General features: G+C 58.8%; 49 protein-coding genes and 1 tRNA gene. 21 read left to right on the top strand and 29 right to left on the bottom strand.

The window, feature by feature from the left end:
- The 3 genes from B597_RS45390 to B597_RS45380 all read right to left on the bottom strand — a co-directional run.
- Positions 1 to 1412, bottom strand: a 1412-nt coding sequence (locus B597_RS45390; RefSeq protein WP_024162560.1) for an efflux RND transporter permease subunit, incomplete at its 3' end; no start/stop codon positions are given.
- Between the two features lie 2 nt (positions 1413 to 1414).
- Entirely contained in the window at positions 1415 to 3052 is a 1638-nt protein-coding gene (locus B597_RS45385) for an efflux RND transporter periplasmic adaptor subunit (RefSeq protein WP_003296206.1), read from the bottom strand.
- Positions 3049 to 4335, bottom strand: coding sequence for a TolC family protein (locus tag B597_RS45380; protein WP_003296208.1), 1287 nt, complete (start codon positions 4333 to 4335; stop codon positions 3049 to 3051). Before B597_RS45380 ends, B597_RS45385 begins: the two co-directional genes overlap by 4 nt.
- A gap of 619 nt (positions 4336 to 4954) precedes the next feature.
- On the opposite strand from B597_RS45380, the gene B597_RS0223890 reads away from it, so the two are divergent.
- From B597_RS0223890 to B597_RS45360, 5 genes are all read left to right on the top strand, one after another.
- A complete protein-coding gene (locus B597_RS0223890) occupies positions 4955 to 5377 on the top strand; it encodes a hypothetical protein (RefSeq protein ID WP_169918116.1) in 423 nt (140 codons plus the stop codon).
- Positions 5378 to 5508: 131 nt separating this feature from the next.
- Entirely contained in the window at positions 5509 to 7494 is a 1986-nt protein-coding gene (locus tag B597_RS45375; protein ID WP_226925016.1) for a 2Fe-2S iron-sulfur cluster-binding protein, read from the top strand.
- Positions 7495 to 8184, top strand: coding sequence for a hypothetical protein (locus B597_RS45370; protein ID WP_003292130.1), 690 nt, complete (start codon positions 7495 to 7497; stop codon positions 8182 to 8184). It abuts the gene before it with no gap.
- Complete coding sequence (locus B597_RS47790; protein WP_226925015.1) at positions 8181 to 8666, top strand: cytochrome c3 family protein; 486 nt, start codon at positions 8181 to 8183, stop codon at positions 8664 to 8666. The genes B597_RS45370 and B597_RS47790 overlap by 4 nt, the downstream gene beginning before the upstream one ends.
- Before the next feature lie 328 nt (positions 8667 to 8994).
- Positions 8995 to 9330 carry a DUF1622 domain-containing protein gene (locus tag B597_RS45360; RefSeq protein WP_024162557.1) on the top strand — a complete coding sequence of 112 codons (336 nt, stop codon included), beginning with the start codon at positions 8995 to 8997 and terminating at the stop codon, positions 9328 to 9330.
- 233 nt (positions 9331 to 9563) lie between these two features.
- Here the strand turns inward: B597_RS45360 and B597_RS45355 are convergent, their stop codons facing one another.
- The 3 genes from B597_RS45355 to B597_RS47210 all read right to left on the bottom strand — a co-directional run bounded on the left by B597_RS45355 (position 9564) and on the right by B597_RS47210 (position 11728).
- Positions 9564 to 9893, bottom strand: a complete 330-nt coding sequence (locus B597_RS45355; RefSeq protein ID WP_003292133.1) for a DUF2790 domain-containing protein — start codon at positions 9891 to 9893, stop codon at positions 9564 to 9566.
- 1010 nt (positions 9894 to 10903) lie between these two features.
- On the bottom strand, positions 10904 to 11239 hold the full coding sequence (locus B597_RS47215) for a hypothetical protein (protein WP_152028209.1): 336 nt from the start codon (positions 11237 to 11239) through the stop codon (positions 10904 to 10906).
- Between the two features lie 195 nt (positions 11240 to 11434).
- Entirely contained in the window at positions 11435 to 11728 is a 294-nt protein-coding gene (locus B597_RS47210; protein WP_011914423.1) for a hypothetical protein, read from the bottom strand.
- Between the two features lie 604 nt (positions 11729 to 12332).
- On the opposite strand from B597_RS47210, the gene B597_RS45350 reads away from it, so the two are divergent.
- Entirely contained in the window at positions 12333 to 12788 is a 456-nt protein-coding gene (locus B597_RS45350; protein WP_003292136.1) for a DUF305 domain-containing protein, read from the top strand.
- A 201-nt stretch (positions 12789 to 12989) separates the two neighbouring features.
- On the opposite strand, the gene B597_RS46765 is transcribed toward B597_RS45350, so the two are convergent.
- The 9 genes from B597_RS46765 to B597_RS46760 all read right to left on the bottom strand — a co-directional run bounded on the left by B597_RS46765 (position 12990) and on the right by B597_RS46760 (position 23001).
- Entirely contained in the window at positions 12990 to 13802 is an 813-nt protein-coding gene (locus B597_RS46765) for a c-type cytochrome (RefSeq protein ID WP_003292137.1), read from the bottom strand.
- An 8-nt stretch (positions 13803 to 13810) separates the two neighbouring features.
- Entirely contained in the window at positions 13811 to 14971 is a 1161-nt protein-coding gene (locus B597_RS45340; protein WP_003292138.1) for a copper resistance protein B, read from the bottom strand.
- Positions 14961 to 15272 (bottom strand): hypothetical protein, encoded by a 312-nt coding sequence (locus B597_RS45335; protein ID WP_003292139.1) that lies wholly within the window; start codon positions 15270 to 15272, stop codon positions 14961 to 14963. Before B597_RS45335 ends, B597_RS45340 begins: the two co-directional genes overlap by 11 nt.
- 12 nt (positions 15273 to 15284) lie before the next feature.
- Positions 15285 to 17066, bottom strand: a complete 1782-nt coding sequence (locus B597_RS45330; RefSeq protein ID WP_014597614.1) for a copper resistance system multicopper oxidase — start codon at positions 17064 to 17066, stop codon at positions 15285 to 15287.
- Positions 17067 to 17711: 645 nt separating this feature from the next.
- Positions 17712 to 19475, bottom strand: a complete 1764-nt coding sequence (locus B597_RS45325) for a protein-disulfide reductase DsbD (RefSeq protein ID WP_003292141.1) — start codon at positions 19473 to 19475, stop codon at positions 17712 to 17714.
- A 182-nt stretch (positions 19476 to 19657) separates the two neighbouring features.
- Positions 19658 to 20098 (bottom strand): DUF411 domain-containing protein, encoded by a 441-nt coding sequence (locus B597_RS45320; RefSeq protein WP_014597615.1) that lies wholly within the window; start codon positions 20096 to 20098, stop codon positions 19658 to 19660.
- 26 nt (positions 20099 to 20124) lie between these two features.
- Positions 20125 to 20397 carry a heavy-metal-associated domain-containing protein gene (locus B597_RS45315; protein ID WP_003292143.1) on the bottom strand — a complete coding sequence of 91 codons (273 nt, stop codon included), beginning with the start codon at positions 20395 to 20397 and terminating at the stop codon, positions 20125 to 20127.
- Between the two features lie 73 nt (positions 20398 to 20470).
- On the bottom strand, positions 20471 to 22825 hold the full coding sequence (locus tag B597_RS45310) for a heavy metal translocating P-type ATPase (protein ID WP_011914430.1): 2355 nt from the start codon (positions 22823 to 22825) through the stop codon (positions 20471 to 20473).
- A gap of 5 nt (positions 22826 to 22830) precedes the next feature.
- Positions 22831 to 23001, bottom strand: a complete 171-nt coding sequence (locus tag B597_RS46760) for a DUF2933 domain-containing protein (RefSeq protein WP_080505060.1) — start codon at positions 22999 to 23001, stop codon at positions 22831 to 22833.
- Between the two features lie 585 nt (positions 23002 to 23586).
- On the opposite strand from B597_RS46760, the gene B597_RS45305 reads away from it, so the two are divergent.
- The 3 genes from B597_RS45305 to B597_RS46755 all read left to right on the top strand — a co-directional run bounded on the left by B597_RS45305 (position 23587) and on the right by B597_RS46755 (position 26155).
- The gene (locus tag B597_RS45305) at positions 23587 to 24264 is read left to right on the top strand and encodes a heavy metal response regulator transcription factor (protein WP_003292145.1); all 678 of its coding nucleotides are present in this window, start codon (positions 23587 to 23589) and stop codon (positions 24262 to 24264) included.
- Positions 24261 to 25640, top strand: a complete 1380-nt coding sequence (locus tag B597_RS45300; protein ID WP_031323825.1) for a heavy metal sensor histidine kinase — start codon at positions 24261 to 24263, stop codon at positions 25638 to 25640. Before B597_RS45305 ends, B597_RS45300 begins: the two co-directional genes overlap by 4 nt.
- Positions 25641 to 25825: 185 nt before the next feature.
- A complete protein-coding gene (locus B597_RS46755; protein WP_024162553.1) occupies positions 25826 to 26155 on the top strand; it encodes a four-helix bundle copper-binding protein in 330 nt (109 codons plus the stop codon).
- A 219-nt stretch (positions 26156 to 26374) separates the two neighbouring features.
- On the opposite strand, the gene B597_RS47205 is transcribed toward B597_RS46755, so the two are convergent.
- Positions 26375 to 26674, bottom strand: coding sequence for a hypothetical protein (locus B597_RS47205; protein WP_085987739.1), 300 nt, complete (start codon positions 26672 to 26674; stop codon positions 26375 to 26377).
- Positions 26675 to 26907: 233 nt separating this feature from the next.
- Here B597_RS47205 and istA point away from each other — a divergent pair, with 233 nt between their 5' ends.
- On the top strand, positions 26908 to 28407 hold the full coding sequence (gene istA, locus B597_RS45295) for an IS21-like element ISPst3 family transposase (protein WP_024162552.1): 1500 nt from the start codon (positions 26908 to 26910) through the stop codon (positions 28405 to 28407).
- Positions 28400 to 29203: an IS21-like element ISPst3 family helper ATPase IstB gene (gene istB, locus B597_RS45290; RefSeq protein WP_003292149.1), complete on the top strand. Its 804-nt coding sequence runs from the start codon at positions 28400 to 28402 to the stop codon at positions 29201 to 29203. Before istA ends, istB begins: the two co-directional genes overlap by 8 nt.
- Before the next feature lie 685 nt (positions 29204 to 29888).
- On the opposite strand, the gene B597_RS45285 is transcribed toward istB, so the two are convergent.
- The gene (locus B597_RS45285) at positions 29889 to 30629 is read right to left on the bottom strand and encodes a metallophosphoesterase (protein ID WP_003288345.1); all 741 of its coding nucleotides are present in this window, start codon (positions 30627 to 30629) and stop codon (positions 29889 to 29891) included.
- A gap of 274 nt (positions 30630 to 30903) precedes the next feature.
- Here B597_RS45285 and B597_RS45280 point away from each other — a divergent pair, with 274 nt between their 5' ends.
- Positions 30904 to 31179 carry a pyocin activator PrtN family protein gene (locus B597_RS45280; RefSeq protein ID WP_003288343.1) on the top strand — a complete coding sequence of 92 codons (276 nt, stop codon included), beginning with the start codon at positions 30904 to 30906 and terminating at the stop codon, positions 31177 to 31179.
- On the opposite strand, the gene B597_RS45275 is transcribed toward B597_RS45280, so the two are convergent.
- The gene (locus B597_RS45275) at positions 31153 to 32307 is read right to left on the bottom strand and encodes a site-specific integrase (RefSeq protein WP_024162551.1); all 1155 of its coding nucleotides are present in this window, start codon (positions 32305 to 32307) and stop codon (positions 31153 to 31155) included. The two genes, B597_RS45280 and B597_RS45275, sit on opposite strands and share 27 nt — an antisense overlap.
- 106 nt (positions 32308 to 32413) lie before the next feature.
- On the opposite strand from B597_RS45275, the gene dusA reads away from it, so the two are divergent.
- Positions 32414 to 33430 (top strand): tRNA dihydrouridine(20/20a) synthase DusA, encoded by a 1017-nt coding sequence (dusA, locus tag B597_RS45270; protein ID WP_024162550.1) that lies wholly within the window; start codon positions 32414 to 32416, stop codon positions 33428 to 33430.
- A gap of 132 nt (positions 33431 to 33562) precedes the next feature.
- A complete protein-coding gene (tal, locus tag B597_RS45265) occupies positions 33563 to 34489 on the top strand; it encodes a transaldolase (protein WP_003292152.1) in 927 nt (308 codons plus the stop codon).
- Here the strand turns inward: tal and rssC are convergent, their stop codons facing one another.
- Both rssC and rssB read right to left on the bottom strand, forming a co-directional pair.
- Positions 34490 to 34972: an anti-sigma factor antagonist RssC gene (gene rssC, locus B597_RS45260; protein WP_003292153.1), complete on the bottom strand. Its 483-nt coding sequence runs from the start codon at positions 34970 to 34972 to the stop codon at positions 34490 to 34492.
- Entirely contained in the window at positions 34969 to 36153 is a 1185-nt protein-coding gene (gene rssB / locus B597_RS45255) for a two-component system response regulator RssB (protein ID WP_003292154.1), read from the bottom strand. Before rssB ends, rssC begins: the two co-directional genes overlap by 4 nt.
- A gap of 195 nt (positions 36154 to 36348) precedes the next feature.
- Here rssB and B597_RS45250 point away from each other — a divergent pair, with 195 nt between their 5' ends.
- Complete coding sequence (locus B597_RS45250; RefSeq protein WP_003292155.1) at positions 36349 to 36648, top strand: PilZ domain-containing protein; 300 nt, start codon at positions 36349 to 36351, stop codon at positions 36646 to 36648.
- A gap of 48 nt (positions 36649 to 36696) precedes the next feature.
- Here the strand turns inward: B597_RS45250 and B597_RS45245 are convergent, their stop codons facing one another.
- Entirely contained in the window at positions 36697 to 37398 is a 702-nt protein-coding gene (locus tag B597_RS45245) for an MlaA family lipoprotein (protein ID WP_003292156.1), read from the bottom strand.
- 222 nt (positions 37399 to 37620) lie between these two features.
- Here B597_RS45245 and B597_RS45240 point away from each other — a divergent pair, with 222 nt between their 5' ends.
- Positions 37621 to 37887, top strand: a complete 267-nt coding sequence (locus B597_RS45240) for a DUF4404 family protein (RefSeq protein WP_003292157.1) — start codon at positions 37621 to 37623, stop codon at positions 37885 to 37887.
- A 48-nt stretch (positions 37888 to 37935) separates the two neighbouring features.
- On the opposite strand, the gene queF is transcribed toward B597_RS45240, so the two are convergent.
- The 7 genes from queF to B597_RS45205 all read right to left on the bottom strand — a co-directional run bounded on the left by queF (position 37936) and on the right by B597_RS45205 (position 44048).
- On the bottom strand, positions 37936 to 38766 hold the full coding sequence (gene queF / locus B597_RS45235) for an NADPH-dependent 7-cyano-7-deazaguanine reductase QueF (RefSeq protein WP_003292158.1): 831 nt from the start codon (positions 38764 to 38766) through the stop codon (positions 37936 to 37938).
- Between the two features lie 92 nt (positions 38767 to 38858).
- Complete coding sequence (locus B597_RS45230) at positions 38859 to 39638, bottom strand: ABC transporter permease (protein ID WP_003292159.1); 780 nt, start codon at positions 39636 to 39638, stop codon at positions 38859 to 38861.
- Positions 39635 to 40564, bottom strand: a complete 930-nt coding sequence (locus tag B597_RS45225; RefSeq protein ID WP_003292160.1) for an ABC transporter ATP-binding protein — start codon at positions 40562 to 40564, stop codon at positions 39635 to 39637. Before B597_RS45225 ends, B597_RS45230 begins: the two co-directional genes overlap by 4 nt.
- A gap of 87 nt (positions 40565 to 40651) precedes the next feature.
- Entirely contained in the window at positions 40652 to 41650 is a 999-nt protein-coding gene (locus tag B597_RS45220) for a succinylglutamate desuccinylase (RefSeq protein WP_024162549.1), read from the bottom strand.
- 12 nt (positions 41651 to 41662) lie between these two features.
- Positions 41663 to 41944, bottom strand: a complete 282-nt coding sequence (locus tag B597_RS45215; RefSeq protein ID WP_003282913.1) for a hypothetical protein — start codon at positions 41942 to 41944, stop codon at positions 41663 to 41665.
- Between the two features lie 57 nt (positions 41945 to 42001).
- Positions 42002 to 43222, bottom strand: coding sequence for an aspartate aminotransferase family protein (locus tag B597_RS45210; RefSeq protein ID WP_003292162.1), 1221 nt, complete (start codon positions 43220 to 43222; stop codon positions 42002 to 42004).
- A 136-nt stretch (positions 43223 to 43358) separates the two neighbouring features.
- The gene (locus B597_RS45205; RefSeq protein ID WP_003292163.1) at positions 43359 to 44048 is read right to left on the bottom strand and encodes a crotonase/enoyl-CoA hydratase family protein; all 690 of its coding nucleotides are present in this window, start codon (positions 44046 to 44048) and stop codon (positions 43359 to 43361) included.
- 340 nt (positions 44049 to 44388) lie between these two features.
- Here B597_RS45205 and B597_RS45200 point away from each other — a divergent pair.
- Together B597_RS45200 and B597_RS45195 are read left to right on the top strand one after the other, a co-directional pair.
- A tRNA-Ser gene (locus B597_RS45200) sits at positions 44389 to 44478 on the top strand.
- A gap of 153 nt (positions 44479 to 44631) precedes the next feature.
- The gene (locus tag B597_RS45195; RefSeq protein ID WP_003292164.1) at positions 44632 to 45057 is read left to right on the top strand and encodes a DUF1810 domain-containing protein; all 426 of its coding nucleotides are present in this window, start codon (positions 44632 to 44634) and stop codon (positions 45055 to 45057) included.
- A 32-nt stretch (positions 45058 to 45089) separates the two neighbouring features.
- Here B597_RS45195 and B597_RS45190 read toward each other — a convergent pair whose 3' ends face one another.
- Entirely contained in the window at positions 45090 to 45602 is a 513-nt protein-coding gene (locus B597_RS45190) for a hypothetical protein (RefSeq protein ID WP_003292166.1), read from the bottom strand.
- A 42-nt stretch (positions 45603 to 45644) separates the two neighbouring features.
- On the opposite strand from B597_RS45190, the gene B597_RS47200 reads away from it, so the two are divergent.
- The 3 genes from B597_RS47200 (at position 45645) to B597_RS45180 (ending at position 49938) form a co-directional block, all read left to right on the top strand.
- A complete protein-coding gene (locus tag B597_RS47200; RefSeq protein ID WP_152028208.1) occupies positions 45645 to 45929 on the top strand; it encodes a hypothetical protein in 285 nt (94 codons plus the stop codon).
- 321 nt (positions 45930 to 46250) lie between these two features.
- Positions 46251 to 47402 carry a mechanosensitive ion channel family protein gene (locus B597_RS45185; protein WP_003292168.1) on the top strand — a complete coding sequence of 384 codons (1152 nt, stop codon included), beginning with the start codon at positions 46251 to 46253 and terminating at the stop codon, positions 47400 to 47402.
- Positions 47403 to 47493: 91 nt separating this feature from the next.
- Complete coding sequence (locus B597_RS45180; RefSeq protein WP_024162548.1) at positions 47494 to 49938, top strand: acyl-CoA dehydrogenase; 2445 nt, start codon at positions 47494 to 47496, stop codon at positions 49936 to 49938.
- The last annotated feature ends 145 nt before the right edge of the window (positions 49939 to 50083 follow it).

The following is a 50083-nucleotide window of genomic DNA, read 5'->3' as shown; positions in this document are numbered from 1 at the left end:
ATGGTGAGCGCCAGCGGCGAGAACATCCTCCCCTCCTGCGACTCCAGCGTGAACACCGGTAGGAAGGAGACTGTGATGATCAGCAGCGAGAAGAACAGCGCAGGGCCTACCTCCCGACAGGCCTCGATTATAATATGTACACGCGGCTTCTCCGGCGGCGCTCGCTCCAGGTGCTTGTGGGCGTTCTCGATCATCACAATAGCTGCGTCCACCATCGCACCGATGGCGATCGCGATGCCGCCCAAACTCATGATGTTGGAGTTGAGCCCTAGCCAGCGCATGGCGATGAAGGACATTAGGATGCCAATCGGCAGCATGAGGATGGCCACCAGCGCACTGCGCACGTGCAGAAGAAACACAACGCACACCAGCGCAACGATGATCGACTCTTCAAGAAGCGTGAACTTGAGATTGTCGACAGCGCGCTGGATAAGATCCGAGCGGTCGTACACCGTCTCGATATTCACTCCTTCCGGCAGGCCGGGACGGATCTCCTCTATTTTGGCCTCAAGATTGTCGATCACGGACATAGCATTCTCACCGTAGCGGGCAACGGCGATGCCGCCGACCACCTCACCCTCTCCATCGAGCTCAACGACGCCGCGACGCTCGTCCGGGCCGAGTTCGACGCGAGCTACATCACGCAGCAGAACCGGAATTCCGCGTGAAGCTTTCAGCACCAGTTTCTCGATGTCCTCTGCACCGCGCAGGTAGCCACGACCGCGCACCATGTACTCGGTCTCGCTCATCTCTACGATGCGGCCACCGACGTCGGCATTGCTGGTACGGATGACTTCAGATATCCGGCTCAACGGGATGTCATAGGCCTGAAGCTTCTGCGGGTCAACGGTGACCTGGTACTGCTGGACAAAGCCTCCGATGCTCGCAATCTCGGATATGCCTTCGGCCTTGGTGAGCTGATAGCGCACGAACCAGTCTTGCAGGGTGCGTAGCTCAGCAAGGGTATGACGTGTGCTGGTCAAGGCGTATTGGTAGACCCAGCCCACACCTGTGGCATCTGGCCCTAACGCGGGTGTCACCCCCGCTGGCAGGTTCTTCGAAGCGAAGTTGAGGTACTCCAGCACCCGCGAGCGGGCCCAATAGATGTCGGTACCGTCCTCGAAGATGACATAGACGAAGGAGGCACCGAAAAACGAGAAGCCTCGCACCACCTTGGAGTTGGGCACCGATAGCAGCGCCGTGGTAAGCGGATAGGTGACCTGATCCTCTACCACCTGCGGGGCCTGCCCAGGATATTCGGTGTACACAATCACCTGCACGTCGGATAGGTCCGGCAGTGCGTCCAGTGGGGTTTTCATTACCGCGTAGATGCCGGCGCCGATGATAATCAGCGTGGCGAGCAACACAAGGAAGACGTTGCGCACCGACCATTCAATGATTTTGGCAAGCATGCTTAATGCCCTCCATGGGAATGGCCGCCGTCCGGCATCACATGATCTGGGTGACTCCCAGACTCAGCGTCGCTACCGTGGCCCGCATCCACCTCACCCGCCGGCTTATGAAGCTCGTTGCTCTCGTAACTGCCGCTATCACTGTGATCGTCGTGTCCAGCATGACGATGAAGTGCATCGGCATTGCCTGGCGCGGCGGGACCGTCAGGCCCGACGGCGGCTCCATGGGCATGGGGATCCACTTCTGCAGTCGAAGCCGACTTCCCACTCATGCCGCTTAGCGCTGCCTTTAGGTTGCTCTCGGCGTCTATCAGGAAGTTGGCGCGCGTGACTACTGACTCGCCCTCCCCCAGCCCTTCCAACACCTCAAGGTAGCCGTCGGCACGCCTGCCTGTGCGCAGTTCGCGCGGCTCAAAGCGACCTTCGCCCAGGGCAACCAGCGCAATCCGGCGAGTACCGCTGTCGATTACCGCCGAGTCAGGCACTGCGAGCACCGGCGCCTGCTCACCTGCTGCGAGCTGAGCGGTGCCGAACATAGCCGGCTTAAGCAGGCCGTCGGGATTGGTTAGCTCGATGCGAACCCTGGCGGTGCGAGTCTCCGGCGACAGATCGGGATAAACGAAGGTTACCTCGCCCCTAAAGCGCCGGTCGGGATAGGCGCTTACCGTAAGCTGCGCCTTCTGCCCAAGCTGAACTAACGCCAGATCCTGCTCGAAAACCTCAGCGATAAGCCAGACGGTATCGAGATCCGCGATTCGGTAGAGGGCATCCCCTGGCTGAAAGCGCATACCTTCAACCGATGGCTTATCCAATACCACGCCATCCACGGGCGCGGCGATCGTCAAAGTGCGAGTTACCTTGCCAGTACGACGCAACCGTTCAAGCTGTGCTTCCCCGATATCCCAATTGCGTAGCCGCTCAAGGGCAGAATAGGAGAGGGAGGCGAGCCCCTTTTGCGCGGCCGCGCTGCCGCCGGCAAGACTTTGCTGCCCGGCATTGGCGATCAGGAACTCCTGCTGCGCCGACACCAGCTCGGGGCTGTAGACCTCCATAAGTGGCTGGCCTTTGCGAACCGGCTCACCGGTCGTGTTGACGTAGAGCTTTTCGATCCAACCCTCAAACTTGGGCGCCAAGGTGTATTGGCCGCGCTCGTCGACCTGCACCGTACCGACTGCACGCACTGTACGGGTGAGCACGCGGCGCTCAACTGGCGAAGACAGTACACCCAGCAACTGCACCTTCTCAGGGCTGATTACAACGGTGTTTCCCGATTCATCACCCTCATAAACGGGGATGTACTCCATACCCATGGAGTCCTTCTTCGGCACCGGGGAGGTGTCCGGCAGTCCCATGGGATTGCGGTAGTACAGGATCTTGCGCTCGCCCTGCGCGGCAGCAGGCCCCTTGTCGGCGTAGACCGGGATGTAGTCCATCCCCATCGGATCCTTCTTGGGCACTGGCGACGTGTCGGGCAGCCCCATGGGGTTGCGGTAGTACAGAACCTTGCGCTCTTGTGGGGCGGTGCTTCCAGCTACCTCCGAGGAGCCTGTCCTTTGCGCCACCATGTAGCCACCACCGAAGCCGGCGATAGCCGTCGCAAGGGCGAGCGCACCTGCGCCGAAAATCATGATGCGATTCATAGTTCTGCTCCGACAAGACGTTCCAATTCCACCACTTGGACTCGTTGCTCCAGCGCCAGCGAGAGCAGCGACAGCCTCAGCTGGCGAATCTGTCGCTGGGCATCAAGCAAGGTCGCGAAATCGACGTTGCCGGTCTGATAGCTGGCGAGCGCCGATTGATAGGTGAGCTCCGCCTGCGGCAGGAGCGTTCTGTCAATCAGTTCGTGCTGTCGAAAGGCTGTCTCCAACGCCGACCACGCTTCACCTACGCTGCCCGCGAGACGGCTGTTGACCGCCTCGCGACGAGCCTCGGCGGCGTAGCGCAAGGAAACGGCCTCGCGCTGCTCTGCGCTGCGGCGTTTGCCCCACAGCGGGATATTCATCTCCAGCATCAACTCGAACTCTTCGGCCCGGTTACCCATCTGGACGACGGCAGTGCCGACGGTGATATCCGGAATCCAGTTTCGGCTGGCAAGCGCCTCAGCACGCTGGGCCTCTTGAATTCGTGCATTGAGCTCAGCCAGTTGAGGATTGCCACCGAAGATACGAGCCTGCAGCTCAGCCAAGGTCGGCACTGATGCAGGCAGAGCAGGCCAACCGGCGGGCTCCGCCAGCGGCGAGTTCGCAGGGCGCGCCAAGATGCCGTTCAACCGCGCCGCCGTGCCCCGTCGGTCGCGTTCCAGCGTCAGCAGCTCGCTCTGCAGACTGGTGTGCTCGGTCTGAGCCTTGATCACGTCCTGTTGCGGCGCAAGCCCCACTCTGTAGCGAGCTTGGGCAATACTCTCAAGCTCATCCACCAGCGCCCGCAGCTCCTCGGTGACCTGGATGGCTGCGTGGGCATACTGGTATTCGTTGAAGGCAAGCTTGACGAGACTCCTGAGCTCGACTCGGCTCAGGCGCTCGCGGGCCGCTGCCTGCTCGGCGCCCGCCTCTGCGATCTCGCGAGCAAGCCCCCGCTTGCCGCCAATAGGAAAAGTCTGACGGAACGCGTAACGTGTGCTGCCAACGCCGCTGGGCGATAGGCTCGGGTCGTCGCGGGCGATGCCCATTTCCTCAAAAGTGAGCATCGGGTCCGGGAGCGCACCGGCTACATCGGGACGCTCCCAGGCGGCCTGCCTCTCATGCCCGACAGCCCGGAGCTCTGGGCTCTGCCGTTCAAGCAGGTCTAGCAGCGGAGGCAACGTGGCGCCAAGCTCGGCTGACCCTGGCGAAGCCTGCGCGCCGCTGCTCAGAGCAAGGCCTAGGATGACGGGTGCTAGCAGCCCCCAACTGCGGACGGGCAGCGGCTGAACGATCCAGTTCATAGAATCTCCTTACTGCAGTGCCGGTCCCGTTGATTGCAGCAACGACAACTAGAATATTCGAGGACTTCGGCTTGCGCACCACGCCAGTCATGAGCGGAGAGCGGAAACGGGTGTGCCGACCAGGCGCGATATTTGATCAAGTCATTCATCATGTTTAACTCCGAAGCACGCAAATTTCGGCACAAGGGAAAGCTTGGACCCGTTTATGAGCGAGCTATTGTTTGGCTTTATTGCAGATCAGACCTGTCGTTCATATAACCTAAACTTTACATTTATGTCAGTTACCTAAACTAACATATTTTCAGCGTACTACTCGCAAAACACCTGCTATCTCCGCCGCCGCAAACCACAAATAACCTGCTACCTCCTCTTCAAAATCAATACAACTATTTCACCAACAAACGTGAAAATGTAATGCACAAGTAAGGTTTACGACAGCTTCTTCTCCGTAGGCTATTAGTAATAGTCTGATCTGTAAGGTAGTTTTTCCTACGCCCACAGCCAAAGTCAGAAAAACAACCATTAGGAGGTTGTCATGAGACCGCACCGACGCACACCCCTCGCTCCAATTTGCTTCGTGGGAATACTCCTCGCTGGGACGACGCTCGCTGATGACGACATGCACAACAAGAACGCCATGCCTAGCCCAATTGGACAGCAGCCCACCAGCACGCCATCGGCGCACGCTACCGATCCGAAGTCCTCTGCTCCTCAGAATACGCTTGCAACGCCCGATGCCATGGCCACGCACATGGAGGAGATGGCAGCCATGATGCGCCAAAAGGGGCAAGCCATGGAGGCCATGGGCCGACAGATGCAGGAAGGCAGCATGCAGATGCATCAACAGGCCATGGCGATGAAGACTGGCGACGCCTCTGCGCATCAGGGCATGGACATGTCTGCCACGATGCAGCACATGCAGCAGATGAATGAGGACATGAAGCACTGCGAGATGCAGATGCAGAGGGTTGACGCCACCATGCAGAAGATGGATTCGAGCATGGGTGGCGGTATGGCTAAGAAGAAGATGGGCCACATGTAGCGGAGGCCGGCGCGGTGCTAACGGAAGACTTCGTACGGTGGAAGCGAGTCGCCGCTGCAGCCACGCTGGCGATGCTGCTAGCTCCCGGAACTGCTGGCGCTCAGTCGGCTGCTGATCTACACGCAGCTTATTTGCAAGGCAAGGTCGGCTACACCACGGCTGCGCAGCTGGTCGCTGCCGGCACGGCATCTGCCCAGGGCGGCGGCTCGATGGGTGGTGTGCCGATGGGCACCACGCCGGCGGCTGGCGTGCCGATGGGCGACGACGATCACGCCGCGCATCACAAGGCCGGAAGCATGGCGGTACCGCAGCCGGCGCCAGCCGATGACACGCCGGTGCAAAGCAGCAGTTCGATGAACGCCACACCGCCGGCTGATGCATCGTCCGGCGATGACGAACACGCCGCGCATCACCCGGACGCGACTGCCAGCATGCCGGCTTCGAGTGATGAATCGATGGGCGGTTCCATGGCCGGCATGATGGAGGACATGATGCGCGGCTGCCGCGGAGACGAGTGCGGTCGGGATCGGCGCCTCAACAAGCTGCTGTATCCGCAGCTGATGGCGCTGCCGGATCTACCGCCGGAGCGGCGCGCGAGCGTTGAGCAACTCGCCCACCACCGGATGCACGAAGGGATCCAACTACTGGCGTCCCTGTCGTCGGAGGCGTCGCACGCGGTCCAGCGCAACGACTACGACGGCCTGCAGGAAGTATCTGATCGCATGCGCGTAGCCTGGGGCGAATTCGACAGCGGCCTGTCGGCCTACCGCGCACTGGCCGAAGGACAAGCGCCGCGGGGGATCGCGCTGGCGTGGTTCCGGCGCGAGATGAACCTGACCGATCCCCTGACCACGGCCCCGGCGCACGGCGTCTTCGGCCTGTCGGGCTTCCACTACTTCACGATGGCGTTGCTGCTGGCCTTTGCGCTGCTGGCCGCCTGGATGTACGTGGCGCGAACCCGACGCACGAATGCGGTCCTCGCCACGTTGCGCACCGGGGCGCCGGCCCCCGCGGCGTCCGTGTCTCCGGGCGTGCCGGCCGAGGGCGAGCCGCAGGCACGCGCACCCGTGTCCACCATGGGCGGCTGGGTGGGCAAGCTGCGGGTCGCACGCGTCTTCCAGGAGACGCCCAAGGTCAAGACGTTTCGGCTGGCGCCAGTGGAGGGCGTGGGTGCGCTGCCGTTCGAGTTCGAGCCCGGCCAGTTCCTCACGCTTTCGGTGCATTCAGGCGGGAACCAGGTCAAGCGCTCGTATTCGATCGCTTCATCGCCATGCTGCCACGGCTGGTGCGACCTGACGGTCAAGCACGAAAGCGGCGGCATCGTCTCGGGTTACCTGCACGAGCAGGTGAAGGAAGGCGATCTCCTCGATGCGTCCGGCCCCTACGGCCGCTTCACCTTCCGCGGCGTCGAGTCCGACAGTGTCGTGTTCCTGGGCGGCGGCGTCGGCATCACGCCGCTGATGAGTTCCATCCGCTACCTGACCGACCAGAGCTGGAACGGCCGGATCGACCTCGTCTACGCCTGCAAGGACCTGGAAAGCGTGATCTTCCGCGACGAGCTGAACCAACTCGCCCGCCGGCATCCGAACCTGCATGTGTCCATCGTGCTGAGCGACGAGTCATCGGCGGCATGGACCGGCCCGCGTGGGTTCATCACCGCCGAACTGCTGGGGCTGATTCCGCAGATCCGTTCGCGCCGCATCCACTTGTGCGGTCCGTCGGTGATGATGGACGCGGTCCGCAACGAACTGGGCAAGCTGGGCATCGACCTGGCGTCGGTTCATTCCGAGCTGTTCCTGAGCCCCTCCAGGACAGTGCCTCCCGGCCTGGAGGTGTCGGCGGGCGACACGGCGACGGCCGTCACCTGCAGCTTCGAGCGGTCCGGAAAAAAGGCGTCGCTGGCGGCCGGCCAGACCGTTCTCGAGGCCGCCGAAGAGGTCGGCGTTCCGATCGAATATGCCTGCCGGCAGGGTTACTGCGGCCTCTGCAAGATCAAGCTGCTGTCGGGCGAGGTCACCATGGACGTGGACGACGGTCTGACGCCACTCGATCGTTCCTCGGGCGTGATCCTGGCCTGCCAGGCGAAAGCGTCGGCCGATATCTCGGTGGATGCGTAGATGCGCAACCAGGATCGCATCATCGCGACGATCATCTTCTCGATGCTGGTGGTCCTGTGGCTGGGTTTCCTGGTGCACCGCTCTTCCTTCTTCGCCGGAAGCCTCCTGGGTGGCGTGTTCGGCGTCGTAGGCGCGGCGTTCATGCTCGTCCCGCTCACCTACACCGTAATCAAGCGCAGCGCTACGCTGCGCCGCGCATTCACCAGGAAGCATGGCTTCGGCGCATTGCTGCAGGCGCACGTCTATTTCGGCTTGGTAGGCGCGCTGTTGGCCATCCTCCATAGCGGGCACAAGTTCCAGAGTGCGCTCGGCGTCGCGCTGACGGCATCGATGCTGCTGAGCGTGCTCACTGGGTTCATCGGCCAGCATTACCTGCGCTACGTCGCGGAGAACATCCGCGAGAAGAAGGCGCAGATCGACGGGCTGTGGCGCCTTCTGGATGGGCAGTACTGGGCCTACGCGCAAGGACCAACAGCGGGCGTTGCCGGTACGCCCAAGGCCAGCGCCGAACTGCTGCCACTGGCATCCGCCGCCGCCGATCTGCAGTACTCGATCCAGTTCCAGGAGCGGGTGCGCAGGCTGTTCAACGCCTGGCTGTCGGCACACATCGCGTTCTCGATCATCTTCTATCTTCTGCTGGCGTTGCATATCTGGGCTGGCATCTACTTCGGGTTGCGGTGGTTCAGATGAGTCGAAAGGGAAAGATCCTCGCCGCGCTGCTCGCGGTCCTGGCGCCGGTGTCGGCAGTCGCACTGTGGACATACCTTCCGCAAATGCAGCGCGCCGCGACGTGGCAGAACATGGCCTCTCCGGGCCCCCTGTCCAGCGCACATGCGTTTCTCAAAGAGGACTGTGCGGCGTGCCACACGCCGGTGAAGGGCGTGGAGGACGCGACTTGCGTGGCCTGCCATGCAAACGAGACCGTCCTGGTCCAGCGACAACCGACGGCATTCCATGCCGACATCGCCGGCTCGAACAACTGCGTGGCCTGCCACAAGGAACACGACGCCGGCCGCAGCCTGCGTGGTATGGACCATGCGGCTTTGACCGACATCATCGTGCGATGGCTCGATCGGGCCCCGGAGGGTCATGAGGGGGCGGTGCTGCTCGCGCACCTCAAGGCACACGGCCCGAGGCGCTGCCGGGCAACCTCTCGCTTGCCAACGGCATGACTTACAAGGAGACGCTGCTGGACTGTGCGAGCTGCCACAAGACCACCGACCCGCACGTCCAGGTCTTCGGAAACGACTGCGCGACATGCCACGGCACGACCACATGGTCGATTGCCGAGTACCGGCATCCACCGCCGAGTTCCACCGAGTGCGGCCAGTGCCACCTCGCGCCGCTCAGCCACTACAAGGAGCACTTCGGAATGATGTCCAAGCCGATAGCGGGTGTCAGGAATGCGGAACCTGAGCAGTGCTATCTCTGCCACCAGACCACCTCATGGAACGATATTCGGGGAATAGGCATCTATGACCACCATTGACGGGTGTTTCTATGAACCTTGAGGCACCTCATGCAGCGATTGAGATCGCGGTGATCGGGTTCGAGATTGCAGGGGTGCTCGCTATAACTTTCGGAAGTTTCATAGCGCTCTATCGCTTTTTTTTCAATTACAAAGGGGCCGCATTGACGGATCGCTCCCGGTCATTACGGCAAGATATTGGCGGCGCGATTGTGCTAGGACTAGAATTCCTCGTTGCTGCCGATGTCATACGAACGGTTGTAATTGAGCCCTCGCTACGAAACGTTGCAGTACTTGGTTTGATAGTATTTGTCCGAACATTTCTCAGCTACACGCTCCATATGGAAAATAAAAGCCGCGAGTCGTAGACACCCCTCGCGGCTATGTATGTACTACTAAGCACATCGCTCAGCTGGGCAGTTTCCCCAGACGGCCCCATGCCAGTACCCGCACCGATTCGCCATAAAAACGGCAAGGCTAGTAACGATTGTATTGCTGAAATGCTTATGACCACCGCCGCACCAGGAGCATGTCTCGGGCTGCGACTACCGCCTCGGACTCTTACGTTTATGCAGGCTTCGATGGGTCGATAGGTGGTGTCTTATCTCCGACAGTTCGTTCCGGCGACCCGATACTCAACAATCGCCAAATCACCCTTAGAGTCCTCATAGGTAATTTGGGCCGGCATCACATCGTTGCAGGTCATATCGGTTCGCGTGGTACGAATTACCTTGGCGATGTCCAACTTCATCCCATAACGATAATGGACAACTTCGGGAGGCTTCTTTCCGACAGAAGTAGCGTACTCCCGCATAGTATTTTCGTTCGCGCGTATCATTTCGCCATACTCGCGATCTGAGCTACCCTCTGCCAAGGATAATGAGCTCACGCTCATAAAAAACACTGCTGCCGTAATCTTGAAAGCTTTCATAACCAGCTCCTAACTTAACGTGTGTGATGAAATTATAAGAGCGGCAAGCTGTTACTCATATGACACGGTAATTACACTGGTGTTATGAATCAAATTACCCAAGGATTAAGTGGGGCCGGTAGCATTCGAGCAAGCATAGCCATCCCGATTAATTGGCTCAGTTACCTAGCGGCCACACCATATGAAAATCATTCAGCCGTTGAGCTGGGGGTCGCAGGCGCTCAAGTTTTAAATTTGAGAGGCCCATCCACGCAGCGCTTCTGGCTAGGACGGGCCGACGGGTGACAGGCGCCCCTCGGCTCTTGATGAAGGGGCATAGAACTGGCACTGCCGGAGCAGAGAACAGCATCGGCATCGACCAGGGGCGTATTCTCGATATGCGCCGCATCAGACTTTCCCGGCTCAAAGCTGGGATACTGACCGCTGCGATCTCAGACCAAAAGATGGGTCTCGTCGATCACATGCATCGCTTTGCGTGACGTCCGCGTTTGCAAGCTACCCGCGGCAATTATCGGTGCCTTTTGGAAGACATCACGAGGAAGACCACATACTGCTCGACAATGACAGACTCAACTTGGTAATAGCCTATGTAGGAGGCGATAGCGGCGCGGCCATAAGGGGCGGCATTCAGAATGGCAATGGAGCTTCAAAACGCTGCGTATCGTCACACTTTTGGTCAGGGCCTCATATTCGCGGCAGAGAACGCGATCGCGATCGGCGGCATATCAGAGCGGACTGGTGGTTTTCCACAGCGACTGTAGTGATTTCGTAGCAGCACCACTGGGTCCCCCACAGACATTCGCTCAACTGGTGAAGTAGACGCCAACTGAATGTAAAAATTGTATGTGCTGTGGAAAAATTAAATCACTCGCTCATGTTGCTTTGAGCTGAGCCGAGAAGGCCGACTCAGCCCATTGTTGCATGACACGCTGTCAGGATCCTCCTCCCGTGTAAGGAGACGTTATGATCCGGCTTACCCCTGTGGCAGCTACTCAGAAATAACTTTCTTGTCATTTATTACCATGTGAGCGGTTGTTTATTTTGGCTGGCATTCCGCGGAACTCTACCGCGTGAAGTCGCCCGTCTGGAGTACGAATTTTTATTTCATATGGCCTAACATTTCCCTTAAGTGTGTTATTTATAGCTTTATCATCCGAACGCTCTTTATTCATAGGGGCCACACTCACCACCTCGCCGCGCTTCAGCAGATCCAGCATTACTTGGTGACCATCCCCAACAGTGTGATCGTGCCGCATAGCACTTTCTTGTTCCGTGCCGGCGACGGCTGCGAAAGCTGCCGAAATTAGCGAAATCGTCACCAGTGCTTTACTAATTTGGTTCATCATTTATCCCTCTTCCCCGATTTGCGTTTAAAAAACTATTGCTCGCTTTCTGTCTCAAACATCCCAAGTATAAACTGCACGTCTAGGGATCCCTTAGCAAAGGGAAGCCTAAGCATCGATGATTGTTGCAGGGTAAGTGCTGATACCTGCAACAACCATAATCGTATTAATATCGCGGAGGTGTCCGTTAAAGTGGTATCAGCCGTTTTTAACGCCTACTGGGGCACCGAGAAATTCGACCGAATGGACGACTCCGTCAGGGGTTTTAATTTTAATCTCATACGTTCTTACATCACTTCCGGACACTGGTGAATTACCCATTGGGGTCACGCTTAGCACTTGCCCGGTTTTTAGCAGATTGACCATCACTTCATGACCATCGCCAACAGTATGGTCGTGTCTCATGGGTTGATCGCCTTTATTTGCAGCGATGAGAAAAGGAGATGTAGCGGTTAGAACAAGGGCGATAACGAGCTTTTGCATGCTTTTCATTGTGCTTTCCTCAGTGTTGGGGCCTGATTTGAGTGTGGCGGGTGAATACTTACGGGATGCTGTCCCTAAAATTACATTGGCGTAACCTCAGTGACAGCCAACAAACGTTCAGCTCCTGCGCTTTGGAAACTGGAAACAGGTCTGAACGACCTGATCTTCCACAAATCGCAATTACTGGTTACCGCAAGGATCTCGATGTCGCCCCTTACCCCTTAAAGGCTTACCTCTTCTATATTCGACAGCGAATATCGAGGAGACATCCACAGTTCGACAGGTCGTACAGCGTCACCAGGCGCGCCGTGTTCCTCACCAAATCACGGAAGCGCGTCACGCAGCCAGACTGGCGCATGGTCACTTCGACTTGGAGCAGCGCTGCGCAAACCCGAGAGCGAGTAAACTTGGTGCAGATTACATTTTTGTAAGCTTTTTAAAAAAATCGAAACCTCACAGCCTCCCGGCTTGTCCGTTCTTAGGTAACACCGAGGGCTGATTATCAAATCTGAGCTCTCACAGTATTAGTAACGCAACTGCCCGGCATGATCGAAAAATACGCAGACTTTAGTCAATGCAATACTGTGGCAGCACATCACCAAGAGGAGTTGATATGAAAATGTCTTATTGGCGTTTCGCTGCGATGGTGGCCACATCAACCGTCATCATGTACGGCGTTATGTATTTGAATACTTACGCTTTTGAGCATGTTCTATGGAGTGAGACCCGTGCTTGGATGGCGTTAGTAATGGGAGCTGTCATGGCGATAGTCATGCTCGCCTTCATGCTCAATATGTACAAGAAAAAGCCCATGAACATAGCGATATTCGCCGGCGGAGCAGCTTCCTTTGCTATTGCCCTGTGGCTTGTTCGTAGCCAGGCAACTGTCGACGATACGGACTATATGAAGGCCATGATTCCTCACCATTCCATAGCCATCATGACAAGTGAGCGCGCTCAGATTTCAGACCCGCGCGTTCGCAAGCTGGCAGATCAAATCATTGAGGCTCAGCGCCGAGAGATCTCTGAGATGAAGTTCCTGATCAATGATCTAGAGAGGGCTAACTGAAAAAACGTATCGAGCAACTTTCTCGCCCCGGCCCGTTTTTCCTTCAAGCGTCACGCGATCCCGACGAGGTCATTGCGCTTGTTGAGTTCGCTGACCTGAGCGGCCAGCACACGAACTAACCCGCGATGACGGCGGTGTAGCAAGACGCTCGTCGCGGTAAAAGCTCAACTACTGCTTGACCACCAAACGTGCCCGTTGCTTTTAGCTGTCATGTACGTGCTCTTTGCCATCCGCATGAGTGTGAGCGTTGGACGCCGGCTCGGCATGATGGTCGCTGGCGCTACTGCCTTTCGTGCTGGAGTTACTTCCACCATGGTGATCATCGCCGTTACTGCTCGAAGAATGGTGATCGGCCTCTGGAGCTGAGCCGCCGTGGTGGTCTGCAGCCGCTATACCGCGACGTCCAGACTCTCCTCCAGCGGCAGCATTGCCATGATGGTCAGAATTGCTGCCATCCAAGCTTTCATGATTGTGCGTCTGGCTCTCACCGCCACCATGCTGGTGACCGCCACTCGCAGCGACGAGCGCTTGGTATTGCGTAGCGTCGATCTTGGGCAACTGGCTGATGAAGGCAACCATGCCCCAGATATATTCGTCGCCCATACTCTTACCCCAGGCCGGCATGCCTGTTGCTTTGATTCCATGCTTAATGACCCAGAAGGCGGATGCAGGGCCTGCGTCAATGCCGATCTTGGCCAGGTTAGGCGGGGCTGGATACAGCGCCTGACTCAGCTCTGTTTGTTCGACACCGGGCGCCAGATGGCACCCAACGCACATGGCGTTGTAGTTCCCGGCCCCGCCACGAATGAGAGCCTCGTCATCTAGATTGGGAATCTCAATGTCCTTGGACCGCGCTTCGATAGAGCGATCACGCGCCATTGAAAGGAACGCATGCACGGCTGGGTAATGAGGATCGTCAGCACCAACGTTGATCAAGCCGGAATAGGCTCCGGCTAATATTGCTGCACTACCGACAGCGCCTGCTACCAACAGGGTTGTAATTGTTTTTTTCATATCAGGCTCTAAAACCACATTCGAATGCCGGCGACAAAGCGCGCCTCTTCAACATCTTCTCCTTCGTCGCGCAGCATGTCTGCGGTATTACCGTATGAGCGACTCCAAGAAATCCCGATGTAGGGCGCAAACTCGCGAACGATTTCGTAGCGCAGGCGCAAACCCAGTTCGGTATTCGCCAGGCCCGAGCCCACTCCTCTTTCAGAATCATTCTTACCGTAGAAATTGGCTTCCGCAGTTGGCTGGAGGATCAGCCGATTGGTAAGCAAGATGTCATAGTCGCCCTCAAGACGCGCCGCAGTCTGGCCGTTTTCGCCGACGAAGGCTGTGGCCTCGGCTTCAAAAGCGTAAAGCGCCATGCCTTGCACACCAAAGGCAGCCCAGGTCTGTGGAGACTCGGGTTTGAAGTCTTGGCGAACGCCAGCAACGACGTCCCACCAGGGGCCGACCGAGCGCCCATACAACAGCTGCAGCTCGGCATCCTCGGTTACGCCGTTAGTACGCTCTCCCTCGGAACGAAACCAGACCCGATTGATATCGCCTCCCACCCAGCCTGAGGCATCCCAGGCCAGGGTGCTGCCCTCATCAGCGTCCTGATATTCAAGCTGATCGAGCAGAAAGAAGCTGTTGATGCCGCTATCGTGCACTGTGTGTCCAGGCAGAGGCGCGAAGGCCGCTTGGCGATCAGCATCCGTGAGGACGGGGATCGGTGTACGACTGGTGGTTCTCGGGGTATCAGCGGAGCTATGGTTCATTTGGGAGTGATCCATGTTGCTGTGATCCATCCCTTTCATTTGCTCTTGCATGGCGCCGTGGCCCATCTTGCTATGGTCCATAGCCGCAGCTTTACTCTGATTTTGGCCATGGTTCATCTGGGAGTGATCCATACTGCCCATCTGGCCTTGCATGGCCTCATGATTCATCTTGCTGTGGTCCATAGCAGGAGTCCCATCCTGCGAATTCTGGCCCTCGGGCATCTGGCTATGATCCATGCCCCCCATCTGCACCTGAGCAGCCCCGTGGTTCATCTTGCTATGGTCCATCGGCATGGAGCCGTGATCCATAGTCGAGTGATCCATCTCTTCTGCGGCAAAGGTAAAGCCGCTACTCAGTGCGCTCATTGACACCGCCAGCGCAATGAGCGATGGACGTGAAAGCTTAATGGTCATGGTTCGAATCTGCCTCGGCATGGTCGCTGCCATGCTCACCGGTCATTTTTTGGTGGTCCATGCCGTCATGGTCCATCGAGCCGTGATTCATCGAGCCGTGATCCATTTGCTGATTGGCGGGGCCCTGGCCTCGCACCTGAGGAGGCTGCTTCTCACTTGCAGCTTTGGAAGAGTCAACGGCGTGCCGTCCGTGATCGCTGTGATTTTCTTCGGCCAGCGACACTGGGATATACAGGGCAGCCAAAAGGCTCAACATTGCGGCACTGCAGAACAGGTGGTTTCGTTTCGGGGTATTGCTCATTAGATATCTCCTTTACTCATCCACACGAACTTCACGGAACATGCCCATTTCCATGTGGAGCAGCAGGTGGCAGTGATAGGCCCAGCGCCCTAGCGCATCTGCGGTTACGCGATAGCTGCGCTTCGAGCCTGGTGGTACATCAATGGTGTGTTTGCGAACTAGGAAGTTGCCGTTCTCATCCTCCAGATCGCTCCACATGCCATGAAGGTGGATGGGGTGGGTCATCATGGTGTCGTTGACTAAGGTGATACGAACACGCTCGCCATACTTCAATCGCAACGGCTCCGCATCAGAGAACTCAATGCCATCGAATGACCAAGAGAATTTCTCCATGTGACCTGTGAGGTGCAACTCGATGGTACGGCTCGGCTCGCGCCCATCCGGATCGAGGAAGGTGCTGTGCAGATCTGAGTAAGTCAGCACACGGCGACCGTTGTTGCGAAGCCCGATTCCCGGGTCATTCAGCTTGGGAGTTGGCGTCATGGTCTGCATGTCGACCAGAGGGTTATTGGTTTCGGAGGCCGGATGGGGCTGCATCGCTCCACCCATGCCTGCCATCGCTGAATGATCCATGCCAGCCATGCTGTCGTGGTCCATACCTGCCATCTTGCTATGATCCATGCCTGCCATGCCGCCCTGCATGGAGCCATGATCCATTCCCTCCATGCTGCCGTGATCCATTCCCATATCGCTCATGGAGATCAACGGGCGAGGATCAACTTCAGGAACAGGCGCGCTCAGCCCTTCGCGAACGGCCAGGGTGCCGCGTGAATAGCCAGTGCGGTCCATGGACTGCGCGAAGATGGTGTAGGCCTGCTCGCTATCGGGCTCGACTATTACATCGAAGGTTTCGGCCGCAGTAATACGGAACTCATCGACGCTAACAGGTTTGACGTACTGCCCATCGGCCGCCACCACCGTCATCTTTAGACCGGGGATGCGGACATCGAAATAGGTCATGGCCGATGCATTGATGAAGCGCAGACGGATTTTCTCACCCGGCTTGAAAATACCAGTCCAGTTGTTATCCGGCGCCTGGCCATTCATCAAGTAGGTGTAGGTATAGCCACTGACATCGGCAAGATCAGTCGGGCTCATTTTCATCTCGGCCCACATCTTCCGATCAGCGATCGCTGCGGACCACCCCATCTCGCTCACGTCATCGACGAAGTCGCCGACAGTACGTTTGTGGAAGTTGTAGTAATCCGATTGCTTTTTGAGCTTGGCCAGAACCCGTTCCGGATCTTCGTCAGTCCAGTCACTTAGTAGCACGACGTAGTCACGGTCGTAGCTGAACGGCTCCGGCTCTTTGGCATCGATCACCAGAGCACCATAGACGCCAGCCTGCTCCTGCAGTCCCGAGTGACTGTGGTACCAATAGGTGCCGTTCTGGTTAACCTTGAATTTGTACTCATACATGCCATCGGGGGCGATGCCGTGGAAACTCAGGCCAGGTACGCCATCCATGTTCGCCGGCAGGATGATGCCGTGCCAGTGAATCGAGGTATCTTCCTGCAGACGATTACGAACGCGCAGAGTCACGGTATCGCCTTCCCGCCACCGCAGGGTCGGCCCCGGAAGTGAGCCATTGATGGTCATCGCGGTACGAGCCGCGCCAGTAATATTTACCGGGGTTTCACCGATGAACAGATCAAAATCGGTACCGGCCAGCACGTTGGCCTGACCGGGACTGGTCACGGCCCAGACCGGCATACGCCACATGCCTAAGCCGCCGAGAATACTGGTGGCGGCTAGCCCCTTGATGAAAGTGCGCCTTGTGGTTTTGCTTTGCATCCCGTTATGTCCATTAATCAGATGAGCCGGTGGTGAGCAATCCGGTCTCGGGTTCGTTGACTGCCCCACTATCGAGATTCCACCTTCAACCTTTCCCACTGTTGTGTGAACTCGTTCCAGCGAGCAGCGCCTCTTCAGCAGTTGGTAAGCTCAGCTTATTTGGCGTCGCAATTTGCAACAGGCGCCTCGGCTTATGCTGCTTGGAGGCGACAGATTCTCAAACCGCCACTCAGGTGCCCCATATGCCAACTGACACATTCGCCCCTGCCAAGTCGGAGTACTCGGCAACGCATGAAAACAGGGGCATTGTTCGATCCCCCTCGAAATACCCGTTAATTCGGTTTCCGTTTGAACGGAGTGCTTTGTTCTTCAGGCACGACGCCAACTTAACCGCGGCATCCTGTCACAGGCCTTAGCGAAACATTACAGTTCTGTCAGGTTCTAGTTTTTCTGACTGTTAAGTTCCGGTGTGGCTGTTCAACAAATGGCTGACTTCAGCCGTCACGGATTTTGAAAGTGGAGCATCGGTAAAAACGATCAAGTCATCTGCCCACGTCTTAGCTTTCAGCCGCCGCAAGTACATGCTGCGGCGGGCTGCGATCTGCCAGCTGACGTCGACTTCCGGGAGCGACCAGGTTGCATGCTTTACATTCGGTCGTCGGCTTGACGCAGTCGTTCCAGAAAACTCTCGGCGTCGGTTTCACCAACCGTGCGAAGGTCCTGCCACTCATCACCACTGGGGGCAAACAATTGCAGTGCCGGCGGGCCAAACAGCTGGTAGCGATCAAGCAGCGCGCGTTGCTCGGCATCGCTACGCGTCATATCGAAGCGCACCAGCCGGTAATCAGCCAGCTGTTCGCGCACAGAGGACACTTCGAGTACTTCTCGTTCGATTACTTTGCAACTGATGCACCAGTCGGCGTACCAGTCCAGCAGCAAAGGTTGGCCGGCAGTTTTCGCTGACAACAGTGCCGCATCCAGGGCTGCTGGGGTGTCCAGGGTCTGCCAGCCGACGGTTGCGCCGATTTGAGGCAAGCCTTGGGCGTCCAGGCGACCCAGTGGGCGCAGCGGGTCGGTTTGACCTTGCAAAGCGCCCACCCAACTGCTGATGCCGTAAACCAGCAAGGCCACACCAAGCAACTGGGCAAGCTTCTGCTTGCCGGGCTTAGGAATAAATTCCAGGGCGCCCAGCCACAACGCAGTGCCAACCGCCAACAGGCCCCACAAGGCCAGCGTCACGGGAGCTGGTAACACACGCTCCAGCAGCCATACAGAGACACCCAGCAACATCAGACCGAAAACCTTGCGTACGCCGACCATCCAGGTCCCGGACTTGGGCAACAAGGCGGCGCCACCAGTGGCGAACAACACCAACGGCGCCCCCATGCCCAGACCCAGCGAAAACAGCTTCAGCCCGCCGCCCAGGGCATCGCCGGTGGCGCTGATGTACAGCAGCGCACCGACCAGTGGTGCTGTCACGCAGGGTGATACAAGCAGGCTTGACAGCACGCCTAGCGTTGCGGCCCCTATCATTGAACCCCCGCGGGTTCGGCTGGCCAGGCGATCCATTCGTTCGGTAATAAAGCGCGGCATACGCAACTCGAACACCCCGAACATGGCCAGGGCAAATACCGAAAAGAACAGCGCAAAGGGCACCAGTAGCCACGGTGACTGCAGGCGCGCCTGCAGGTTGAGGCCAGCTCCGAACATGCCCATCAGCGCTCCGAGCAGTGCGAAGCAGGCAGCCATGGGAAGTACGTAGGCAAGCGACAGGCGAAAACCTCGTAGCCCACCGAGTTGTCCACGCAGCACTACGCCGGAAAGGATGGGCAGCATCGGCAGCACGCAGGGAGTGAAAGTCAGCCCCAAACCGGCCAGAAAGAACAGTGCCAGACTTCCCCAGTCCAAGGTCGTTTCCGGTTGCGCAGGCGATACCGGGGGCGAGTTACCGATCTGAAAAGTGCGCATTTCAGGTGGGTAGCACAGTCCCAGATCGGCGCAGCCCTGGTAGCTCACCTGCAGGGTGAACGGCCTGTTCTGAGGGTTATCAATCGGTAGTTCTAAGTCCGTAATGCCGTAGAACACCTCGACATCGCCGAAATACTCATCGGTTTTCGGTTCGGCTGCAGGCCATTGCGGGGTGCCGATTGTTACTTGCGGATGGTCGCTGTTGAAGGCGAAACGATGTTTGTAGAGGTAATAGCCATCGGCATTTATGAACCGCAGGCGAATACTGTCGGTGTCGGCTTCTATCAGATCAAGGCCAAAGGCCAGATCCACCGGCAGGAAGTCCTGGCTGTTATTCAGGGGGGCGTTGAACAGGGCCGGCTGTGAGCGAGGCAGATCAAAAATCCCAGCACTGACCGGCAGTGGGATCAGTAAAAGCAGGCACAGCAAAAGGCGGAACATGGGTATCTCGCGGAACAAGAGTTAACGAAAGGCTCCGGACATAATTCCGCCTCGCAAGTCAGGAAACTGTCCTGAGCAAGCGAGCCGGACGGGGTGATCGCTGCGATCATCCAGTGATCACCCCCGCGTTCTCTTTGCTGCCACCCGCCTGGGAAAGCCGGTCAGCGGCACGGAGCCTGAATTTACGGGTACTTGGCGAGGACCTCATCCTGCCCTGAACGGGTAAGCCCGATTACCTCGTAGGCATGTTTGGCATCACCGTGCTCCATACCGGGCGATCCAGCCGGCATGCCGGGCACGGCAATACCTAGCAGGTCGGAACGCTTGCGCAATTCGAGTATCTGCGCCACCGGCACGTGGCCTTCAACGAACTTGCCGTTGATCACACCGGTGTGACAGGACGCCAGACGCGGCTCCACTCCTAGGTCTTGCTTCACCGAACGCATGTTGCGTTCAACATGGTCGCGGACCGCAAAGCCGTTGTCCTCCAGATAGGAGATCCAGTCCTTGCAGCAACCACAGTTGGCGTCTCGGTGTACATCGATGATCAAGGGTTCAGCGGCATGGATCGCCCCACTTACCAGCAGCGCCGCAAGGGCTGATATACGCAGTTTTCTAGACATATAAGAACCTTGTTTGCCTCTCGTTTTCAGTTGCAGCCGCAGCCACCGCTGCCACCGCAACCCGTCTTTTTCATGTTGTTCGTCCCGGCTGCCGGACTGGCCAGCTGCGCGGGATATCCCGCATCAGTCAGGGAAGCAATCAGCACTTGGCTGTCGCTCTGGCCGCTAACCCGCACCCTGGCGGCTTGCAAATCGACATCCACCTTGGTGACGCCCTCGACAGTGTTGAGCGCCTCGGTGACATGCTTGACGCACGAGCCGCAGCTCATGCCTTCGACGTTCAGTTCAATGGTGCTCATGAGAATCTCCTGGGAAGTCACCGTAATGGTTGAGCAGATGTTCAACCTTGCCAGAGCGGCAAGGTCAAGCGTTTCAATCGATCGATACCTTGCGCAGCCTCAACGCGTTAAACACCACTGAGGCCGAACTCAGGCTCATCGCCAGCGCGGCGATAATCGGCGACAGCAGCAGGCCGGTCAGCGGGTAGAGCAGGCCTGCGGCCAGCGGGATGCCCAGAGCGTTATAGAGAAAAGCAAAGGTCAGGTTCTGGTGCATATTGCGCACGGTGGCCACTGACAGGCTCCTTGCGCGCAAGATGCCCAGCAGGTCGCCCTTGACCAGCGTGACTTGAGCGCTGTTCATCGCCACGTCGGTGCCGGTGCCCATGGCAATGCCGATATCGGCGCGCGCCAGGGCTGGGGCGTCGTTGATGCCGTCGCCGGCCATGGCCACGCGGTGCCCTTCTTGTTGCAGGGCGGCGGCCAAGCGTTCCTTGTCCTGTGGTTTGACCTCGCCGTGCACCTCTTCGATGCCTAGCTCGCGGGCCACTGCGCGAGCAGTAGTCAGGCCATCACCGGTGGCCATGATCACCCGCACGCCGTCTGCCTGCAGGCGCTCTACCGCCAGTTTCGACGTCGGTTTGATCGGATCAGCCACTGCCAGCAGACCAGCCAGGACGCCGTCCACCGCCAGGAACATGATGCTCACGCCTTCGCCGCGCAACTGTTCGGCCCGCGCACTGAGGGAGCTGGCATCCACGCCGGCATCATTCATCAGCGCGGTGTTGCCCAGTTGCAGGTGGTGGTCATCAACCTGGCCACGTACGCCGATGCCGGAGGCTGATTCGAATGTCTCGGCCGTGCTCAGTGCCAGGCCGTGCGCGCGGGCATGGTCGACGATGGCGTGGGCCAGGGGATGTTCGCTGCCCTGATCGAGGCTCGCTGCCAGGCGCAGCACCTCATCCGGAGTGAAACCAGGCGCCGCCTCTACACTGTGAAAGGCCGGGCGACCTTCAGTCAGGGTGCCCGTCTTGTCGACGATCAGCGTGTCAATCTTGCGCAAATTTTCGATGGCGCCCGCATCGCGGAACAGTACGCCGCTGCCGGCCGCCTTGCCGGTCGCGACCATTACCGACATTGGCGTGGCCAGGCCCAGGGCGCACGGGCAGGCAATGATCAGCACCGCCACCGCGTTGATCAAACCGAAGACCCAGCTCGGCTCCGGACCCCAAAGCCCCCAGACAAGGAAGGTTAGTATGGCGATAGCGATCACCACCATCACAAAGTAACCAGCAATAACATCAGCCAGTCGCTGCATCGGTGCTTTGGAGCGCTGCGCCTGGGCAACCATCTGCACGATCTGCGCAAGCATGGTCGAGCTGCCGACCTTCTGCGCCTGCATCACCAGACTGCCGTGGGCGTTAAGGGTGGCACCGATGAGACTGTCACCGACGTGCTTCATGATCGGCACCGGCTCGCCTGTCAGCATTGACTCGTCCACCGCGCTTTCGCCTTCCAGCACCAGACCGTCGACTGGCACCTTCTCTCCAGGGCGTACGCGTAGCCTATCGCCCGCATGAACATGGGTGAGCGGAATGTCGTCCTCTGTACCGTCGGGATTGATGCGTCGCGCGGTCTTCGGCGCCAGGCCGAGTAGTGACTTGATCGCCGCCGAGGTCTGCGAGCGTGCCTTCAGCTCGAGGAGCTGGCCGAGCAGAGTCAGTGAGATGATCACCGCCGCCGCCTCGAAGTACACGCCGATGCGCCCGTCTTGTACAAAGTCGGCAGGAAACACGCCTGGCGCCAGAGTGGCAACGACGCTGTACAGGTAGGCGGCGGCGGTGCCGAGGCCGATCAGCGTCCACATGTTCGGACTGCGCAGCACGAACGAGCGTACGCAGCGCTCGAAGAATGGCCAGCCAGCCCAAAGCACTACCGGAGTGGTCAGTACGAGCTCGACCCAGTTCTGCGTGGTGCCGTGGAACAGGTTCAGGGAATGCCCACCCATGGCCAGCACGGTGACGATCACCGTCAACGGCAGGGTCCACCAGAAGCGCCGAGAGAAGTCCTTAAGCTCCGGGTTCTCTTCTTCGTCTAGTTCCGGAATGACAGGCTCCAATGCCATACCGCAGATTGGGCAGCTTCCTGGTCCTGCCTGGCGAATCTCCGGATGCATCGGACAGATGTATTCGGTGCTAGGTCCGGACGGCGCTTGAGCTACATCTTGATGCTGCTCATGCGGCCGGCCGCTTGCGAACCGCTGAGGGGCAGCCTGGAATTTCTCCTGACACCTTGCGCTGCAAAAGCGATAAGTCTTTCCTTCGAAGGTCTCGTGATGAGGACTATCTGGCTTGACCGCCATTCCACACACCGGGTCGTACTGTTTACCGTTTTGATCGTGCGAATGGTTAGCCTGATGCCGGTCGTGGTTGCTGGAAGAATTGTGCATGCCATTTACTTCCTATCTTTGTCCTTGGAGACACGGGTGGGATTGGAATGGCCACCATGGTTGTGACCAAACAAATGGAGCAACGGGCAAAGCAGCAAGATTATGTATGGCAGTCCCTGCAAGAGATGACCGTAATGCTCGCGTGCCAAGTAGAAAAAACCGATTATTGCCAGCATTAAGAGCGCTACGCCGGGTCTAGTCTTCCAAAAAGATATTTCATTATTCCGATGAAGATGGCGGTGATACACGGCAGTGACCTCCAGTGCTGGTATTTTTAGTACGTTGCGTCAGCATGAGCCGCTCGTCCCGATAGATATAGCATGCCAACTAAGGAGATTAACGGATCCTCACCTTGCCGACCCTCCTTGCTTGATAGCCGACTGATGGATGTCGCGCCCAATCTAAGCATTGAAAGAAACTCCGTGCAGAGGAATGAATTAATTCACTTCAAGTTCAGAGGTGCGCACACTTAAATTACTATCTGTAAGGCTCGCCCGCCTGATCAGATCATCAAAAAAAAAAGGCGCCGTTGAGGCGCCATTAGGCCAAGGGAGCAATGTGGAAGGCCTGGAAAAACCAGCTGCTAGCATTCTTAGAGTCACTGCTCATATTTTGCTCGAACATAGATTCCGACTTATGTGAAACACTATCACCTCCGCCTGTCAGCGAGCTGATTTGTACGTTACATTTTTGTAAGCTTCTAGATGGCGGCCTCGTTAACCTGCACACTGAGTCGAAACAAACTTTCGGAATCTGCCTGCATGAAATTACTGGTCGCTGAAGACGAACCCAAAACTGGTTCTTACCTGCAACAAGGACTTACCGAAGCTGGATTTACCGTCGACCGGGTCACGACTGGCACAGATGCGCTCCAATATGCGCTGAGTGAGGTTTATGACCTTTTAATCCTTGACGTGATGATGCCAGGGTTAGATGGATGGGAGGTGCTACGCATGGTCAGATCAGCAGGGCACGAAATACCCGTACTGTTCTTGACCGCACGTGATGGCGTGGAAGACCGCGTCAAAGGCCTGGAGCTGGGCGCGGACGACTACCTGATTAAGCCGTTCGCGTTCTCCGAACTTCTGGCAAGGGTCCGGACATTGCTTCGCAGGGGCAGCGGCTCCCCCACCCAAACCACCGTGAAAATTTCAGATCTCGAAGTGGACCTGCTAAAGCGCCGCGCCGTTCGTGCTGGGAAGCGAATTGATCTGACGGCGAAGGAATTTTCACTGCTGGAATTGTTGATGCGCCGACGCGGCGAGGTGCTTCCGAAGTCTCTGATTGCATCTCAGGTATGGGATATGAACTTCGACAGCGACACCAACGTTATCGAGGTCGCGGTACGCCGTCTGCGCGCAAAAGTCGACGACGACTTCGAGCACAAACTGATCCATACCGTGCGTGGCATGGGCTATATGATGGATGCACCGGAGTGAGACTGCGTCACCTTTCGCTGACCGCCCGAATGAGTGTCATGTTCATGTCTGTGGTGGTTGTAGTTCTCACCATAGCTGGGCTGAGCTTCAATTTGCTTAGCCAGCATCACTTCGAAGTGTTGGATCGGCAGGCCTTGGTGGAGAAGCTCGAATCGACCAAGAAAATTTTCAATAACGTACGCAGCAGCGCAAACCTTGCTGAGGAGCTACCGCAGTTGCGAGCTCTGCTAGGTGCCCATCATGATTTAGCGGCGACCATCTTGAGCGAAGATGGCAGAGTGCTCTTTTCTGATCCCAAGACAGTCGACGTCCCGGAAAGCTATAGGGACGCAGAACAGCAGAATATGTGGGAATGGAAATATGCCGGCCGCCTGTATAGAGGATTGACTGCCCGAATCTCGGTAGCAGACCAGCCCGAACCACTTACAGCACTGTTGATTCTTGATGTCACTAACCACGCGCATTTCTTTCAGACTTTGCAGCGTTGGTTCGGCGTTGGATTAAGCGTCAGCGCTCTAATTAGTGCTGCGCTTGGCTGGATGGTAGTTAGAAGCGGTCTCAGGCCTCTGAGGCAAGTTACCCATCTCGCCGCATCGATGTCAGCAAGGTCGTTGCAGGAACGAATGCCGCTTGAACCGATACCGCTTGAGTTACAGCAATTGGTTCTGTCCTTCAATGCGATGTTAGATCGCTTGGAAGATGCCTTTGTTCGGCTTTCCAATTTCTCGGCGGACATTGCTCATGAACTGCGAACCCCTGTTAGCAACCTCATGACCCACACCGAGGTGGTGCTGACCAAAAAGCGGAATATTGATGCTTACGAGGAGAATCTTTACTCCAATCTAGAGGAGTTGAAGCGTATGTCACGCATTATTGACGACATGCTCTTTTTGGCCAAATCCGACAACGGCTTGATTATTCCCGAACAAGCGTCTATCGAACTAGCTGATGTCGTTGCTAAACTGCTTGCGTATTACCACTTAGTGGCTGACGAACGCGATATCCGTCTCTCAGTCTCAGGCGCAGGAAATGTGCTGGGAGATAAATTAATGATTGATAGAGCGGTCTCCAATTTGTTATCCAACGCGCTGCGTTACACCCCGGTAGGGGAAACTATTTCTGTAACGATTCACGAGGCGGAAAGAACGGTAACCCTCAGCGTCGAGAATCCCGGAGGGACGATCGAGCCCGAGCACCTGGACAAGCTCTTTTATCGCTTCTATCGGGTCGATCCTGCCCGGCGCGAGGGTAGTCCAAGCAACGCTGGCCTCGGCTTGGCTATTACCAGATCTATTGTTGAGGCCCATAAAGGCAGAATCTGGTGCACCTCATTAGACGGCGTGACGGGCTTTCACATGGAATTTCCCCGCCAATAATAAAATATCGAATAAAGGTAAATATTTTAAAATCAGCCGCATAGCGATCATAAGGGACCTTACACGATTGTAATGTTAACCATTGGAACGGACGAACTCTGAATATGTCGGATTTATGAGCTGCTAGAGGATCACCTCAGGCCAGCTCAAGACTATACGCTAAAATACGAACTTTGGAGGAAGTCATGACTGAAACAATGTTCAATAGCTGCATTCAAGCTTGTTCTAACTGCGCTCTAGTTTGCGAAGCATGCGCATCTGCCTGTTTACTTGAAGACGACGTACAAACGATGGCCCGTTGCATTGAGCTCGACAGAGATTGTGCTGACATATGTGCTCTGGCAGCCAGACTCATGAGTCGCCAGAGCGAGTTGGCTAAAGAGTTCTGTGCATTGTGTGCAAAAATTTGCCGAGCCTGCGGTGAAGAGTGTGCCAAGCATCAGATGGATCACTGCCAAGAGTGCGCGAAAGCCTGTATGAAGTGCGCTGAGGAATGTGAACGTATGGCTGTATAACCAGCAAGCCGCTTTCCTGCCAAGATGGTATCTTATGGACTTGGTAGGAAAGCGCTTTTATTCAGTGGCAGGACACCTACGCTCTACCCACTGAAATGACGCCTTGGCTTTTATTGTTACTCTTGTGCAAAAAAAAGAATGCCATTTGAAAAATCAGTCATAAGCCAATCGTAACGATCATACAATTGGCTTATATCGTATTAATTCCCTTATAAATAATTAACCGTTATTGATGCCAACTGGCGCGCTACGGAACTCCACTGAGTGGACAACTCCATCAGGAGTACGAATTTTGATTTCGTATGGCTGCGCACGATAGCTTGGCCAGCCTAGAATACTATCTTCGCCCATTGGCGTCACACTTAGTACATCACCGCTTTCAAGAAGAACCTTTAAAGCCTGTCTACCCTCGACTGCAGCATAGTCATGCTGCATCGTTGAGTTTCTATCAACCTCAGCCATTGCGAAGGAGGAACTTACGGCTATGCCAACAGCAAGAACTGCCGCAAATTTTTTCATCGTTAACACCTCTTGGTCATTGATGTTGGATAGTTTAAAGGTGTCAACCTTACACAAAGCTGAGTCTTATATTACATTAATGCTAAGCGGAGCTTACGTGTGATGTGCTCTTAACCTCTGTTGCCGCTGACCGAAAACTGACCCAGTAGAGGCTGTTCTGCCGACTGAAAACTGACCCAGGTGTTCAACTGCTTCTGCTCAATTTTTGAGCAGGAGAACACAGGGTGATCAGTATGGAAATGATGGGCAAAATTCGGCGGATGTATTTCCGCGACAAGCTGTCGCTGCATGAGATAGCCAAGCGCACCGGGCTGGCGCGCAACACGATTCGCAAGTGGGTCAGAGCACCTGAGGCCAAGCAGCCGGTGTACCAACGCCGCGCGATCTTTAACAAACTCAGCCCTTTTCACGCCACGCTAGAGCAGGCGCTAAAAGCCGATTCGCTGCGCCCCAAGCAACAGCGGCGCAGTGCCAAGGCGCTGTTGGCGCAAATCAAAGCCGATGGTTATGACGGTGGCTACAGCCAGCTCACCGCGTTTATCCGTGCCTGGCGAGGGGGACAGGGCAAGGCGTCGCAGGCCTTTGTGCCGCTGACCTTTGCTCTTGGCGAGGCGTTTCAGTTTGACTGGAGCGAGGAAGGCTTGCTGGTCGGCGGCATTTACCGGCGTATGCAGGTGGCACATCTGAAGCTGTGTGCCAGCCGTGCGTTCTGGCTTGTGGCGTATCCGAGCCAGGGCCATGAGATGTTATTTGACGCCCATACACGCTCGTTCGGCGCCTTGGGCGGCGCGCCGCGCCGGGGCATCTACGACAACATGAAGACCGCCGTCGACAAGGTCAACAAGGGCAAAGGCCGGGCGGTGAATGCACGCTTTGCGGTGATGTGCGCGCATTACCTGTTCGATCCGGACTTCTGCAACGTCGCCGCTGGTTGGGAAAAGGGCATCGTTGAAAAGAACGTGCAAGACAGCCGCAGGCGTATCTGGCTAGACGCCCAGGACTGCCAGTTTCACTCCTTCGAGGAACTCAATGCCTGGCTGGGCCAGCGCTGCCGCGCGCTTTGGAACGAGCTGACGCACCCTCAATACAGCGGGCTGAGTGTAGCCGAAGTGCTGGAGTTGGAGCGCGCTGAACTGATGCCTGTGCCAGCGCCATTCGACGGTTACGTCGAGCGGCCTGCGCGGGTCTCCAGCACCTGCCTGGTCAGCGTCGGGCGCAACCGCTACTCGGTGCCGTGTGAGTACGCGGGTAAGTGGGTCAGCAGCCGTTTGTATCCGACGCGAATCGAGGTGGTGGCTGACGACGCGCTGATCGCCAGCCATGTCCGCTTGCTGGATCGCGACCAGGTCAGCTATGACTGGCAGCACTACCTCCCGCTGATCGAACGCAAGCCCGGTGCGCTGCGCAACGGCGCGCCCTTTGCTGATCTGCCGGCGCCGCTGCGTCAGCTTAAGCACGGTCTGGGGCGTCATGCCGGCGGTGACCGGATCATGGCGCAAGTCCTGGCTGCCGTACCGGTCGCCGGACTCGATGCCGTGCTGGTAGCCGTTGAGCTGGTACTGGAGAGCGGCAGCCTGAGCGCCGAACACATCCTCAATGTCGTGGCACGGCTGACAGCATCCGAACCACCACCCAGCGTCGAAACCCACTTGTCGCTCAAGGAAGCCCCCGTCGCTAACACGGCGCGCTACGACCGCCTGCGTGGCCAGGCCGAGGAGGTCGGTCATGCGTGATTTGATGGCGGAACTCAAGGAGCTGCGCCTGCACGGCATGGCCACGGCCTTGGCGGAGTTAACTGCACAGGGTGAGTCGAACACAGCCTCGTCCAAGTGGCTGCTCGAACACCTGCTGGAACAAGAGCACACAGATCGCGCCATGCGCTTGGTGAGCCACCAGATGAACATGGCCAAGCTGCCGATGCACCGCGATCTGGCCGGCTTCGACTTCAGCGCCTCCAGCGCCGACGCTCGCTTGATCAGCGAGCTGGCCAATCTGAGCTTTACCGACACCGCGCAGAACGTGGTGCTGATCGGCGGCCCAGGCACCGGTAAAACCCACCTGGCCACCGCACTGGCCGTGTCCGGCATCACCCGGCATGGCAAGCGCGTGCGCTTCTACTCCACGGTCGATCTGGTCAATCTGCTGGAGCGCGAAAAACACGACGGCAAAGCCGGGCGGATCGCCCAGGCACTGCTGCGCATGGATCTGGTCATCCTCGACGAACTGGGTTATCTGCCGTTCAGCCAGGCTGGCGGTGCGTTGCTGTTTCACCTGCTGTCCAAGCTGTACGAACACACCAGCGTGGTGATCACCACCAACCTGAGCTTCGCCGAATGGTCGAGCGTGTTCGGCGACGCCAAGATGACCACCGCCCTGCTGGATCGGCTGACCCACCACTGCCACATCGTCGAAACCGGTAACGAGTCCTATCGCCTGCAACACAGTAGCTTGGCGGCCCAGGCCAAGATCAAATCACGGGAGCGAAAGCGTAAGGGCGGCCAGGAACCGGAGGACGATGAGTCGTTCTGATTTCATGGTGACGACGGCCTGCTGCATGGCTGCATGTGGCAGGTCTTCAACAGCTGAACTGGGACAGCGAGGGAGTGGGTTCAAAAGCAGCTGCGCTGGTAGACTTATCCACAGTTGCTGGTAACAAAATCAGCAATCCGCCCTGGGTCAAATTTCAATCGGCAGGGTGGGTCAATTTTCCATCAGCGCCAACAATAGCTACCGCTGTACATATCTACTAACGCCTTTCTCCGGCGATGCCCAGGGTAGCAGTGGATCACACTCAGCCATCGTTCAACATCACGGAAAATTGATGCGTGTCCGCGACAACCACACGCTGGGTGAGACTTTCCACATGGAAACCGCTATTGATCCGCAGTTTGGGATAAGCCACTAACAGCAATAGCTACCACTGCACATATATTCTAGCGCCCTTCTCTGGCGATGCCTGGGGTAGCAGTGGATCATACTTAGTCATCGCTCATGACCGCGGACAATGTGTCCGCGAAGACTAGGGGCTGAGTGAGAATTTCCACATGGAAACTGCTATTGATGTAGGTTTTGGGTAAGCCGCTTGCAAAGAAAGGCTACCGCCGGCCGGCACGTTGCGATCGAAGTCTTGCACTTGCAGGACAGAACGTACGGTAGACGACTCTCAATAACGGCAAACTAACAGCGGATAGACGGCGACTAGAGCAAGGGTCTACTAGCAAAGCTCTATAACAAGTGCCGGTCGAAAACCTGACTCTTCTTTAGGATATCCTCTTTGGTTGGAGACTATCCGGGTACCCTCCACTATGTAATCAACGGACGTATGTGTGTGACCATGCACCCATAGGGCCACGCGGTCAGAGCCCATCAAGTCTTCCCATTGGTTTGCGAAAGCCGCGTCTAAGATCGTCCCTGCATATGGACTTTCCTCAAGTGACCTGAGAGTTGGTGCGTGATGGGTGATTACTACCGTCGGCCCTTCATGTCGTTTTGCAAGCATGCCGCCAAGCCATTCCCGCGTTGCAGTAGATTTCTTGATCAAATCTTGCGGCTTGATGCGCCGGAAGTTTTCTGTCCGAATCTGACGGAAGTCACTCAAGGTCTGTTGAGCGCTCCGCGCGGCTACAGATCGGTGCCCTGTGGCAGCGAAGTCAGTCCACATTGTTGCCCCCAAAAAACGCACTCCTCCTATCACAACTTCATCGTGATCCATGACGCGAACTCGCTCATCAGCGGCCGCCTGCATCGCCTCAAACGTTTTTTCGAGGTGGCCCCGGTAGTACTCATGATTTCCAGGCACATACAGCACAGGGCATGTGAAAGCAGTTCGGGCCCATTCGATTCCTCTGATACCGAGATCAATGTCGCCCGCCAATATGACCAGATCCGCGTTATGCACCTCCGGCATGAAGACCTCAAACTCGTTGTGCAGGTCTGAGAGAATATGAATTCGCATCGGTTCTCCTGGTGTACAGAGGCAACCCCAACCCAATCTCCGCATACGCGGAGCAACGAACGGACAGTAATCGCTCCAAAGCAGAAAAATAGCACTTATCGACGTCTAATTTCGTCGATAGGCTAATTTGAGAGGAAACGACTCATTCCAACCATATAAAAATGAGGAAAATCGAGCAACTAGAGCGCGACGTGAACAATCCCACCTATACCAGCAGCACCAACAAGGTCAATTGGTTTGCTAGTTTCGCCAAACTTCGTCATGAGGCGCCAGAATGAACACCTTCTTTCTACTCATGGCTCAGTACAACGGCAAAGCTGTAATCCCCTTGGAGGACATCTGCCGTGACTACTTTATGCACCTTACTCCAGAAATGTTCCAACGGAAGGTGCTTGCAGGCCAGATCAAAATCCCTTTGATGCGAATAGAATGCAGCCAGAAAAGTACAAAAGGTATTCACTTGTCAGACTTGGCCGCCTACTTGGATAAGCGGCATGCCGAGGCGTTAGAAGAGTATCAAAAATTAAACGGTGTTCGCCGTATTGGTTGACTTTCTTCTCGACACCCAAACCCCAAAAGAAACCTTCATATCTATAATCGTAGGCAGCCAGCACCAACCCGTATATCGATCTCCGTCACCATGCAGATGCGTATAACGTCTGAGCGAGTTCCAGTCTCTGTGGCCTGATACGCTAGCTACCGCAGGGATATCCCACCCCAGTTCGAATAGACGGCTGATCCCTTCATGTCGCAAGTCGTGAAAGTGAAGATCTTTTATACCGGCCCGTTCGACCGCACGCATCCAGGCCCCTTGGATAGCGTCAGTGGTGTAAGGAAAGATCTCTTGGTATTCACGAGGCATGCTCTGAACTATTGCCCAGGCTTCATCAGGGAGACGGCACCAAACGTCATTTCCCCATTTATCTCCCGGGTTTTTCATATCCCGTACCAAGACCGCCTTTCGTGAAGGGTCTAAATCGTCCCACCGGATCCGAACAATCTCCTCTTGGCGGCGAGTTGAGAATAGAGCAAACGCCATAACTTTTGGCATATGTATCGAGGTAGGGCGCGGGCGAAGCACTTCTTGGAAACGCTGAAGTAGCTTGTCCAGCTCTGCCATAGTGGGACGACGGTCCCGCTCCTGGCTTTTAAGCCTGTAGCCTAGCTTGGAGAGGACACGACGGGCCTCTACCATGCATATACCATCAACCTCGTAACCCCATGCGGGCCGCGCTACCGATAGAACGGCCCCCAGATGGGCTAAATCATTACCCACGGTCTGGGGTTTGACGCCTCCCCCTTCAGGACTCATGCGCCATAGCGCATAATCGACCAGTACTTGGCTATTGAGCTCGCGATCAGTCTTGGTACCCAGTGTGGTCTTCGCAATGGCAGCCAAGGTGGCTTTCTTCGTCTTACCCAGCGGGCGGGCTCTGCCCACCTCCTCTAGATACTTGTCGATTATGTCCGACAGTTGAACGCCCTTATGCCGTGCCCGCTGAATGGCACCTGGCTCAGCTAGCTCCGTTTCTCGTCGCTTAGCCCACGCTTCGGCCGCTTTTTTGCGAGAAAAGGTCATGCTTTCGGTATGAACCTGCTGCCCGTTCTTCTTGAGTCGGATCTGTGCGGTATAGCTCATAGAGCCATCGGCTCGTTTACGGGCTCGAATCGTTGCCATGCGAGTGCTCTGACCGGTGGTACATACTGGTATCTTGGTGGTACAGCGTACCACCTGGCTTTAATAAATGCCCTGAAACCCCTGAAAATACGTTGGTAGCGCGTAGATGACTAAAGAAGCAAATATTACCTCAAAGCCTTTAAAAACGGGCACTTCAGGATTCCGACGCTTCTCCGTCGCGCCGATGATGGACTGGACGGATCGTCACTGCCGGTTCTTCCTCCGCCAGCTTTCCCGGCATGCCCTGCTCTACACCGAGATGGTCACTACCGGTGCATTGCTGCATGGCGATGCCGCGCGATTCCTGCGGCACGACGAAAGCGAACATCCGCTGGCATTGCAGTTGGGTGGCAGCATGCCGAATGAGCTTGCAGCCTGTGCGAAGCTGGCCGAAGCCGCGGGTTATGACGAGGTGAACCTTAACGTCGGCTGCCCCAGCGATCGGGTGCAGAACAACATGATCGGCGCCTGCCTGATGGGGCATCCACAGCTGGTGGCCGACTGCGTGAAGGCGATGCGCGACGCCGTGGGGATCGAGGTGACGGTCAAGCATCGCATCGGCATCAACGGACGCGACAGCTATGCCGAGCTGTGCGACTTCGTCGGCCAGGTGCGCGAGGCTGGCTGTCGCAGCTTCACCGTGCATGCACGCATCGCGATTCTCGAAGGGCTCTCGCCCAAGCAGAACCGCGAGGTACCTCCGCTACGGTACGACATCGCTGCACAGCTGAAGCAGGACTTTCCGGATCTCGAACTCATCCTCAACGGCGGCATCAAAACGCTGGATGAGTGCCGTGCGCACCTGCAGACCTTCGATGGCGTCATGCTGGGCCGCGAGGCATACCACAACCCCTATCTGCTGGCGCACGTCGATCAGGCACTGTTCGGTAGCGACACCCCGGTGATCGGTCGCGCGCAGGCGCTGCGCAACATGCGACCGTATATCGAGCGACACCTGGCCGAGGGTGGCGCCATGCACCACGTGACCCGCCATGTGCTCGGGCTTGGCCAGGGTTTTCCGGGGGCCAGACGCTTCCGCCAGCTGCTTTCGGTGGACATCCACAAGGCGAGCCAGCCCCTTGCGCTACTCGATCAGGCAGTGGCCCTGCTCGAGGGGCACTGATCAGATCCAGCAAGGAACGGACCCGAACTATTTCGATCAAAGGCGAGGCGCACCCGGGTCCATCCGCTCATTGAGGAGGCCGACCGGCTCGGGTAAGGTCATGCCCACTCACAGGACGGAGCCCTCCCTTTTATGACTTCCAAGCTGGAACAACTCAAGCAGTTCACTACCGTCGTCGCCGACACGGGCGACATCGACGCCATCGCCCGCCTGAAGCCGGTGGATGCCACCACCAATCCCTCGCTGCTGCTCAAGGCTGCCGCCATGCCCCGCTATGCCGAGCACCTCGGCAACGCCATGCAGCAGTGCCACGGCGATATCGGCCTGGCCTGCGATCTTTTCGCCGTAGCGGTGGGCAAGCAGATCCTGGAGCTGATTCCGGGCCGTATTTCCACCGAAGTCGACGCACGGCTCTCGTTCGACACCCAGGCCATGGTCGAGCGCGGCGAGCGCCTGATCGGCCTCTACGACCAGGCAGGTATCGGTCGCGAGCGCGTGCTGATCAAGATCGCGTCCACCTGGGAAGGCATTCGCGCGGCCGAACAGCTGGAGAAGGCCGGTATTCAGACCAACCTCACACTGCTGTTCTCCTTCACCCAGGCCGTGGCCTGTGCGGAAGCCGGCGTGTTTCTGATCTCGCCTTTCGTCGGCCGCATCTACGACTGGTACAAGAAGCACGAGGGCCGCGATTATCAAGGGGCGGAGGATCCGGGCGTGCAATCGGTCAGTCGTATCTACGACTACTACAAGGCACACGGTTACAAGACGGTGGTGATGGGCGCGAGTTTCCGCAATGCCGGACAAATCGAAGCGCTGGCCGGTTGTGATCGTCTGACTATCAGCCCGGAGCTGCTCGGCCAGCTCGCCGAAGCCAGCGGCACTCTGGAGCGCAAGCTACAACCAGGCCGCGAATCCGAACCACGCATGAGTCTGGATGAAAGCAGCTTCCGCTGGGGACTGAACGAGGACGCCATGGCCACCGAAAAACTTGCCGAGGGCATCCGTCAGTTCGCGCGGGATCAGGAAAAACTCGAGGCGCTGCTGGCCAAACTGGCCTGATCAGGACCGCTCCAGTGCGGTGACGAGGTCATGGAAGGCCTCGCGATTTGATTCGTTGAGGCTCATCAGGATCCGGTGAGCTTCCAGTACCTTGGCCTTCACCACGTCCTCCGATTGGTCCTGCGAAGGCAGATCGGCCAGGCACTCGGGACACGGCAGTGGGGTGTCGACGATGTTGAACACCTGATCGAAACCCATCGACTGCAACAGCCGAGTAATGTCCGGATGCGTGGTGACCAGGGTCGGCAGCATGCCGACCTTCTGCCGCGAAAGGATCGACAGCTTGGCCAGCAGGCCAAGAGTGGTGCTGTCGATGCTGCGGCTCTCGGTCAGATCGATGACGATGGAAGAGAAATTCCGTGACGAGAAGATCTTCTCGATCGTTGCATCCAGCGCCGAACAGAGCGTCAGACGGATCTCACCAATGAATTTCAGAACAAAGGTGCCATCCATCTCGGCGAACTGGATTCTACCAGTACTCATGCAAGGTTCCTGCTCAACACCAGCAAGGCGATATCGTCGGGCATGTCAGCCAGTTCGGCCAACCCGAAGACTCGACGCAATCCATCCAGCGTGCCACCGGCGTCCGTTATCAGACCGGGCAGCGCGGACTCCTTTTCTTTGAGTGTCTCCCCAGGCAAAAGGTCCAGAATGCCGTCGGAGAGCAAGGTCAGGCTGAAGGTTTCCGGCAGCTTCAGCTCGAAATTCTGATATGTCGCTTCAACGAACAGGCCAACCGGCAGCCCCCGCCCTTCCAGATAGCGGGCGCTTTCGCCGTTGTACAGCACCGGCATCGGCAGATGCCCGCCGATGCTGTAGTGCAACACGTCACGCTCCTGATCGATCACCCCACCCAGCATGGTGACGTGCTTACCCAGCTTGCAGTTGATCAGCCCCCGATTGATGTGATCGAGCACCTCCGAAGGCTTGAACTCGCGGAGCATGCCGCCGCGGCGCGATTCGTACAACAGGCGGGTCGTCATGAACTTGAGCAGAACGGTTACGAATGCCGACGACGCACCGTGCCCGGAAACGTCAGCCAGGTAGAACCCGATGCGTCGCTCATCGACCCGAAAGTAATCGACGAAGTCCCCCGACAGGTATAGCGAAGGAATGATCTGATGAGCGAAGTCGAAGCCATCGGCGCTCCAGGGCGTCACCGGCAGCATGTTCATCTGCACCTGACGGCCGGCGTCCTGGTCCTCCTGCAATAGATGCAGACTGGCCTGCAGATCACGGTTGGCCGTTTCCAGCTGCTCCCGATAGCGCCGATTCTCCAGCCGCAGACGCGAACGATCCAGCGCGCGACGCACCGCATGCTCGAGCATCGCCAGGTCTTCGAGAGGCTTGATCAGGTAGTCGGCTGCGCCCAGGCGCAGCGCCTCCACCGCATCGCTCATCACCCCGGCGCCGGACACGACGATCACCGGCAGGTCGAGCTGGCGTTCGCTGATCTGACGGATCAATTCCAGCCCGTCCATCTGCGGCATGCGCAGATCACAGATCACCAGATCGGGCTGCTCCGATTCGAAGAGCTCCATGCCCTGCGGGCCATTGGCAGCCTGCAGAACACGAAAACCACTGTCATCCAGATAGGCGGCCAGACTGGCTCGAACCACATCGTCGTCATCAATGATCAGCAGCGTCGCGCTTGGTTTATGCATGTTCCTACCAGGCGGTGTCGCCAGGATGATTGGCGAAAGCATTGGCCCTGCGTGAGCGCTGGGCATGGGTTCGTTTCAAGGCGCAGACGGTACTCCCATACGATCGGGGATTCAAGCCGACCGCCAGGCGCCTTTACAGGCCGAATTGAGCAGAGCTATAAGAAAGCTGCGAGCCATATATAAAAGGTTGGAGCCATGACCCAGAAAGACCGTGATTACAGCGAAAAACGCGATTTCATCCGGATGCAGATCGAAACCACCGTCGCACTGGAATATGGCGATACAAAACTCAGCGGCACCTGTATCGACCTCTCCAGCACCGGCATGCAGGTGCTGGCACGCAGCGCGCTGCGCAGCGGCGACAAGGTGCGTGTGCTGATCCCCTCCGAGCACAGCGAACTCAAAGGCCTGGACGCACAGACCGAAGTGGTGCGCGTCAGCCAGCTCGACGATGGCCGGCAGAATCTGGGACTGGCCATCATCTCGATGTCCTGAGCGTTACCGCCCGTTTTCCGGACTGGCCGCGCCTGGCGCGGCCGTGCTTCAGAAATCGTCTTCGACCTGCCCATCCAGGGTGCGGAATTCGCGGTTCTGCAGATAGGCGTTACGAACGAAGATATACCGGTCACCGCGAATCATCTTCTCGGCGGACAACAGGCTGGCTCGGGTATCGATCAGATCGAAGCCACGCGTCACGTTGCGCGTCGGCACATGTTCCATGTGCGGATAGGGCTCGAGAAACGAATCAGGCACCCGGCCGACGGCATCACGCACCGTGCTTGGTCCAAGCAGCGGCAGCACGACATACGGCCCACTTCCAAGCCCCCAGGCGCCCAGCGTCTGGCCGAAGTCCTCATCGTTCTTCTGCAGGCCCATGTGGGTTGCGACATCGAAGAAGCCGAGCACACCGAAGGTGGTGTTGAACAGGATGCGACTGGTGTCGATGCCAGCGTCATGAACCTTGCCCTGCAGCAGATCGTTGGTCAGCACCACCACATCGCCGAGGTTGCTGAACACGTTGCCGATGCCGTCTTCGAGGAAGCCCGGCGTGACCTTCTGGTAGCCCTGGGCCAGCGGCTTGAGCGAGTAGGTATCGACGGTATCGTTGAAGCGGAACACCACGCGGTTGACGCCTTCCCACGGATCTTCCTCGACAGCCAGCGAAGGCGCGGCGCCAAGCATGGCGACCGTGGCAACAAAACTGGCCTTGAGCACGGCGATCCAGGCCGTAGATATCTTGGGCATTGCTCTTTTCTCCCTAGGTAGTGGTGCACGCGGCGCACCGACGCAGACCGCGCAGTATAGAGTGATCATCCGCTTTTCGGCAGTCAGCCGGACATTCCGCCTGTCGTCGTCATGCCTGGCCCCGTTGCCTGCAAAGGAACAGACAAGCTCAGGCCTCTGGTTTAACCTTCGGTTATCGGGGCTCACCCCACGTTGTCCGTAAACCCATGAGAGGGAAGCAATATGCCGGAACATGATCTGCAGTCGCAGCTCGAAGAACTGCGTAATCAACTGGCCCAGGACGCGCCGCTGACCGACGAGGAGCGGGCTTCGCTGCATGCGATTGCCCAAGACATCGAAGTTCGCCTGGCGACACAGGGCAATACCGACTACAACGACTCGCTGGTCGATGGCGTGAACCTGGCCGTCGAGCGTTTCGAAGTCAGCCACCCGGGCATGGCCATGACACTGCGCAATATCATGCAGACCCTGGCCAACATGGGCATCTGAAGCGCGGCGCGCCCGGGGCCGCGGCGAATGCCGATGCGGCCCCTCGCGTCACTGGCGCACCAGGCGGCGATTGTCCACGACCATCGCCTCGGTGCTGCGATAGGGATTGATGTCCAGCCCCCCGCGACGCACATATCGCGCATAGACCGTCAGCTTCTCGGGCCGCAGCAGGCGCTGCAGATCGAGGAAGATGCGCTCCACGCACTGCTCGTGAAAATCGGCGTGCTGGCGAAAGCTCACCAGATACGCCAACAGACTCTCCGGCTGCAGCGCCGCACCGCGATACTCGACTACCAGGCTGCCCCAGTCCGGCTGGCCGGTGACCGGGCAATTGGATTTGAGCAGATGACTGTGCAGGGACTCGTCGACCATACGTCCCGCATCACAGGTCAACAGCTCCGGTTGCGGATGATCGTAGTGTTCGATGGCGACATCCAGCTCGTCGATACAGCGTCCCGGCAGCGCCACCACTCCTTCGGCGGCGACTTCATCCAGCGTACGCAGCCGCACCTTCACAGGCTTGCCGGCAGCAGCGGAAAGATCGGCGACCATCACCTCGAGCAGCGCCTCTCGCGACTCGAAGTGCGACTGGTTCAATGAGTTGAGGTAGAGCTTGAACGACTTGGATTCAATGATGTTCGGCGAGTCCGCCGGAATCTCGAATTCACCGATCGCCACCACCGGCTTGCCAGAAGGCAGCAGCCAGGAGAGCTCGTAGCAGTTCCACACATCCACGCCCCTGTAAGGCAGCGTCTCGACCGTCAGGCCGAGTTCGGCCCATTTCGGCGCACGCGCAATCGGGAACAGCAGGTGCGGGCTGTAAGTGGCAACGTAGGCGCTGGACTTGCCCAGCGGAGAGAGTTCGGCGGGATGCTGCATTGGAAAAATGACCTGAACGAAAACGCCGCGAAGTTTAGCGCTTCGCGGCGTTCTTTTCAGCGACATCGGTGCAATGGCCAGCTACAGCACGATTACTGGCGCATCCCCCGCCCGGTCTGGAGCAGACGTACGGAAACCAGATAGAGCACCGCCACCGCCACCAGCATGAAGCTGATGGCCACGCCAATGCGGATATCCGAAACGCCGAGGATGCCGTAACGGAAGGCATTGACCATGTGCAGCACCGGATTGGCCAGCGACAGCGTCTGCCAGAACGGCGACAGCAGATTGATGGAATAGAACACCCCGCCCAGGTACGTCAGCGGCGTCAGGACGAAGGTCGGAATGATCGAGATGTCATCGAAGTTACGGGCAAACACCGCATTGATGAAGCCGCCCAGAGCAAAGATGCTCGCCGTCAGCGTGATCACCAGCACCGTGACGCCCAGGTGGTGGACCCGCAAATCGGTGAAGAACATCGACAGCAGCGTCACGATCACTGCCACCGCCAGGCCGCGCGTGATGCCGCCCAGGGCGAAACCGATGACGATCACGTGTGGCGAGACCGGCGAGACCAGCAGCTCTTCGATGGAGCGCTGGAACTTGGTACTGAAGAAGCTCGACACCACGTTGCTGTACGAGTTGGTGATCACCGACATCATGATCAGCCCCGGCACGATGTAGTCCATATAGCTGAAGCCGCCCATCTCGCCGATCCGCGCACCGATCAGGCTACCGAAGATGACGAAATACAGCACCATGGTGATCGCCGGGGGCAACAGCGTCTGCGGCCAGATACGGGTGTAACGGCGAATCTCGCGCTGAACGATGGTCTGCAGCGCAACCAGGTTGGGACGCAGTTCGCCGCTCATGACTTCACCTTCAGGTTGTTCTCCACCAGCGACACGAACAGCTCCTCCAGTCGATTGGTCTTGTTGCGCAGGCTCAGCACCTCGATGCCCTGCGCGCTGAGCAGGCGGAACAGCTCGGTCACGCCCTGGCTCTTCTCGACCTGCACCTCGAGGGTGTGATGGTCGATCAGGCGAGACGGATAATTGCCCAGTTCAGGCGCCACCAGCTGCGATTCCTTGAGGTCGAGCAGGAAGGTTTCCACGTGCAGCTGCTTGAGCAGCTCGCGCATGCTGGTGTTCTTGACGATCTGGCCGTGGTCGATGATGCCGATGTTGCGGCATAGCTGCTCGGCCTCCTCCAGATAATGGGTGGTGAGGATGATGGTGATGCCTTCCCGGTTGAGCTCGGTGAGGAACGACCACATCGAACGGCGCAGCTCAATGTCCACGCCTGCCGTGGGCTCATCGAGGATAAGCAGGCGCGGCTGGTGGATCAGCGCACGGGCGATCATCAGGCGACGCTTCATGCCGCCGGAAAGCATCCGCGACGACACATCACGCTTGTCCCACAGGCCCAACTGGTTGAGGTAACGTTCGGCCCGCTCCTTGGCGATCTTCGCCGGGATGCCGTAGTAGCCGGCCTGGGTGACCAGAATGTCGAAGGCCTTCTCGAACTGGTTGAAGTTGAACTCCTGAGGCACCACGCCCAGGCAACGCTTGAGCCCGGACGGGTCACGGTCCAGGTCGTGGCCGAACACATTGACCGTGCCGCCGCTCTTGTTTACCAGAGTGGAAAGAATTCCGATGGTGGTGGATTTGCCGGCGCCATTGGGGCCGAGCAAGGCGAAGAAGTCACCTTCGGCCACGTCCAGATCGATGCCTTTGAGGGCCTGGAAGCCGTTGCCGTAGGTCTTGGTCAACTGCCGGATGGACAGAGCAGTACTCATAAGAATATGCACACAACACGAAGGGAGAGGTGGTAGATAAGGGCGTAAAGGGCCAATTGCAACCATCCATTTCCTCGGCCGGCCGTCTCAGCCCTGCGCTTCGGACGCGTCCAGCGGCACCACGAGCAGCGCCACGCGCTGCCCTTCGGCAACATCCGCCATGGGAAACAGGATGCGTGCACCCGGCTCGTCGACCACCCAGCGAGCCCCGTCATCCTCGGCCAGAACACTACCGGGCGGGACGGGTGCGAAGTTTTCGATGTCGGCCGGCAGGCACAGCCGAAACCGCGGGCTGCGCTTGATGATCTCGCGGGAGACCCGCAGCAGTTGCGGCGGCGCCTGTACATCGGATGGCGCTGGGCGCCCCTCGATCATCGCAATGAGGCCGGCCTCGAACCGCGTCACCGCGGGCGCCAGTGCCTGGCCCTTGCCTTCGGCGAGCTCCACGGTGAGCGCCTCGGCGTCGTGCAGCATGGCGCTCAGCGCACTGAAGGTGGCAGTGGCCTGACGCTGCAGCACGACGCCCTCGATGGCCAACCCCTGCAGCCGGTCCAGCACATCGGACGCCACCCGCTGGCCGGCCTGCCAGGGACAGATGGCGAACTGAGCGAGCTGCGACGGACGCATCGCCGAATGCAAATCGTAGTGTCGGCGCTGGCGACCAGAACGGTTGAAAAACCCACTGACCAACGCCTCCAGCTCCGCCGCCCGAATGGCTTCTGCACCCCACACGTCGGCATGCGCGCCGCGAAAGAGACGATTCAGGTCATGGTCGACCTCCCTCGCCATGCGGCGCATCGCCGCAGGATTGGCGAACAGCAGCAACAGCCGCGCCCGGGGTTGCACGTCGCCGCGGGCGAGCGCGCGGATCAGCCGATCCAGGACATGGATGGGGATGAGCTCATTGCCATGCACACCTGCCGAAAGCAGCAGGTCGAGGCCCTGATCCTGGCAGGTCGGCGGCGATACCAGCAGCGCGCCGTCGGCCAGCCAGTGCAGCTTCACCCCGGCGGGGGTGAGCTGGATCTTCTCGCAGGGCTCGCGCCCCGCGAGGGTCAGTTCCAGTAGCTTGCCGATGGCGAGCATGCCAGCCTGCCGTCAGTGATTGCAGTCAGGGCCGTGGACGTGCTCGTCGTCATCGGCCTCGACCGGCTCCATCTCCAGCTGCAGGCTGACCAGATTGGTGGCCAGCGGACGCAGCACCAGGTTGGCGTATTCGGTATCGCCATCCTCGACATCCACGCCGATCATCAGCTGGCCATTGCCGACCTGCTGAATCCACACCTCACGCCCCTGCCAGATCACGGCGAAACGGGTACAGGAGGTTTCCAGTTGGGTTCCGTCGACGTCTTCCAGAACCAGTTGCAGGCTATCGCTCATTCAATTGCTCTCGCTAAGTTGGCGGCGTGGCGCGAATGGCGCCGCGCACGGGATTGCTCAGGCCTGGGTCAGGGTCGCGATGGCGCGCTCGAACCGGTCCAGCCCTTCGTCGATATCAGCTTGGTCGATGACCAGGCTCGGCGCCAGGCGGACCACATCCGGACCAGCCTGCAGCACCATCAGCGCTTCCTTTTCTGCGGCGGCGCAGAAGGCACCGGCCTTGCCTTTCCAGGCGTCGGTCAGCACACAGCCGATCAACAGGCCACGCCCACGCACCTGGCCGAACACGCCGTAGCGTTCGCCGATCTGCATCAGCCGGGTCTTGAAGCGTTCGTGCCGCGCCTTCACTCCATCCAGCACCTCGGGCGTGTTGACGATATCCAGCACCGTCTCGGCCACCGCGCAGGCCAGCGGATTGCCGCCATAAGTGGTGCCGTGGGTGCCGACGCTCAGGTGCGCGGCAATCTCGTTGGTGGTCAGCATCGCACCGATGGGAAAACCACCGCCGAGACTCTTGGCATTGGTCAGGATGTCCGGCGTTACGCCGTAATGCATGTAGGCAAACAGCTCGCCGGTGCGGCCCAGGCCGGTCTGCACCTCGTCGAAGATCAGTAGCGCGTTGTGCTCGTCGCAGAGCTGGCGCGCACCTTCCAGGTAGGCCTGCTCGCCCGGCAGAATGCCGCTCTCGCCCTGGATCGGCTCCAGCACCACGGCACAGGTCCTGTCGGAAATCGCGGCTTTCAAGGCGTCGAGATCGTTGTAAGGCACATGGGTGATGCCTTCGATCTTCGGCCCGAAGCCATCGGAATACTTCGACTGACCGCCCACCGTGACGGTGAACAGGGTGCGGCCATGGAAGCTGTTGAGCGCCGAGATGATCTCGAATTTCTGCGGACCGTAAACATCATGCGCATAACGGCGGGCCAGCTTGAATGCCGCCTCGTTGGCCTCCGCACCGGAATTGCAGAAGAAGGCGCGGTCGGCGAAGGTCGCTGCCACCAGCTTCTTGGCCAGGCGCAGTGCCGGCTCGTTGGTATAGATGTTGGAAATGTGCCAGAGCTTGCCAGCCTGCTCGGTCAACGCCTCGACCATTGCCGGGTGGGCATGCCCCAGCGCGTTGACTGCGATGCCGCCGGCGAAGTCCACCAGTTCTCGCCCGCTCTGATCCCATACTCGCGAACCCAGGCCACGCACCGGCACGAAGGCGGCAGGGGCGAAGGTGGGAACAATGACCTGGTCGAAATCGGCGCGTTCTACCGGGGTGTGCGGGGCGGACATCGGGGCTCTCCTGCGAGGCGACACTGAGTGAGAAATGAAAACGCCCCGCCATCGGCGGGGCGTCACCCGCGCAGTGTAAACGCAGGGCCGGCCCTCGTGCGCACTCGAGCAGAAATTCTCTTGCTCAGCCGATCGATCAGCCGAAGTGCTGCTGGTCGAGTGCGATTGCCTGGTCGAGGGTTTCCAGCAGCGCCTTGCGCACTTTGAGCTTGGTGTTCCTGTGCGCCACCATGTTGATCTTCTTCAACTGTTCGGCCGCGGCCTTCGCCACCGCCAGCAGCTCACCGGTCGACACCACCTTGTCGAAGAAACCGGCATCCACCGCGCCTGCCGGATCGAACATCTCGCCATTGATCACCGAGCGCTGGAATGCCGACCTGCGCAGACGGTCACGCGCCAGCTCGATACCGGCATGATGCATGGTCATGCCGATCTGCACCTCGTTGAGGCCGATATTGAACGGCCCCTCCACCCCGATGCGGTAGTCGGCCGACAGCAGCAGGAACGCGCCCTTGGCAATCGCATGCCCGGGGCAGGCGACGATGATCGGGAACGGATGCGCCAGCATCCGCCGCGAGAAGGTCGAACCGGTAGCGACCAGCGCCATGGCGTTCTCGGGCCCCGAGGTCATCACCTTGAGATCGTAGCCGCCAGACAGAATCCCCGGCTGTCCGGTGAGGATCACGATGGCACGATCCTGTTCGGCGCGATCCAGCGCCGCATTGAGCGCCTCGAATACCGCAGGCGAGAGGGCGTTGACCTTGCCATTGCACAGCGTCAACGTGGCGACACCGTCTTCGAATTGGTAGGAGACCAGCTCACTCATGACGAGATTCCTTGTTTTTGAAGTGGACAGACGTTACCCAGCGCTCCGCCCCAGGTAAAGCGCGGCGACCGACCGGCCGGTCACCCTTTTGCCATCCATCGCAGCAAATGGCACGTACAGACGGCCGGCCTGGCGGCGGCGCCATTTGATGGCATTGCAGCCCCCCTGCGCCGATCACATGCCCGGATAGCCGGCGATAGCGTCGAGCGCATCCACGCAAAGCCACCGCCCGCATGAAGCGGATTTGTTAAGCGCATGAATAAGCTAAAAAAGTTTTTGCCAAAGGCAGTTCGTTCGATTACATTAGCGCGCCTCGACGGACATGAACCTCCGTCGATCCGGTGAGGTGTCCGAGCGGTTGAAGGAGCACGCCTGGAAAGTGTGTATACGAGAAATCGTATCAAGGGTTCGAATCCCTTCCTCACCGCCAGATTCGATTCAAGCAAAACCCCTGACTTCCCGCGAAGCCAGGGGTTTTTGCGTTTAGCCCAGACACACCTCAGGCACCGCGCGTCCGCCAGCGGTTGTCGCATTTACCAGCCTGTAGCAGATTGCCCGGCATCCTTTTCACAGGAACGCCGCCATGCCCGACCCCTACGCCCTGCAACGCTTCGTCGACGCCCAGCAGAGCCAGTACCAGCAAGCGCTGGACGAGCTGCGGGCCGGTCGCAAGCGTACGCACTGGATGTGGTTCGTCTTTCCCCAGCTGCAAGGGCTTGGCCACAGCGCCATGGCGCAGCGCTACGCCATTTCCGGCCGAAACGAGGCGCTCGCCTATCTGCAGCACCCGCTATTGGGGACACGACTGCGAGCCTGCACGGAAGCGATGCTCGAACATCGTTCCGCCAGTGCGCAGCGCATTCTTGGGAGCCCGGACGATCGCAAGTTCCATTCCTGCATGACACTGTTCGCCCGCACCGCACCGCAACCGGCGCTATTCGAGGAAGCCTTGCGCGCCTTCTTTGACGGCCGACCGGACCCCGCCAGCCTTGCACGCCTGGGCACCTGATCGGCAATGACGGCAAAGGCTCCCAGCGACAGCTAACGCTGCCCCGCCGCGCCACCGGTTGGGCCGCCCGTCGTGGCGCCTCCCCTAGCGGCACCCGGCGCAGCGTTACCGCCACCTGTTCCGATTCCACCCGGAGGAGTGACGCCAGCCGGGTTGGCGTTTCCATTGGCAGCACCGGGAGTCGTGGATGGCGGCATCGTGCCGGGAGCCGGACTGGTCGGCGCGCCGTCAGTCGGCTGCTCCAGGTTGTCCCGGGTACCCGGTAGCCGCGTCCCTGCCGGCGGATTCGCCGCGCCGGGCACACGCGGCCGCGGATTGTCCGCATCGCTCTGCACACCACCCCGGTTAGCGCCGGGCAGCTGATTCGGCGCGGCGCCCGGCTCGCGAATACGGTTGATGTCCCGCCCGATCTGCTGGCGATTTTCCTGCAAATCGGTGCCCATTCGGTCGCGCTCCTGCTGCAGGGTCATGCCATCTTCCTGCGCTGACACAGTAGCGGCGAAAGCGGACAACAGCAGCAATAGCGGTAGCTTCTGTGCATTCATTGGTTTGTCTCCAGAACCGTGTACTTAATAGGAGACAAGTGAATGAGCCGTGCAGCTCAACGGCAATCGCGGATTTGTGGCGTGAAACTTGCTGGCGTTTATCCCTCAGGGGTAAATGTTCGGCACGTCTCATTTCCAAGCCAGCGCGGCGTGAAATCGAGCGAGCCATGCTTTCCCGCCCTTCTGACCAGGCGACAATCCGCACAACATAAAAAAGAAAAAGGCCATGTCATGCTCAAGCAGAAGAAATTCCGGCAGGTGACGCTGATCGTCATCGCCACGGCAGTGATCCTGATCCTGCCAAACCTGTCTCGCATAATCAGCTGAGCGCCGCCAGCTTTGCCGATGCGCCTGCGCGACCTGTTTCCACTGCATAGTTACGGCCCTGAGTTCGCGCGACGGCGCGCCAAGCTTGCCGCCATGGCCAGGGTGCAGGGCGCCCGGTAACGAGATGCGAGCATGCTATCCGCCTGCCGGTCGATCGACACCGCAGGCCGGGATCAACCGCTGCCGCCCTGCGCTCGAACGGGCGCGCAGCGCTCTTTCAGCGACAGTCGTATGCTTCCGACCGGGGAACTTCTGCGCAGTGAGGGCCACTGAAAAACGTGGTCTTCACTGCATCAAGCACACCCTTGCCGGAGGATTTGGATGAACTGGGACGCCCTGCTCAACGAAACATTCTGGATCGACGTCGCCATCGTGCTGGGCATCACCATCGCCAGCTACCTGATCCTGCGCACCATCCTCGGTATCGTCACCAGGCGCCTCAGCAAGCTCGCCACCGGTTCCAGGACCAAATTCCTCGGCATTGCCGCCGAACTGCTCGCTCGCACCAGTCACCTGCTGATCTTGGCTTTCTCGCTGCTCATCGCGCTGAAGACGGTGGAGCTTCCGGCACGCTGGGAATCGACCATGTCCCATGGCTGGTTCATCGCCCTGGCCTTCCAGATCGCCCTGTGGATGGATACCGGCGTACGCCTGTGGATGGAAAGCCTGGCCCGCGACGGCAAGGCCCGCAACCCGGTGACCACCACCATCATCGGCATCATGATCCGCATCGTGGTGTGGACCATGATGCTGCTGTCGATCCTCGCCAACCTCGGAGTCGACATCACCGCCCTGATTGCCAGCCTCGGGGTCGGCGGTATCGCCATTGCCCTGGCGGTACAGACGCTGCTCAGCGACATCTTCGCCTCGCTGTCGATCGGCGTGGACAAACCGTTCGAGATAGGCGACTTCGTGGTCTTCGGCGAAGTCGCCGGCAACATCGAGCACATCGGCCTGAAGACCACCCGCATTCGTGCACTCAGCGGTGAGCAGGTCGTCGTCGCCAATGCCGACCTGCTTCGGCAGATCGTGCACAACTACAAGCGCATGAACACCCGGCGCATCGTCTTCCAATTCGGCATCACCTACGACACACCCACCGAGAAGGTGAAAGAAGTGGCCGAACTGGTGAAGCGGATCATCGAAGGTATCGAGGTGGCCAAGTTCGATCGCGCGCATTTCCTGGGCTTCGATGACAGCCAGCTGACCTTCGAAGTCGTCTACATCATGCAGGTCTCGGACTACAACCGGTACATGGATACTCAGCAGGAGATCAACCTCGCCCTGCTGGCCGGCATCCGTGAAATGGACGTGCAGTTCGCCTTCCCGACCCGCAGCATCGAGTTCATCGGCGGCCGGCTGCCGGAGGTCACGGTGGCCGGCATGCCTCAGCAGAGAGCCTCGACCAGCAGCCAGGCTGCCGACGAGTCTGCCGCGCAACCACGCGGCCCCCAGTCAAGCGCACAGGAATAAATGCCGCGGCGACGCCCTGCCACTTCGCTGCGATGGTGCAAGCGCCTATGCTGAAGACGGAAGTCGATTTATCTATAAAAGGACAAGACTCATGACGCTGCTCTGGCTACTGATACTCCTGCTCGGCATTGCCATGCTCGCCCACCTACGCGTATCACCCCGACTGGCACTGGCGATCGTCGCCACCTACCTGATCTTCATGACCGCGGCCGAAACCTCCGGTGTGGTGGTCCTTCTGCTCTGGCTGGCACTGATCGCCGTAGCCGTGCCGCTGCTGGTCGCCGATGTGCGCCGCAAGTATTTCAGCGGCCCGATGTTCGACTGGTTCAAGAAGGTGCTGCCACCCATTTCCGCCACCGAACGCGATGCCATCGATGCCGGCACCGTCTGGTGGGACGGTGAGCTGTTCAGCGGCCGGCCGAACTGGGACACCCTGCTCGGCTACCCACGGGCGCGCCTGACCGAGGAAGAACAGGCGTTTCTCGACGGCCCCACCGAAACCCTCTGCGCCCTGGTCAGCGAATGGGACATCGCCCAGCGCATGGACCTGCCAGCGGCGGCCTGGGACTACATCAAGGCCGAAGGTTTCTTCGCCCTGATCATTCCCAAGGAATATGGCGGCAAGGGCTTCTCGGCCTATGCCCATTCGCAGATCGTCATGAAGCTGGCCACCCGCAGCGGCGACCTGGCCAGCACCGTGATGGTGCCCAACTCCCTCGGTCCGGCCGAGCTGCTGATGCACTACGGCACCGACGAACAGCGCAACCATTACCTGCCGCGCCTGGCCAACGGCACGGATATCCCCTGTTTCGCACTGACCGGCCCCTACGCCGGCTCCGACGCCGGCGCCATGAATGACAGCGGCGTGATCTGTCGCGGCCTCTGGCAGGGCGAGGAAGTACTCGGTCTGCGCCTGAACTGGGAGAAGCGCTACATCACCCTCGGTCCGGTGGCCACGCTGCTCGGCGTGGCCTTCAAGACCTACGACCCGGAGCATCTGCTGGGCGATGAGGAAGAACTGGGCATCAGCCTGGCGCTGATCCCCACCGACACCCCCGGCGTAGAGATCGGCCGCCGTCATCTGCCACTGGGCGCGGCCTTCATGAACGGACCGAACTGGGGCAAGGACGTTTTCGTGCCGCTGGAAGCCATCATTGGTGGCCGCGACATGATCGGCAAAGGCTGGATGATGCTGATGAATTGCCTCTCGGTCGGCCGCTCGATCTCCCTGCCGGCGACCGGCACCAGCGCAGCCAAGGTCTGCAGCTATGTCAGTGGCCGCTATGCGCAGGTCCGCGAGCAGTTCAATGTGCCCCTGGCCGCCTTCGAGGGCATCCAGGAGCCGCTGGCGCGGATCGGCGGCAATGCCTGGCTGATGGATGCCGCGCGGATTCTCACCGCCAACGCCGTCGACCTGGGCGAGAAGCCCTCGGTGCTTTCGGCAATCCTCAAGTATCACCTCACCGAACGCGGCCGAGCCTGCATCACCGACGCCATGGATATCCACGGCGGCAAGGGCATCATCCTCGGGCCGAACAACTACCTCGGCCGGATGTGGTTGTCGGCGCCGATTTCCATCACCGTGGAGGGTGCCAACATCCTCTCGCGTAACCTGATGATCTTCGGCCAGGGTGCGATCCGCTGCCATCCATTCGTGCTGCGTGAGATGGAGCTGGTCCACGAACCGGACCGCGATGCGGCGGTGGTGAAGTTCGACGAGTTGCTGATGCAGCACATTGGCTTCGCCGTCAGCAACACTGCCAGCACTCTGCTGCTGGGCCTCAGCTTCGGCCTGATGGGGCGTGTGCCCGGGACGAACGTCACACAGCCCTACTTCCGCGCCCTCAACCGCATTGCGGCGGCGTTCGCCATGCTCGCCGACCTGTCGATGATGCTGCTGGGTGGTGAACTCAAGCGTCGCGAGCGCCTGTCCGCCCGCCTCGGTGACGTACTCAGCCACCTTTATCTCGCATCGGCGGCGCTCAAGCAGTTCCATGACCTTGGCCACCCCAGCGAACAGGAGCCGTTGCTGCGCTGGGCGCTGGAGGACTGTCTCGAAAAAGCCGAAACCGCGCTGCAGGAGGTGCTGGCCAACTTCCCCAACCGAATCCTCGGCCACCTGCTGCAGGCCCTGGTGTTCCCCTTCGGCGCACGGCACAAGGGGCCATCCGATGCGCTGGACGCCGAAGTCGCCGCCCTGCTCGGCCGCCCCGAAGGCGACCCGGCGCTGGAACGCATCCTCGACGGCATGTACCGCCCGCATGACCCCGAGCAGCCGCTCGGCGCGCTGAAACATGCGTTCGAAATGCTCGCCGCCAGTCAGGGCGCAGCGAAGAAGCTGGGCAAGGCGGTCAAAGGCGGCACGGTCACACCCGCTGCCGGCGAGAGCATGATCGATGCGGCACTGGCAGCCGGCGCCCTCGACGCCACCGAGGCCGAACAACTGCGGACGGCCGAACTGGCGCGACGCAAGGTGATCGACGTGGACGACTTCGCCAAGGACGAGCTCGAGTTGCAGGACGGCCGCATTCGCTGAGCCCGGACAGCAGCCCGAGGGTGGAGCTTTAGCCCACCATCGATCAGGCACCGGTGGTGGGCTGAAGCCCACCCTACGGCCAGTCATGAAGCCGTAGGGTGGATGTCGATTTTCACATCCACCGGCTCGCCTGGTGGACGTGATC

This window comes from Stutzerimonas stutzeri KOS6, from assembly GCF_000307775.2.
GTDB classification, from domain to species: Bacteria; Pseudomonadota; Gammaproteobacteria; order Pseudomonadales; family Pseudomonadaceae; genus Stutzerimonas; species Stutzerimonas stutzeri_B.
Note: the sequence above shows the minus strand (reverse complement) of the source record. Positions and strands in the feature narration are given on the sequence as shown.

Coding starts and splice junctions, on each gene's coding strand:
- B597_RS45385 (WP_003296206.1), bottom strand. CDS start 3,052: ATGAATCGCATCATGATTTTCGGCGCAGGTGCGCTCGCCCTTGCGACG.
- B597_RS45380 (WP_003296208.1), bottom strand. CDS start 4,335: ATGAACTGGATCGTTCAGCCGCTGCCCGTCCGCAGTTGGGGGCTGCTA.
- B597_RS0223890 (WP_169918116.1), top strand. CDS start 4,955: ATGCACAACAAGAACGCCATGCCTAGCCCAATTGGACAGCAGCCCACC.
- B597_RS45370 (WP_003292130.1), top strand. CDS start 7,495: ATGCGCAACCAGGATCGCATCATCGCGACGATCATCTTCTCGATGCTG.
- B597_RS47790 (WP_226925015.1), top strand. CDS start 8,181: ATGAGTCGAAAGGGAAAGATCCTCGCCGCGCTGCTCGCGGTCCTGGCG.
- B597_RS45360 (WP_024162557.1), top strand. CDS start 8,995: ATGAACCTTGAGGCACCTCATGCAGCGATTGAGATCGCGGTGATCGGG.
- B597_RS45355 (WP_003292133.1), bottom strand. CDS start 9,893: ATGAAAGCTTTCAAGATTACGGCAGCAGTGTTTTTTATGAGCGTGAGC.
- B597_RS47215 (WP_152028209.1), bottom strand. CDS start 11,239: ATGATGAACCAAATTAGTAAAGCACTGGTGACGATTTCGCTAATTTCG.
- B597_RS47210 (WP_011914423.1), bottom strand. CDS start 11,728: ATGAAAAGCATGCAAAAGCTCGTTATCGCCCTTGTTCTAACCGCTACA.
- B597_RS45350 (WP_003292136.1), top strand. CDS start 12,333: ATGAAAATGTCTTATTGGCGTTTCGCTGCGATGGTGGCCACATCAACC.
- B597_RS46765 (WP_003292137.1), bottom strand. CDS start 13,802: ATGAAAAAAACAATTACAACCCTGTTGGTAGCAGGCGCTGTCGGTAGT.
- B597_RS45340 (WP_003292138.1), bottom strand. CDS start 14,971: ATGACCATTAAGCTTTCACGTCCATCGCTCATTGCGCTGGCGGTGTCA.
- B597_RS45335 (WP_003292139.1), bottom strand. CDS start 15,272: ATGAGCAATACCCCGAAACGAAACCACCTGTTCTGCAGTGCCGCAATG.
- B597_RS45330 (WP_014597614.1), bottom strand. CDS start 17,066: ATGCAAAGCAAAACCACAAGGCGCACTTTCATCAAGGGGCTAGCCGCC.
- B597_RS45325 (WP_003292141.1), bottom strand. CDS start 19,475: ATGTTCCGCCTTTTGCTGTGCCTGCTTTTACTGATCCCACTGCCGGTC.
- B597_RS45320 (WP_014597615.1), bottom strand. CDS start 20,098: ATGTCTAGAAAACTGCGTATATCAGCCCTTGCGGCGCTGCTGGTAAGT.
- B597_RS45315 (WP_003292143.1), bottom strand. CDS start 20,397: ATGAGCACCATTGAACTGAACGTCGAAGGCATGAGCTGCGGCTCGTGC.
- B597_RS45310 (WP_011914430.1), bottom strand. CDS start 22,825: ATGCACAATTCTTCCAGCAACCACGACCGGCATCAGGCTAACCATTCG.
- B597_RS46760 (WP_080505060.1), bottom strand. CDS start 23,001: ATGCTGGCAATAATCGGTTTTTTCTACTTGGCACGCGAGCATTACGGT.
- B597_RS45305 (WP_003292145.1), top strand. CDS start 23,587: ATGAAATTACTGGTCGCTGAAGACGAACCCAAAACTGGTTCTTACCTG.
- B597_RS46755 (WP_024162553.1), top strand. CDS start 25,826: ATGACTGAAACAATGTTCAATAGCTGCATTCAAGCTTGTTCTAACTGC.
- B597_RS47205 (WP_085987739.1), bottom strand. CDS start 26,674: ATGAAAAAATTTGCGGCAGTTCTTGCTGTTGGCATAGCCGTAAGTTCC.
- istA (WP_024162552.1), top strand. CDS start 26,908: ATGGAAATGATGGGCAAAATTCGGCGGATGTATTTCCGCGACAAGCTG.
- istB (WP_003292149.1), top strand. CDS start 28,400: ATGCGTGATTTGATGGCGGAACTCAAGGAGCTGCGCCTGCACGGCATG.
- B597_RS45285 (WP_003288345.1), bottom strand. CDS start 30,629: ATGCGAATTCATATTCTCTCAGACCTGCACAACGAGTTTGAGGTCTTC.
- B597_RS45280 (WP_003288343.1), top strand. CDS start 30,904: ATGAACACCTTCTTTCTACTCATGGCTCAGTACAACGGCAAAGCTGTA.
- B597_RS45275 (WP_024162551.1), bottom strand. CDS start 32,307: ATGGCAACGATTCGAGCCCGTAAACGAGCCGATGGCTCTATGAGCTAT.
- dusA (WP_024162550.1), top strand. CDS start 32,414: ATGACTAAAGAAGCAAATATTACCTCAAAGCCTTTAAAAACGGGCACT.
- tal (WP_003292152.1), top strand. CDS start 33,563: ATGACTTCCAAGCTGGAACAACTCAAGCAGTTCACTACCGTCGTCGCC.
- rssC (WP_003292153.1), bottom strand. CDS start 34,972: ATGAGTACTGGTAGAATCCAGTTCGCCGAGATGGATGGCACCTTTGTT.
- rssB (WP_003292154.1), bottom strand. CDS start 36,153: ATGCATAAACCAAGCGCGACGCTGCTGATCATTGATGACGACGATGTG.
- B597_RS45250 (WP_003292155.1), top strand. CDS start 36,349: ATGACCCAGAAAGACCGTGATTACAGCGAAAAACGCGATTTCATCCGG.
- B597_RS45245 (WP_003292156.1), bottom strand. CDS start 37,398: ATGCCCAAGATATCTACGGCCTGGATCGCCGTGCTCAAGGCCAGTTTT.
- B597_RS45240 (WP_003292157.1), top strand. CDS start 37,621: ATGCCGGAACATGATCTGCAGTCGCAGCTCGAAGAACTGCGTAATCAA.
- queF (WP_003292158.1), bottom strand. CDS start 38,766: ATGCAGCATCCCGCCGAACTCTCTCCGCTGGGCAAGTCCAGCGCCTAC.
- B597_RS45230 (WP_003292159.1), bottom strand. CDS start 39,638: ATGAGCGGCGAACTGCGTCCCAACCTGGTTGCGCTGCAGACCATCGTT.
- B597_RS45225 (WP_003292160.1), bottom strand. CDS start 40,564: ATGAGTACTGCTCTGTCCATCCGGCAGTTGACCAAGACCTACGGCAAC.
- B597_RS45220 (WP_024162549.1), bottom strand. CDS start 41,650: ATGCTCGCCATCGGCAAGCTACTGGAACTGACCCTCGCGGGGCGCGAG.
- B597_RS45215 (WP_003282913.1), bottom strand. CDS start 41,944: ATGAGCGATAGCCTGCAACTGGTTCTGGAAGACGTCGACGGAACCCAA.
- B597_RS45210 (WP_003292162.1), bottom strand. CDS start 43,222: ATGTCCGCCCCGCACACCCCGGTAGAACGCGCCGATTTCGACCAGGTC.
- B597_RS45205 (WP_003292163.1), bottom strand. CDS start 44,048: ATGAGTGAGCTGGTCTCCTACCAATTCGAAGACGGTGTCGCCACGTTG.
- B597_RS45195 (WP_003292164.1), top strand. CDS start 44,632: ATGCCCGACCCCTACGCCCTGCAACGCTTCGTCGACGCCCAGCAGAGC.
- B597_RS45190 (WP_003292166.1), bottom strand. CDS start 45,602: ATGAATGCACAGAAGCTACCGCTATTGCTGCTGTTGTCCGCTTTCGCC.
- B597_RS47200 (WP_152028208.1), top strand. CDS start 45,645: ATGAGCCGTGCAGCTCAACGGCAATCGCGGATTTGTGGCGTGAAACTT.
- B597_RS45185 (WP_003292168.1), top strand. CDS start 46,251: ATGAACTGGGACGCCCTGCTCAACGAAACATTCTGGATCGACGTCGCC.
- B597_RS45180 (WP_024162548.1), top strand. CDS start 47,494: ATGACGCTGCTCTGGCTACTGATACTCCTGCTCGGCATTGCCATGCTC.